Source organism: Lysobacter antibioticus HS124 (assembly GCF_000336385.2).
Lineage (GTDB): Bacteria > Pseudomonadota > Gammaproteobacteria > Xanthomonadales > Xanthomonadaceae > Lysobacter > Lysobacter firmicutimachus.
The window spans coordinates 1-48,834 of sequence record NZ_HG424465.1; the positions used below are offsets into that span (position 1 = coordinate 1).

The 48,834-nt window shown below is 65.0% G+C and carries 49 protein-coding genes and 1 pseudogene; 21 read left to right on the forward strand and 29 right to left on the reverse strand.

Translation table 11 applies throughout. The annotated features are described in order from the left end of the window. The first annotated feature begins 75 nt into the window (after window positions 1-75). Window positions 76-534, forward strand: a complete 459-nt coding sequence (locus TX83_RS05715) for a hypothetical protein (RefSeq protein ID WP_064746973.1) — start codon at window positions 76-78, stop codon at window positions 532-534. A gap of 179 nt (window positions 535-713) precedes the next feature. Here TX83_RS05715 and TX83_RS24185 read toward each other — a convergent pair whose 3' ends face one another. From TX83_RS24185 to TX83_RS05750, 6 genes are all read right to left on the reverse strand, one after another. Further along, the gene (locus TX83_RS24185) at window positions 714-995 is read right to left on the reverse strand and encodes a universal stress protein (RefSeq protein WP_079248063.1); all 282 of its coding nucleotides are present in this window, start codon (window positions 993-995) and stop codon (window positions 714-716) included. A gap of 284 nt (window positions 996-1,279) precedes the next feature. After that, entirely contained in the window at window positions 1,280-3,718 is a 2,439-nt protein-coding gene (locus TX83_RS05730) for an aminotransferase class V-fold PLP-dependent enzyme (protein WP_079248064.1), read from the reverse strand. Window positions 3,719-3,807: 89 nt separating this feature from the next. After that, window positions 3,808-6,807, reverse strand: coding sequence for an amino acid adenylation domain-containing protein (locus tag TX83_RS05735; protein ID WP_064746975.1), 3,000 nt, complete (start codon window positions 6,805-6,807; stop codon window positions 3,808-3,810). A 55-nt stretch (window positions 6,808-6,862) separates the two neighbouring features. Further along, window positions 6,863-8,242, reverse strand: coding sequence for an FAD-binding oxidoreductase (locus TX83_RS05740; RefSeq protein ID WP_079248065.1), 1,380 nt, complete (start codon window positions 8,240-8,242; stop codon window positions 6,863-6,865). Window positions 8,243-8,244: 2 nt separating this feature from the next. Further along, a complete protein-coding gene (locus TX83_RS05745; protein WP_064746977.1) occupies window positions 8,245-8,859 on the reverse strand; it encodes a hypothetical protein in 615 nt (204 codons plus the stop codon). A 342-nt stretch (window positions 8,860-9,201) separates the two neighbouring features. Next, window positions 9,202-9,945, reverse strand: coding sequence for an SDR family oxidoreductase (locus TX83_RS05750; protein WP_064746978.1), 744 nt, complete (start codon window positions 9,943-9,945; stop codon window positions 9,202-9,204). 97 nt (window positions 9,946-10,042) lie between these two features. Here TX83_RS05750 and TX83_RS05755 point away from each other — a divergent pair, with 97 nt between their 5' ends. From TX83_RS05755 to TX83_RS24190, 5 genes are all read left to right on the forward strand, one after another. Continuing rightward, entirely contained in the window at window positions 10,043-10,963 is a 921-nt protein-coding gene (locus TX83_RS05755) for an AraC family transcriptional regulator (protein ID WP_064746979.1), read from the forward strand. 736 nt (window positions 10,964-11,699) lie between these two features. Next, window positions 11,700-12,242, forward strand: coding sequence for a hypothetical protein (locus TX83_RS22580; protein ID WP_141233378.1), 543 nt, complete (start codon window positions 11,700-11,702; stop codon window positions 12,240-12,242). Window positions 12,243-12,312: 70 nt separating this feature from the next. Continuing rightward, window positions 12,313-12,729, forward strand: coding sequence for a hypothetical protein (locus tag TX83_RS22585; protein ID WP_141233379.1), 417 nt, complete (start codon window positions 12,313-12,315; stop codon window positions 12,727-12,729). A gap of 50 nt (window positions 12,730-12,779) precedes the next feature. Beyond that, window positions 12,780-13,301: a hypothetical protein gene (locus TX83_RS05760; RefSeq protein ID WP_261370028.1), complete on the forward strand. Its 522-nt coding sequence runs from the start codon at window positions 12,780-12,782 to the stop codon at window positions 13,299-13,301. 76 nt (window positions 13,302-13,377) lie between these two features. Next, the gene (locus TX83_RS24190; RefSeq protein ID WP_222423724.1) at window positions 13,378-13,992 is read left to right on the forward strand and encodes a DUF4259 domain-containing protein; all 615 of its coding nucleotides are present in this window, start codon (window positions 13,378-13,380) and stop codon (window positions 13,990-13,992) included. Here the strand turns inward: TX83_RS24190 and TX83_RS05770 are convergent. The 3 genes from TX83_RS05770 to TX83_RS05780 form a co-directional block, all read right to left on the reverse strand. Beyond that, window positions 13,984-14,997 carry a hypothetical protein gene (locus TX83_RS05770; RefSeq protein WP_064746981.1) on the reverse strand — a complete coding sequence of 338 codons (1,014 nt, stop codon included), beginning with the start codon at window positions 14,995-14,997 and terminating at the stop codon, window positions 13,984-13,986. The genes TX83_RS24190 and TX83_RS05770 overlap by 9 nt on opposite strands. A 295-nt stretch (window positions 14,998-15,292) precedes the next feature. Further along, entirely contained in the window at window positions 15,293-16,045 is a 753-nt protein-coding gene (locus TX83_RS05775; protein ID WP_141233380.1) for a hypothetical protein, read from the reverse strand. A gap of 102 nt (window positions 16,046-16,147) precedes the next feature. Continuing rightward, window positions 16,148-16,993 carry a LytR/AlgR family response regulator transcription factor gene (locus TX83_RS05780; RefSeq protein WP_064746983.1) on the reverse strand — a complete coding sequence of 282 codons (846 nt, stop codon included), beginning with the start codon at window positions 16,991-16,993 and terminating at the stop codon, window positions 16,148-16,150. An 802-nt stretch (window positions 16,994-17,795) separates the two neighbouring features. Between TX83_RS05780 and TX83_RS05785 the strand changes: the two genes are divergently transcribed. Then, window positions 17,796-18,473 (forward strand): hypothetical protein, encoded by a 678-nt coding sequence (locus TX83_RS05785; RefSeq protein WP_141233381.1) that lies wholly within the window; start codon window positions 17,796-17,798, stop codon window positions 18,471-18,473. Window positions 18,474-18,725: 252 nt separating this feature from the next. Here the strand turns inward: TX83_RS05785 and TX83_RS05790 are convergent, their stop codons facing one another. Continuing rightward, window positions 18,726-19,328 carry a hypothetical protein gene (locus TX83_RS05790; RefSeq protein WP_064746985.1) on the reverse strand — a complete coding sequence of 201 codons (603 nt, stop codon included), beginning with the start codon at window positions 19,326-19,328 and terminating at the stop codon, window positions 18,726-18,728. 1,144 nt (window positions 19,329-20,472) lie between these two features. Between TX83_RS05790 and TX83_RS22590 the strand changes: the two genes are divergently transcribed. Continuing rightward, a complete protein-coding gene (locus TX83_RS22590; RefSeq protein ID WP_141233382.1) occupies window positions 20,473-21,195 on the forward strand; it encodes a hypothetical protein in 723 nt (240 codons plus the stop codon). A 575-nt stretch (window positions 21,196-21,770) separates the two neighbouring features. Here TX83_RS22590 and TX83_RS05800 read toward each other — a convergent pair. Then, window positions 21,771-23,468 (reverse strand): SulP family inorganic anion transporter, encoded by a 1,698-nt coding sequence (locus TX83_RS05800; protein WP_064746987.1) that lies wholly within the window; start codon window positions 23,466-23,468, stop codon window positions 21,771-21,773. A gap of 42 nt (window positions 23,469-23,510) precedes the next feature. Then, a complete protein-coding gene (locus tag TX83_RS05805; protein ID WP_315851250.1) occupies window positions 23,511-23,831 on the reverse strand; it encodes a helix-turn-helix domain-containing protein in 321 nt (106 codons plus the stop codon). A 226-nt stretch (window positions 23,832-24,057) separates the two neighbouring features. On the opposite strand from TX83_RS05805, the gene TX83_RS05810 reads away from it, so the two are divergent. The 5 genes and pseudogenes from TX83_RS05810 (at window position 24,058) to TX83_RS05830 (ending at window position 25,603) form a co-directional block, all read left to right on the forward strand. Continuing rightward, on the forward strand, window positions 24,058-24,441 hold the full coding sequence (locus tag TX83_RS05810) for a hypothetical protein (RefSeq protein WP_064746989.1): 384 nt from the start codon (window positions 24,058-24,060) through the stop codon (window positions 24,439-24,441). 19 nt (window positions 24,442-24,460) lie between these two features. Then, window positions 24,461-24,703: a hypothetical protein gene (locus tag TX83_RS05815; protein ID WP_222423725.1), complete on the forward strand. Its 243-nt coding sequence runs from the start codon at window positions 24,461-24,463 to the stop codon at window positions 24,701-24,703. 79 nt (window positions 24,704-24,782) lie between these two features. After that, window positions 24,783-24,992 (forward strand): annotated as a pseudogene (locus tag TX83_RS05820) (alkylphosphonate utilization protein); the annotation flags it as partial. A gap of 49 nt (window positions 24,993-25,041) precedes the next feature. Continuing rightward, window positions 25,042-25,395, forward strand: coding sequence for a YkgJ family cysteine cluster protein (locus TX83_RS05825; RefSeq protein ID WP_064746991.1), 354 nt, complete (start codon window positions 25,042-25,044; stop codon window positions 25,393-25,395). A 4-nt stretch (window positions 25,396-25,399) separates the two neighbouring features. Continuing rightward, complete coding sequence (locus TX83_RS05830) at window positions 25,400-25,603, forward strand: hypothetical protein (RefSeq protein ID WP_064746992.1); 204 nt, start codon at window positions 25,400-25,402, stop codon at window positions 25,601-25,603. Window positions 25,604-25,932: 329 nt separating this feature from the next. On the opposite strand, the gene TX83_RS05835 is transcribed toward TX83_RS05830, so the two are convergent. From TX83_RS05835 to TX83_RS05870, 8 genes are all read right to left on the reverse strand, one after another. Next, the gene (locus TX83_RS05835) at window positions 25,933-26,463 is read right to left on the reverse strand and encodes a hypothetical protein (protein ID WP_064746993.1); all 531 of its coding nucleotides are present in this window, start codon (window positions 26,461-26,463) and stop codon (window positions 25,933-25,935) included. Between the two features lie 53 nt (window positions 26,464-26,516). After that, window positions 26,517-27,347: an alpha/beta fold hydrolase gene (locus tag TX83_RS05840; protein WP_064746994.1), complete on the reverse strand. Its 831-nt coding sequence runs from the start codon at window positions 27,345-27,347 to the stop codon at window positions 26,517-26,519. A 294-nt stretch (window positions 27,348-27,641) separates the two neighbouring features. Further along, window positions 27,642-27,800, reverse strand: coding sequence for a DUF1427 family protein (locus tag TX83_RS05845; protein WP_064746995.1), 159 nt, complete (start codon window positions 27,798-27,800; stop codon window positions 27,642-27,644). Beyond that, on the reverse strand, window positions 27,797-28,036 hold the full coding sequence (locus tag TX83_RS05850) for a DUF1427 family protein (RefSeq protein WP_064746996.1): 240 nt from the start codon (window positions 28,034-28,036) through the stop codon (window positions 27,797-27,799). Before TX83_RS05850 ends, TX83_RS05845 begins: the two co-directional genes overlap by 4 nt. A 33-nt stretch (window positions 28,037-28,069) precedes the next feature. Next, entirely contained in the window at window positions 28,070-29,923 is a 1,854-nt protein-coding gene (locus TX83_RS05855) for an amidohydrolase (RefSeq protein ID WP_064746997.1), read from the reverse strand. Window positions 29,924-30,044: 121 nt separating this feature from the next. Beyond that, window positions 30,045-30,701 carry a hydrolase gene (locus tag TX83_RS05860; RefSeq protein ID WP_064746998.1) on the reverse strand — a complete coding sequence of 219 codons (657 nt, stop codon included), beginning with the start codon at window positions 30,699-30,701 and terminating at the stop codon, window positions 30,045-30,047. Between the two features lie 98 nt (window positions 30,702-30,799). Beyond that, the gene (locus TX83_RS05865; protein ID WP_075575023.1) at window positions 30,800-31,324 is read right to left on the reverse strand and encodes a helix-turn-helix domain-containing protein; all 525 of its coding nucleotides are present in this window, start codon (window positions 31,322-31,324) and stop codon (window positions 30,800-30,802) included. Between the two features lie 136 nt (window positions 31,325-31,460). Then, window positions 31,461-31,772 (reverse strand): hypothetical protein, encoded by a 312-nt coding sequence (locus TX83_RS05870; protein ID WP_261370029.1) that lies wholly within the window; start codon window positions 31,770-31,772, stop codon window positions 31,461-31,463. A 222-nt stretch (window positions 31,773-31,994) separates the two neighbouring features. Here TX83_RS05870 and TX83_RS05875 point away from each other — a divergent pair, with 222 nt between their 5' ends. The 4 genes from TX83_RS05875 (at window position 31,995) to TX83_RS05890 (ending at window position 38,190) form a co-directional block, all read left to right on the forward strand. After that, a complete protein-coding gene (locus tag TX83_RS05875) occupies window positions 31,995-35,093 on the forward strand; it encodes a sensor histidine kinase (RefSeq protein ID WP_186442527.1) in 3,099 nt (1,032 codons plus the stop codon). Continuing rightward, complete coding sequence (locus tag TX83_RS05880; protein WP_064747001.1) at window positions 35,083-35,709, forward strand: response regulator; 627 nt, start codon at window positions 35,083-35,085, stop codon at window positions 35,707-35,709. The genes TX83_RS05875 and TX83_RS05880 overlap by 11 nt, the downstream gene beginning before the upstream one ends. Window positions 35,710-35,734: 25 nt before the next feature. Next, the gene (locus TX83_RS05885; protein WP_064747002.1) at window positions 35,735-37,378 is read left to right on the forward strand and encodes an MFS transporter; all 1,644 of its coding nucleotides are present in this window, start codon (window positions 35,735-35,737) and stop codon (window positions 37,376-37,378) included. A 308-nt stretch (window positions 37,379-37,686) separates the two neighbouring features. Further along, on the forward strand, window positions 37,687-38,190 hold the full coding sequence (locus TX83_RS05890; protein WP_064747003.1) for a cupin domain-containing protein: 504 nt from the start codon (window positions 37,687-37,689) through the stop codon (window positions 38,188-38,190). Between the two features lie 126 nt (window positions 38,191-38,316). Here TX83_RS05890 and TX83_RS05895 read toward each other — a convergent pair whose 3' ends face one another. The 4 genes from TX83_RS05895 to TX83_RS05910 all read right to left on the reverse strand — a co-directional run bounded on the left by TX83_RS05895 (window position 38,317) and on the right by TX83_RS05910 (window position 40,153). Beyond that, a complete protein-coding gene (locus TX83_RS05895) occupies window positions 38,317-38,667 on the reverse strand; it encodes a hypothetical protein (RefSeq protein ID WP_261370030.1) in 351 nt (116 codons plus the stop codon). Window positions 38,668-38,704: 37 nt separating this feature from the next. Beyond that, window positions 38,705-39,034: a heavy-metal-associated domain-containing protein gene (locus TX83_RS05900; protein ID WP_064747005.1), complete on the reverse strand. Its 330-nt coding sequence runs from the start codon at window positions 39,032-39,034 to the stop codon at window positions 38,705-38,707. Between the two features lie 19 nt (window positions 39,035-39,053). Continuing rightward, a complete protein-coding gene (locus tag TX83_RS05905; protein WP_064747021.1) occupies window positions 39,054-39,707 on the reverse strand; it encodes a hypothetical protein in 654 nt (217 codons plus the stop codon). Between the two features lie 74 nt (window positions 39,708-39,781). Then, window positions 39,782-40,153, reverse strand: a complete 372-nt coding sequence (locus tag TX83_RS05910) for a hypothetical protein (RefSeq protein WP_064747006.1) — start codon at window positions 40,151-40,153, stop codon at window positions 39,782-39,784. A 229-nt stretch (window positions 40,154-40,382) separates the two neighbouring features. On the opposite strand from TX83_RS05910, the gene TX83_RS05915 reads away from it, so the two are divergent. After that, window positions 40,383-40,802: a hypothetical protein gene (locus tag TX83_RS05915; protein ID WP_064747007.1), complete on the forward strand. Its 420-nt coding sequence runs from the start codon at window positions 40,383-40,385 to the stop codon at window positions 40,800-40,802. Between the two features lie 5 nt (window positions 40,803-40,807). Here TX83_RS05915 and TX83_RS05920 read toward each other — a convergent pair whose 3' ends face one another. Next, a complete protein-coding gene (locus tag TX83_RS05920; protein ID WP_186442528.1) occupies window positions 40,808-41,572 on the reverse strand; it encodes a BON domain-containing protein in 765 nt (254 codons plus the stop codon). Between the two features lie 65 nt (window positions 41,573-41,637). On the opposite strand from TX83_RS05920, the gene TX83_RS05925 reads away from it, so the two are divergent. Both TX83_RS05925 and TX83_RS05930 read left to right on the forward strand, forming a co-directional pair. Further along, on the forward strand, window positions 41,638-42,441 hold the full coding sequence (locus TX83_RS05925; protein ID WP_064747009.1) for a universal stress protein: 804 nt from the start codon (window positions 41,638-41,640) through the stop codon (window positions 42,439-42,441). Window positions 42,442-42,454: 13 nt separating this feature from the next. Further along, entirely contained in the window at window positions 42,455-43,711 is a 1,257-nt protein-coding gene (locus tag TX83_RS05930) for an MgtC/SapB family protein (RefSeq protein ID WP_064747010.1), read from the forward strand. A gap of 4 nt (window positions 43,712-43,715) precedes the next feature. Here the strand turns inward: TX83_RS05930 and TX83_RS05935 are convergent, their stop codons facing one another. From TX83_RS05935 to TX83_RS05950, 4 genes are all read right to left on the reverse strand, one after another. After that, window positions 43,716-44,087: a low affinity iron permease family protein gene (locus tag TX83_RS05935; RefSeq protein ID WP_064747011.1), complete on the reverse strand. Its 372-nt coding sequence runs from the start codon at window positions 44,085-44,087 to the stop codon at window positions 43,716-43,718. 30 nt (window positions 44,088-44,117) lie between these two features. Beyond that, a complete protein-coding gene (locus TX83_RS05940; RefSeq protein ID WP_064747012.1) occupies window positions 44,118-44,663 on the reverse strand; it encodes a GNAT family N-acetyltransferase in 546 nt (181 codons plus the stop codon). A 161-nt stretch (window positions 44,664-44,824) separates the two neighbouring features. Then, the gene (locus TX83_RS05945) at window positions 44,825-45,181 is read right to left on the reverse strand and encodes a hypothetical protein (RefSeq protein WP_141233384.1); all 357 of its coding nucleotides are present in this window, start codon (window positions 45,179-45,181) and stop codon (window positions 44,825-44,827) included. A gap of 93 nt (window positions 45,182-45,274) precedes the next feature. Continuing rightward, complete coding sequence (locus TX83_RS05950; protein ID WP_064747016.1) at window positions 45,275-46,954, reverse strand: ABC1 kinase family protein; 1,680 nt, start codon at window positions 46,952-46,954, stop codon at window positions 45,275-45,277. Between the two features lie 395 nt (window positions 46,955-47,349). Here TX83_RS05950 and TX83_RS05955 point away from each other — a divergent pair. Further along, a partial coding sequence (locus tag TX83_RS05955) for an HAD-IC family P-type ATPase (protein WP_186442529.1) occupies window positions 47,350-48,834 on the forward strand: 1,485 nt, incomplete at its 3' end.

Consider the following 48,834-nt stretch of genomic DNA (forward strand, 5'->3'; position numbering starts at 1 on the left):
GCTGCGTCTTCGCCCCATGGGCCTTACCAGCTTCGTGCGGGAACTGGAGACGCACGAAGGGATCGAGGAATCCGCATGAGCAAGTTCAAGGTAGAGATCGCCACCGGTAGCGACGGCTCTATCGCTTTCGATGTCCCGCTTCGGATCACGAAGCGCGGCTACCGCAAGCTCGTCCAGCTCGTCGGGCCGGAAGCCGCCGAGCGACCTTGGGACGCCCAGCCTACCGCCCTCCAGCGTGCGTTGGGTCGAGCGGAACGCTGGCGCCGAATGCTGGAGTCCGGCGAGGCCACGTCCATCAACGATCTAGCAGCGAGGGAGGGCACTGACTTCAGCTACATCGCCAGACTGCTCAACCTCACAACAATGGCGCCGCAGCTCGTAGCGGCGATCCTAGAAGACACGCTTCCCAGCGGAACCACCGTCAATGATTTGGCCATCAACCCGCCTCTGCTATGGACTGAACAGGTGTCGAGGCTGGAACTTAACAGAGGGCCGTTGCGCAACCAGCGGTTATCGTCGCCTAAGACGGTTTAGGAGTGATCGCGTAGCGCTGTAACACTTGGTCCAAGGCAAAGTGAATCGCCCAAGATTTCGCAGACATACCGTGCGGGCCCGGCGAGAAGTTCACATTACCCCTCGCTGACCGCTACTGGGCCTTACTGGCAAGCCGAAACTTACGTCAGCGCTCATATCACTAAAAACACCTACTGCGATCAAAAACCAGAGTTGCCATGCTGCGAAAAAACGGCGCAACCGGGACTAATTGGCCTCAGCGCGAGAAAAACAGGTGCTGGCGAATTGGCCAAGAGACTGCGAGTGGTCCCACCAAACACCATCCCCATGACGCTCGGGTGTCCGTAAGCTCCAGCCACGACCAGGTCGGTGCGGCTCTCCGCAGCGTAGGCGCCGATTGCTTGACCTGCGTCGCCTACGGACGCACTGCAGCGAACGATCTGGGTTTCGACGCCCTGCCGGCGTAAGTGCGCGCGGATCAGCGCGTCGTGAGTGTGCGGCTAAAAGCAGCCGTCTTCAACTACCAGAATCTCCGCCACGCGCATACGCTGCAGCCAAGGGATAGCATCGTAGACCGCGCGCGTGGCCTCCCGACTAGCATTCCAAGCGATCAGCGCCCGCTCTATTGCAATCGCTCCCGAGCCGGCCGGTAGCGACAGGATCGGGCGGCCGCCGCCGGCGGCCAGTTCCCCGAACAAGCGCTTCGAGTACAGTGCGCCGGGCAGGTCAGCCTCCAGCACCGCCAAGCCGCGCAGGTCGCGCGACCTCAGCTCGCCGAAGATCCGCCCGGAGCGTCCTCCAGCCGCGCGCACTCGATATTCAGCAAGCACTTCGCAAACAAGTAGAAGCAGTACGCATCGCGAAAGGTCGACCCCAGTCCGAACGACACCCGGATGGCGCCGCAGTTTCCCTTGTTGAGGATGTTTTCGTCGAAGGCCTTGCAGTCGAGGATCTTTTCCGTTTTGTCAAGTTCGCAGTGCTCTGCGCCCGCCGTCGTGTACGTGGCCTGCTGCACAGCACCCAAGTTGCAGAAGCATCCGTTACGCACGACGATGCCGAAGGATTCGGCGGCCCGCTTGACGAGCGCATGCGGAAACACGGCGTTGTAGCAATCAAAGAAATTCAGCATGACGGTAGCGCCCTTGTGTTCCGCCGCAGGGCCGTAGATACGGCAAAGGGGGGTCTGGCTCTTGATGTCGTGGTGAAGTTCCTGCAGCCGCGCCTCAAGCCACCGCGCCAGCGCCCCTGATCGCGCGCCGATGCGCTCGAGCCCGATCTGGGACACGAACTGGAATCCCTGGGCGATGGCGTCGAAGGAGGCATAGTTCGGCGTGCCAATCTCAAACCGTTTTCCGTCTTCGCGATGCAGCAGCCGGTCGGTGGGCGACCAGGGTCCTGAGTAGTAGCACACCGAACCTCCCGCGAACGACGGCGGGGTCAGCTCGCGCAGCGCGGACCTGCGGGCGATGAGGCAGCCGGCCCCGGTCGGATGGCCGAAGATCTTGTAGAAAGAGATCGCGATGAAATCCGGCCGATGCACCGAACAATTCAGCCGGGCCTGGGGCACGAACGCGGCCGCATCGCACAGCACCATCGCCCCGCGCTCCTGCGCGAGCCCGATCCACTTCAAGTCGTGGCGGGCGCCCGTCGCATTGGACTGCGCCGGGTATGCCAACAAGTGCCGCCGCCCCGGAGCGAGCCGGTCCAACGAACGCCGCATCGAGCTTTCGAGAATCCGAAGCTCGTTGTCGAGCGGAATGTATTTCACCGACGCGCCCTTGGCTCTCGCATACTCGCGCAGGCCGTGAACCGACGTGTGGTTGTCCTTGGTGAGCAGGACCTGCGAGCCGCTTCCGAACGGGAACGACTCCGCCACCAGCCGGATCGCCCCGCTGGCGTTGGGCGTGAAAATGATTTCGTACTCGTCCGGCGCGCAGCGGAAGAACCGGTAGATTTCCTCCCGAGCCTTCTCATGCGCCGCATCGGACGACTTCGAGCCGCTGTGCGGGTTGCCGAGAATGCTGTTCTTGAGCACCCGATAATCCTGTTCGAGCAGGCTGTCCGGAGCGATCGTGCCGCCGACATGATCCAGGTAGGTGGCCTGCAGGGCGTCCAGCCGCGAGAACTCGCGCTTGCGCAGCGCTTCGGCCTCGGCATCCGGGTAGGCCGGATGTTCGGCCAGGAAGTCCCGCTTCATCATGCGATAAGGCCGCAGCAAGCGCTCCGCCTGCGGCGACAGCGGGCTGTCCGCGTCGCTGCCGATGAGCGCCGGAGCCATTCGGCAAAAGTCGCTCAGTTCGGAAAAATCGGGTGGCTGACTCGGGGTGGCGGCCCTCTTGCAAGCCTCATCGACCTCGCCGCGCAGAAGCCAGGCCTTGACCTGGTAGTTCCGGCTGGGAACCTGCACGTGGAATTCCTGCAGCATCGTGTCCAAGTAGGCGTCGCGCGTGGGCGCGTCGCACTGGTTGAACTCCTCAAGCAAGATGCAGGCATTGAAGAGGAATTCGCGAGTGTCGAGGTCGTCCAGGAAGAAGGAGAGCGCGCGCGAGGTCGCCACTTCGCCGACGCCTCGACTCAGCCCTTCTAGATCGAAGGCGCGGGTGATAGCCGAGGGGTCGGCTAAGCTCAGCGCCGCGCCCATGATGGCCGATGGCGTACCAAAGTGCTTCTGCGATTGTCTCAGGGCCAGATCGAACAACTCGTTGTACTGAAAAACGGTGCCGTAGATCTTTCCGCCCGGACGCAGCACGCGCTTAAACTCGCGGGCGACCCGGACCTTGTCTGGGGGAAACATCAATCCGAAGCCGCAGACGACGACATCGAAACTGTCGTCCGCAAACGGCAGATCCGCCATATCCACGTCGGAATGGAAGGCGACGTTGCGCTTAAGCTCCGCGCTGACCGCCTGCTTGGCCATATCGATGGCGATCTTCGACAAGTCCGTCGCGACGAGCCGCAGGTTCAGCGGCTTGGCCAAGTCTTCGTAGAGGGTGGTGGTAATGCGGCCCGTCCCGCAAGCGACCTCAAGGATGCTCGCTGGAGGAGCGTCCGGACGGATGTCCTTGCGAATCTCCTGAACGAGTAGCTCCCCGTAGGGCTTGAAGAGCCGAGGACCCAAGACGCGCTCATAGAACTCCATGAACGTACTCAGGGACCACTTCTGCTCCGACACCGTCTTACACTGTTGCTGCGCAGTCTTGTGCATTGTGGATTCCTGATGAGCCGGCATTAGTAGTGGCCCGCAGATTTACCGGGCATCGCCAGACGTCTGATCAGCGCAACGCGGCCAGCCGACTATACCGCCACCGAAGATTCGGCCCGCTCGCGAACCCCGATGGATTTCTCGAGGTAGCGCCGAAGCTCGGGCTCGTCGAACGCCGGAGGGAGAATCCCACTGCCTTCGAGCAGGGCCGATGTGTTGTCGTGATTCCAGAGGTAGGTGTGCTGGTACATCTCGATGATGCAGTTGTCCTTGTGCATCGGATCCCGGAACAGATTTAGTACCGGATAGAGCGGGGTCTTCGGGTCGTTCATCCAGCAGGCTCGCCATTGGCGGAAAGGGACAACCTGAAATTCAAAGCCGAAGTAGCGCGCCATCAAGTCGAAGAACTGCTTCAAGGACACGTTGGCCTCTCCGGAATGAATCAGGTTGAACTTCTGCCCCAGGCAGGATGCCTGTCGACCGATATGGGCGATCGCCTTGGTCATGTAGTCAACCGAACTTAAACCTTCGCGAAGTTCATGCAGGTCCGGAACGAGACCGAGTGACAGACACGTCTTCACCAGCCGCCCCCACCATTGGTAACTGGCGCTCAGTCCGGTTTGGCTGTGATACGTGGCGTAACCGAGCCGAAACGTAGCCAACGGCAGACCGCGGGTCTCGGCCAGATCGGCGATCTTTTCCATGACCCATTTGCTTTTAACGTAGCCGATGTCGGCGCAAACGGCGTCCAGATTTTGGTCTATATCGTCGACTTCCGCGGCGACGTCGCGCCCCGTGATCCAGTACCCCCAGCTGTAAACGGAAATGGTTGACAGCAGCATCAGCGCTTTCGTGCTTTTTCTGGCGGCGAAGCGAATGATGTTGACGAGTCCATCGACGTTGTCGCGCTTCATCGCCGCATAAGGCTTGATGAAGTTGACCGAACTAGCCGAGTGGTAGATGACCTCCACGTCGCGGCACAACGCTTCGTAGTCATTCGCCTGAAGGCCAAAACCGGGCGAGGCGATGTCGCCCGGATGCGCCCGGACCCGCGCCAAGTCCGAAGGAGAGATCGGTACCTTGTACTCTTCGACTTTTTCACGGATCCGCTGCATGGCGCCGGCCGCTGTGCGAGCGCGCACGATGCAGTGGACAATGGCGCGCGTGGTGGCGAGCAGTTCGGCGAGCAGATGAATGCCGACGAAACCCGTAGCTCCGGTAAGAACTACGTGACTGGGGCTGATCAATCGATCCGCGTCGAACGGCGCGGAAAAAACGATATCGTCCGGCAGCGTTGCATCGCGTCGCAGCATCGCAGGCGAAATGTAGTCGGAGACGTCATCGATCGCATCTTGCCGTTGCCGAATTTCCGCGGCCAGGGACTCGGCGGTTGGCCGGTTGTAGATGTCGGTAATGCGCAAAGCGAGCCCGAGTTCCTTCGACAAGGCCGCGATCACCTCAGCGGCCAACATAGAATGTCCACCGATGTCAAAAAAATTGTCGTTGCCTTGAAAATCGGAGTGCTCGAGGGCACCTTGAAACGCGATCATAACGGCCCGTTCGACGCGATCTTCAACCTCCTCGAACGTTCGCACCGGCGCGATCGTGCGCGCGAAGTCGGCCATGAGCGCGCCTTTGTCCGTCTTTCCGTTGGAGTTCAACGGGAAGCGATCCAGAACCGCGTAATGCCCCGGCACCATATACTCGGGGAGTACAGCGCGTGCACCTTCACGAACGCCGGCGATGAACTCGCGATGCGGGACTTCGTCGTTACTGCGGATCAGAAAGGCGACCAATTCCTTCGGGCTTCCGTCCGTTGGTGCAGTGGCCGATACGCTGACTTGACGAACGCCAGGCAGCCTGGCCAGAACCACTTCGACCTCGCTGGGTTCGACCAAGTGCCCGCGGATCTTGACCTGCTCATCGACACGGCCGAGGAACTGGATGGATTGGTCCGGCAGCCTACGGCCCAGATCGCCCGTCCGATAGATCCGTTGACCGGCCTCGAACGGGTGCGGTGGGAACTTCTCGGCCGTGAGTCGATGGTTATGAAGATAGCCCCGCGCCAAGCAATCGCCGGAGATGCAGATTTCACCGACATCCCCCGCCGGAACCTCGCGCATGGCCTTGTCCAAGATCCATACATTGGCGCCTTCCACTGGCGTGCCGATCGAAGGTTCGCGACCTAACGACGCGCTGGGCACCAAATGGTACGTACACCAGATGGTGGCTTCGGTCGGGCCGTAGTAATCCACCAACGCAAAATGAATGTGATCCGTCACCACAGGATTGAGCTTTTCGCCACCCGTAAACAAGTATTTCAGCGCAGAGGGCCGAGTGCTGTGCCGAACAACCTCCGCGGCCATGACGGTTGGAACGAAGGCGTGGGTGATTTTCTCGCGGGCAATCCATTTCACCAGTTCGCAGGCGTCTCGTCGAATGTCGTCGTTCAGCAGATAGAGTCTCGATCCGGCGCACAGCGACGACCAGATTTCCCAGTGCGCGACATCGAAGCCCAGCGCGGCCATGGACGTGGACCGACTTTGGTAGTTGACCTGAAAACGACGGTTGTGCCAGTCGATCAACGCGGCCACCGAATGGTGTTCGACCGCAACGCCTTTTGGAACTCCGGTCGTCCCCGAGGTGAAGATGACGTACATCAGGTCGGCCGGAGAGGGAGAATAAAGCGGTACCGGCGACGCGGTCGCGTTACGTCTCAGCGTGTCGATATCGACGACTTGGACGCCCGGATCTGTACGCGAGACGTCCGGTGCGGTCGTCAACAGCCAAGCCGCGCGGCTTTGCTCGATGATGTAGGCCTTCCGCGCCTTGGGGTAAGCGCGCTCGATCGGAACGTAGGCCGCCCCGGACTTAACGATCCCCAGCAGCCCAATAATGAAGTCCGTCGACCGCGTCGCCTCGATGGGCACCAAGTCGCCGGCACCAATGCCTTGACCGACGAGGAATGCCGCAACGGCGTCGCTGTATCGATCGAGTTCGCCATAAGTCAATGTCTCATGGTCGTCGACTATGGCAATGCGATCGCAATCTTGGCGGCGCACCGCGTCCAGAACCGTGCTTTGCCCGTTCATAGCTCCCCCTGATGATTGTGGCTCCATGGTGACTAGGCCTCGACCATTCGCATCCTCAGAACGCAAGATCGTGGAAGACGCCCGCCGGATCGTGGCGTTGTTTCAGTTCCCTAAGACGCTGCCAGGCCGCTTCGGAAAAGCAGCGCGCCACCTCCCGCGAGCGATACTCGAGGTCGAATTCGTTGATATAGCAGTGCGAGGCGATGGGCTGTAGGTCGTCGTACAACGATCGGAGCCATTTCTGGTTGACTTCGTCTTCGTTCGCATCGCTCCATCGAGCGTACGTAGAAAAGTACCAGCGGCCTCGGGCTGAGAATGCGCCATCCGGAAGCGACGGCGAGCCGCGCCAAATGAAGATCGGGAGCGTGGCCAACGAGGGCAAACTCGGTAGATGCGCGATCAGTATCTCCGCCGCACGTTCCGCGTGATCGGTCAGGATGTTGTCGGCAAGATACCGTCCTGCGCCGAACGTCGCGTCGCCGTGATCGTGCAACGCGGTGAAGCCTGTGGCATGTTCTTCGCTGGCCGGAGCCAGGGCCCACGGCAACAGTCGATCAATGATCGACGCATGCAAATCGCTGGCGGTCGTGATGCTCTCGGCGAACGCTAAAGTGGTCAGCGCCACCTCGCGGGGTGGCGCTTGCTGAGCCACGCTTTCATCGGAAGCAATCACCGCAAGCATTACTTGCAGCCGAGGATCGGGCTCGGTGCGTTCCACCGATCTCAGGGTGTCGGCCAGTCTGGTCAGCGGAAGACGCAAACTGCGCGCCGTTATCGCGGCCGGTGCGGCATGGCATTCGAGCTCGAACGATACAGCGGCAAAAAAAACCATCGGCCCACCGCCTCGGGCGGCCCAGAACAAGTCGGAGTTTTCCTCGGCGCTGGCACGACGCAGCACCCCGTCGGCGGTCACCACGTCGAGCGCTTTGATGTGGAAGGCGCTCATCGGCCCCCACTGGCCGAAGTTGATGCCCAATCCGCCCCCCAGCAAGAAGCCGCCCAGGCCGACGGTACCGCTGTGGCCGGTGGCGAAACCCAGGCCATAGGGTGCGAGCGCACGGCTCAGATCGCGACTGGTAACTCCGGGGCCGACGATAGCGCGCTTACGCTGCGAATCGATCGTCAACGCGCGCAGCGCCGACAGATCGAGAAGCACTCCGTTCCGACGAATGAAGGCGTTGGCGAAGCTATGGCCTCCGCTGCGGAGTGCCACAGCAAGTCCATGCTCGCGGCAAGTCCGTATGACTGCGATCATGTCATCGACCGAACGGGGGCGAACGATGTAGTCGGGACGTCGATCAACGTCTCGTTCATTCCAGCGTGCCCGGCATAACCAGGCGTCATAGCCGGGTTCGCTCCGTCGACGAACGGACCCGCTGGCGCCAAGAGCCAACATCTGAACGGCTGATCGCAGCTGATTCAGTGGACTGGACATCCCTATCCCCTTTTGGCGGCGCCTTCGCTGAGGTCGGTGTCTAGAGGACTCGCAATCAAAAACACCGCGGACGCCCTCGGCACGGAGCGGACCATAGGCGGAAAACCACTGTTAAACAGTGATAGCTCGATCAGTACATCGGCAGAGAATCTGTGAGTTTCGGTGAGCGAACAAAGGGTTTGAATCGCCCAGATCGTTGTAGACGACGGCTGTTGCTGCCGATCTGACATCCAGTTGAAGTAGTCCGTTCCTCCTAGGATCTGCCCCTCCGAGAATGCCTCGCTTCCTTGCAAAGCGATTGATTCCATCGCGAATGTGATGGGGTCATCCAAGTCCTTTTGCAGCACCAGCTCGTGACCCAGCCCCAGATAGGTGAAGAACTGCTTGTCGCTAGAAAATTCAACCCCTGCTGCCTGTGCTGCGCCGTCGAAGAAACCGACGATGTAGCCCCGGACCCGTTCGCTCGCGAGGATGACTTCGAAATTATCAACAGACCGGCAGAGAACAAGATTCAGTTCCAACACGGGGCTCGCGGCCGCAACGACTTGCCTAGCATGGTCAGAGATCCCCCATCCCGACTGTTTTTCCTGAGTTTTTCCCTTCAACCATCCGAACATGCCCCCTCCAACACTGAACAGACTATTCGGCATAGAACGCGAGCGGTGAGATCGGCAGGCCATTTAACTCGACGGGCACCCAACTAGGGGGCGAGCTAGTCTTCGCCTAACACCCAACACCCAACACCCAACACCCAACCGGCGGCCAACGCCCGTTGCAAGAGTTCGGCGCGGGTGCTGATGCCAAGCACTCCGGAATGCCCGGGTTCGCATCGTCTTTACCGAGTTGACCGAGATCCTCCGTTCCGCCCCGATCGCCGAGCGCTGCTGCCAGGGACAGACCTGCGGCGAACTTCCATCGCCGTGGCCGCTCGCCAACGGGCGCTACCCGCGTACGCGATTTCATCGCGGGCCGGCCAACGCGATGGCGTCGGCGCCTGCAGGGAAATGGAACTGGTCCGTTTCGTCGTGGGCAGCGCGCCAGATCGCGTCAGCGACATCCAGCGGCTGCGTCGTCGCCCGCGGGTGGGCGAACGCCTCGAAGATCGGACGGGCGAAGTCCGCATAGGTCTGCGGTATCAGGCCGTTCATTCGCTCGGCGCCGTTTTCCGCGAAGCGCGTCGCCGGGCCATAGCCGGGTTCGACCAGCTTGACCCGGATGCCAAAGGCGCCGAGTTCGTGCGCCAGTGACCCCGTGAAACCCTCGACTGCCGTCTTGCTGCCCGTGTAGGCCGCGGCGAGCGGCATGCTGGCCAGCGTGACGCTCGAGGTGACGTTGACGATCGCGCCCGACCGGCGCGCGCGCATCTGCGGGATGACGGCCTGGGTCACCGCCATGGTGCCGAACGTATTGGTGTCGAAGACCTCGCGCACCGTTTGCATCGGCGTGGCCTCGAAGGCACCTACTACGCCGATGCCCGCATTGTTGACGAGCACGTCGATCTGGCCCGCCTCCGCGATAGCGCGCCCGATACTGCCGGCGTCGGTGACATCGAGCGCGACTAGCTTGACCCGGTCGGATACGGGCAACAGGCCTGGGTTCGGCCGGCGCATGGTGGCGACGACATTCCATCCGCGATCGTGGAAGTAGCGGGCGGTTTCGAGGCCATAGCCGGAGGAACAACCGGTGATCAGTACCGTCTTCATTGCAGGAACTCCTTGATGGTGGGTGTGGCCACGATAAGGAGTCGATTCGATACTTTCGATGAGGTAGAGTCCATAAAACATTCTCTAGAGTCCGATCATGAGCGACCCCCTTGCCGAGCTGATCGCCCTCCTTCGGCCCAGCAGGGTCGTCGGGAAGAGCATTTCCGGCGCCGGGCGTTGGGGCGTGAGGTACTCCCCGTTCGGATATCCGGGGTTTTGCGTGGTGACGGATGGGGCCTGCCTGCTACATGTTGATGGCGTCGATCCGTTGCATCTGCAGGCAGGCGACTTCGTGTTCCTGCCCGCGACGCCGGGATTCGTCCTCTCGGGATTCGAGCCTGTCGAACCGGAGCCGGGCGATCCCGTCGCCATCGAGGGACAAAGCCTCGAGCTGCGCCATGGTTCCCTCGACGGGGAGCCGGACGTGCGCATGCTTGGCGGCTATTTCGTCTTCGACTCGCCCGACACCGCGTTGCTGGTGGCGCTGCTTCCGCCGGTCGTCCATGTCCGCGGCGAGGACCGCCTTGGCGTACTGGTGCGGCTTCTGCGCGAGGAAGCACTGCAATCGCGGTTGGGGCGCGACCTCATCCTCACCCGATTGGTCGAAGTGCTGCTCATCGAGGCATTGCGTGCGGCGCCCGGTGAGACAGCGCCAGCCGGACTGCTGCGCGGCCTGGCCGACGAGCGCCTAGCACTGTCGATCCGGGAGATGCATCGCGACCCGTCGCGTGCATGGACGGTGGAGCAGTTGGCCAAGTCCGCCGCGCTGTCGCGATCGGCCTACTTCCAGCGCTTCACCCGGGCTGTGGGGATGCCCCCGATGGAATACTTGCTCGCGTGGCGAATGGCGATCGCAAAGGACATCCTCGACCGGCAGGACTTGGTGATCGAAAAGGTCGCGGAACGCGTGGGCTACTCATCGGCGAGCACCTTCAGCACCGCGTTTAACCGCTATGTCGGCCGATCGCCGAGCGGCTATGCGCGGGAGAGGCGTCGACTGCGTGCATGCGTCGCTTGATGTCTGCTATGGGTCGAAAGCGGGTGCTAGCGCCGCCGCCTCGCCGGCGCCGCTCGCCGACCAGCGCTTGGCCAGCGACGGCCGCGATTGGTCGGCGAGTTATCCACAAGGAGGCCGTTTGGCGATTTTTGCGCCTCTCTCCGAGCTTTTTCTCCAAGCCTGTGGTCGGTCGACCATTGCTCGCCCTTGAAAATCAGGCGCTTACAAAAGCCGGTTTTTTCTCCTTTTGACCCCGAAGCGCGGCATCAACCGCTTGATCCGACCATTGATGCTGTCCCCCCCGCTTCGGGAGCGATAGTTCAACGACACCAGCAGCTCAGCCTGGTCGTGCTCTATATGCTGCCCTCGCTGGATGGCCAGTTGGGATGGCTTTCCACGTAGCAACTTTAAGCAGACACCGTGTCGCGGCGGGGGCTAACTGCTCATACTCAATTGCAAAGGGGAACGCATGGCCACTAAGAAAACTGCTCCTACTAAGAAGGCGGTAAAGCGCGTAGCTAAGCCCATCCGTCAACGCAAAGCGAAAGCCGATGGCTCTGTGGGCTCGCTCCAAAAGACTATCGAGCAGAATTATGGTCTTCCCACCGGGAGCATCAAGATCGTCTATCCGAGTGGTCGAAAGGCTCGCATCGATGCAGATATTGGGGCTCTGCGCGCACACTGGAAGAAGCGCGGAAAGTAATTCATTGAATCGAAGTCGCTTCGTGGCTCGGCTTAACTCAGGCATTAGACACACATGACGGTTCGCGATCTGTCCGTTATAAAAGGCCTAGACCCGAAGACTATCGAGGAGGCGCTCGTTGTTCTGCGCCGGGAATCGGATCGGGGCGCCATCTTAGTGGCAATAGCAATCCTAGATAGCGTCTTCGCGGGCCGATTAGAGCAGCTTCTAAGCCATGGAAATTCGGATGCCCGCTCGCGCCTTTTGACGCGATCATTCAATTCGTTTGCTTCGAAGGTCGATGTCGCGTACTGCATTGGGATGATCCCCAAGCTGCTGTATCAAGACATTCGCCTTCTCAATAAGCTGCGCAATCAATGCGCGCATGAGTGGGGAGATTTCCGCGTCACCCAACAGATTGTGGATGCCTACATTAAACCAATGGGCATGAAACACGCGCTCGATGCCGCAAATGAGGTCAACCCAATCCTATTTCCGCCTGGCTGCCCTCCCAGGCAAATACTTATCAGCACTCTCGCCGCACTGATTACTTTTGCGAACCTTTTCAAGCCACTACCAAGAGCCGCAGTCACGGAGTCGACAGGTGTTGACGGCTAACAATTCATCCAAGCCGAAGTTGCCTCGCTGCTCGGCTTAATTCTGGTGTTCGGTCACAATTGGGGGCGCCATGGCTCAAAGAAAAGATGAGGAAAGCACCCACTTCGAAAACTATGCGGAGTACTCCAAGACTCTACGATCTTGGCTTGTTGCATATGGCATCGGCGGACCAGTGCTGCTCCTTACGAGCAAAGATGCCCCTGCAAAGATTTCAGAATCGCCACACCTCAATTTAATAATCTCGCTGTTCGTTGCTGGCGTCGCTCTGCAAATATTTCTTGCCTTCATCAACAAGTGGGCTGCTTGGCAGATGTATAAAGGTGCTTGCATCGATGGATACCAGACCACCAAGACTTACCGGGCCTGGGACTGGATCAATAGCCAAAGCTGGATAGATTTTCTTATTGACTTTGGAGTTCTCGTCTCGTTCTCGCTGGCAACATGGCTGATGCTTAGCACGCTCCTCATTGTTACAGCCGCTACCTAACAATTCATTCAATCCGAAGCGGATTGGCGGCTCTATATTTAGGAGGCGAAATGGATGTTCCCGCGGTCAGGGGTTACGGTGGCCACAATCCAGAGTCTTTTGATGACTACTACAAGCGCTGGCCAGCTGAGCTTAGTAATTTTCCTAGATGTGTCGTTGAAAACTGGGTGCATCGGCATTGGCAAGATTTCGAGAGCCTTTGGCTTAATCGATCTATCGAGTTATTCTCGTTTGAACAAGTAAGTCTCGGAAATAGTCAAGTTATGGAGATTGAACACACCGCGACCTGGCTTAAGACGCTCGACTGTTGGAGTGATGGACTCTTCAAGAACAAAGCGCGTCAAGAGACCTGGCTCGGAAAATATATGCTGGAAAACGGTACAACGCCTGCGCCAATGATCATTGCTCCCGACGCTAGTGGCTTAAAGCATCCTAGAGGCTGGCCAATGCACAAGAATCAACTGATCGAAGGTCACATGCGTCTTGCCTACCTCCGCGGGATGATTCGCCGCAGTCATCCGACATTAAAGTCGGCGCATATTGTCTGGCACGTGTCAATGCCAAGCGTATAGATTTCGCTGAAGCCACTTCCCTGCTCCACCTGATTCAGTCGAGAAATTCCAATCAAAACCCAAGGAACAGCACCTCATGGGTACTTGGTCGCACGAGCCATTCGGCAATGACACCGCAAACGACTGGGCGTACGGCCTAGAGGAAAGCCAAGACTTCTCGCTCGTCGACGAAGCACTGCAGCGCGTGATCGATACTGGCGATGAGTATCTCGACGCGGATGTCGCCGCCGAAGCAGTCGCAGCAGCAGAGGTGATTGCGAAGGCCCTGGGTAGAGGAACGCAATCGGATGTCTACACCGAGAAAGTCGATAGTTGGTTAGCCTCATCCGCACCCGAACTTGAGCCAGGGCTGGCCACCAAGGCTCAATCGGCACTACTCCGCGTCCTCGGCCAGGACTCTGAGCTGCGCGAGCTGTGGGAGGAGGGGGGAGTTCGTTCTCTGGGAACGCTCAATCAATTCATTGCGATCGGCCATTACCGGCTGAGGTGCGTACCGCTTTTCGAGCCCTATCGGGGACGGGCCCTCGTTGGAACGATGCCGCCACTCGGGGTTGTAGAACAGCTCGATGTAGTCGAACACACCCGGTGCCGCGGTAGCCTGCGTCGGGTACGCGGCAGCGGCGTAGCCGCCGCCGGAGTCGCTTATCGGCGCCCGCACTGCGGCGGCGACACTCCGCCGTCTTCAGTCTGAGTAAGGCTCCGGATTCGCCAGCGCCGCGCCGCGGTGATCGGACTGAGTGGGGTCGTTGCGATAGTTGTCCACCCACTGGCTCCAGCCATAGCCGAGTCGCGCGTCCTCGTCGTACACGTAGCCGTAGCCGTAGCCGGTCACGCTGAAGCGGTTGTCGACCACGCTCAACGCGCGGCCGTAGCTATTGCCCCAGCGCGACTCCAGGATCAGTTGGTAGCCCTGGCCCTCGAACAGGTTGCCCTCGACGCGGACTTGGTCGATGTCGGCGGCGGTCTGGAAGAACAGCGAGCCGGTGTCATTGCCCGAGCGGATGTCGAGACGGTTGTTGCGGATCAGCATGCGCCGCAATGGATTGACGGCGGTGGAGAAGTCGCGCACGGTCGCAGCCGAGTTGTGCGACGCGCTGGAGCCGGTGCCGTAGGAACGCAAGCGGTGGACGTAGTTGCCGTCGGCGACGGCGTCGTATTGCGGGCCGGTGTTGTAGAAGCAGATGCCGCTGCCGGTGTCGTGAATGTAATTGCGCTCGAGGATGCCCACGCCGAGGAACGCGCACGAACGCGAGATGCGCTTTTGCGCGATCAGCGCGCCGGAGATTTCCGAGTCGCGGATCTCAACCCGGCCCTTGGCCGGCGGGCAGCTGTCGTTGACGCAGCGCGAGTAATCGGTCGTGGTCAGCACCGCGGTGCCCTCGCTGAGCGAGGTCGGGCGGAAGCACGAGCGTTCGATGACGATGTCGCCGGCCGACAGGTCCAGCGGCGCCTCGAAGCGCACGTCGCTAATCCGCGTGCCCGCCGGAAGTTTGGCGTTGCCGGTGTAGCGAGGCAGGGAATCGCAGGTATACCGGCCCAGCGCGGCCAGGCCGGTGTTGGTGGGGGTCAGCTGCCAGCCGCGCAGCGCTTGTTGTGCGTTGGCGGTGCCGGCAAACGCGACCAGCGCGCCGCAAGCGAGGAGGTGGACGATCCGGGCAGAGCAGGCGGCGCGTGCAGGTGTTCCGACATTCATCATGGCTCTCTCTCGGGAAGGTGGTCGTTAAGGGGAATGCGCGTCCGCAGGCTCGACTGAGGGGGCGCTCCGCTGGGCCGGGGCGACCTTTGGCACCGCGCTGGCGAACCGTCCGGCGGTTCGGTTCTTCGCCGGCACTATGATCCGGACCGGCGGTCATTCGTCGGCTTGCTCTGCATCACGCTTGTACAGTTGATTGCGCGCACGCAGTCGATCCAGGACAGCCTCGGTCCTTGACGCGCAAGCAACTAGACGGGAGATGCACGGGGAGCGGTGCGTCGAGTAGGCGGCGCCGGGCTCAATTCGCGCTCGCGGCCGACGGCGCAGCAGCTTTGCCGACCCAGGCTTCTGCGTCGACGATACGCTGCGAAGACTGCTCCCTGGCGACCCGTTCGAGCATCGCGCGATTGCTGTAGCTGCCGACGACCATGATGCGCTTGCCCGGGTGGTCGCGGACGGCCTTCCGCACTTGGCTGGCCATGTAGCCGTCCCAGCGGGCCTGGGCGGCCGCGAAATCCGGGCCGGCCAGCGCGAACTGGGCCGACTGCAAGCCATAGGCCACCGCCGCGGTCTTTTCGTCCTGGACCTGCCCTGGCTGCTGCCAGTAGGCCAGAAGCGCTTCGTCGGTCGCCTCGTCCAGGCGAATTAGGGCTGCGGCTCCGATCGGGTTGCGTTGTTTGAGCGCTGCGAACGCCGCCCCCGCCTGGCGAGTAATTTCTGCATAAAGATCGCCGCCGGGCTCCATGGCGACGGCATTAACTCGCATCTCGGCGAGCAGCGGCCAGATCACCGCCGGATATTCCGGCCGCCCGGGAGTCGGCTTTTTCTCCGCGAGTTCGTCGGGCCTGACTTCCAGGACCAGGACGTCCGGACGGAAATCGACGATCGCCGAGCGCAGACGATCATAGCCAAAGGCCGGCTCGCGATCGTGCAGACCATGCAGGGCGCCGATGACGACGACCCGGTCGTCGGCGTCGAATGCCTTGATCGAGCCTATCCACAGCAACAGGACGGGGAGAGCGAACAGCAAGGCAGAGTACATGTTGCGCACGGCGAAGCACCTCGTTCCAGTACCTGGGGGCACGCTAAACCCGGGTCGGCCGCAGAAGCCAGCGCAATTCTGCGAGCGGGACCGTCCTGTCGGTGAGCGGGCTCAGCGGGCTAGAACGCTGGCGAGGTTGTCCCGGTACCGCCGGCTCAGGCGTAGGGTGTGGCCGCCCTGCAGGACCACGCTGGCGTCGCCCCGGCCCAAGCTGCGGATCTCGCAGATCCGGTCCAGGCGCACGATCGCGCCGCGATGGATGCGGGCGAAGTCCGCCGGGAGCTCGTCGGTCAGAGCGGCGAGCGACCGATCCATGAGCAGGCTGCGGCCGCCGGCGTGCACCTCGGCGTAGTCGCCGGCGGCGGCGATCCAGTCGATCTCGTGAAAGCGGACCAAGCGCGAGCCGGCGCCCACGCGAACCCACAACCCCTCGCTTTCGGGCCGTTCCGGCGCCGCCTCGGCGGCGCCGGGGCGCTGGCGCAGGTGCCGACGGATCAGCACGGCGATGATCAAAGCGGTATAGGCGAAGGCGGCCTTGTCCAAGTTGGCCAATACCACCGGCCATACCATCGCCGACGGGTTCGGCAGCCCCGACCCATAAACGGGCCAGAAAACGACGACGAACAAGGCGACGTGCAGTGCGGTAGCGAACAAGTATCCGAACACGGCGATGGCCGCCTGCTGGACTTTGTTCAAACGGCTTGCGAATAAGCGATCGGCCGCGGCCATTATCGCCGGCGCCAAAACCGCCCAAACCGAGAATATCGCCGCGGTATAGCCCAGCGTGCTCCACCAATCCTGAGGACGGCCCCGGTAGGCGGCGAAGGCCTGCCCTTGAGCTGCGCTGATCAAGGTCGCCAACGCCCACACCGCCACGCCCAGCAGTATCGAGCGCGCGCTGTGTGCAGGCAGGCGCGCCTCGATCTGGGTTCGAATCTTGTCCCACGCCTTTCGCATCGAAGTTCGATTCTCTCGGGGAACTCGGAGCGGGAGTCTGCTGGGTTTTGCTGCGCTTGTAACCTGCCCTTGGTGGCGGCACGGCAGGGACAGCGCTCGCTCGCCGGCAGGCCCAGGCTCGCTTTCGTGGGCGCCTCGGCCCGCGGCGGTATCGCGATCCCGCCGGACGAGCTACCCGGCTCAGCCTAGCGCGTCGCCGCGCGCATGGAAGAACTCGGTGGCGGCCGCGCCCGCGCCCGATCGCCGCACGGTCCCCGCGCCTGGGCCGCCGCAGCCCCCTCGGGATCTGCTGCGCCCATGCGCGTGCTGCCGGCCGGCTGGAAGCCCTTGAGGTCGGCGAGACCTGGGATGTCCACGACGTCGAGCGGGCGTTCGACTTCCAGCGCCATTGGGCCGCACCGATGGACCGTACGCCGCCTGGGCTGCGCGCCCATCTGCAGCAGATGGAATGGGAGGCGCGGGAAACCTCGCCGACGTTCGTGCGGCTCCATAGCTCGATGGGTATGCCTTAGATTCGCCGAGTACGACGGTGTGGAAGAGCGCCCGGTATCCGAACCGATGGGTAAGCGATTGGAGTTCCCTGCTGGGTATCGACCATCCACCAAACTCAGGGATAGCAGCGCTCACAAAGCGAAGCACGATTTGTTTGCAAGTGAGTCAAGCCGTGCTTTATTGGTCGTAGAAACACGACACAACCCAACTCGCCAATGGCCCGTCCGGACTCGGCCCTGAATTGCGTTTCAGGGGCGCCTTGGGTCTTTTGGTTGCGAATCCTCCTTGCCAAACTTTTCGAGTCGCAAACATGAGCAGCGAAAACAAAATCCCCGACCCAAAAACAGCAATCTCTCTTTTAGAACGGTACAACGACGTAACTTTCGTCCTAATGATCGTCAACGCGGTTGCGGCCGCGGATCTGTTCCTGTCCTACAACCTCGGCAAGAATCTTCTAACCTTCGACTGGACGTTTGGAGTCCAGGGGCTTGGCGTCGGCTGGGTCGTACTTTTTTTCGTTTCCTTGCTACTCCTGTTCTCAGTTGGCAGCAGCGTAATAGTTGCCCTGGGCGAATATGTCTGGCGACTCTTGCCCGAGCGCGATATGCCGACTGGTGGCGGTCCAGATCCCTGGAACGTAACGCCGCGCCAACTTGAAGAACACGCCTTAGCCGAAAAGGACGCTCTCCTATTGAGTTTGGTCGTCAAGGCCAGAGAAGAGGACGACGCCAGGCGGCGTGATCATCAGCGCCGACTGTCGGTCACCGCATTGGCTTGGCCTCTACTGTTCGCCGAGTTGTACATGCCGGGGACGGTTGTTAACGGCGCCCCCACCTTTGTGCAGTTGATCTGCGGCGTTCTGGCGATCGGCTCTTTCATGCTGTTCATGGACTTGATGGAGCTTTCGCAGTACCGCCCGACCCAGATCTTCTACCCGCCGCTCGCACGTTTGTACCGACAGCGCTGGGAGAACCAGAGGGGGAGTTAGCCGCCGGAGGAGCCTGTAGCTGCCCCTGCATCCTATAGGCGCGTTCTATCGGGCTGTTTGCTCCCTTGCGTGAACCTACCAGTTCGAATCCGGTAGGCATGGGCGCGCCAATTTCCGGCGGGGAGCTCTCTCCGCGCTCCGCGCGCCCCTCTCAAAGCCTCTCTATCGGCGGGCTTCAGCGAGGGGCGTTTGGTTTTGGGAAGCCGGCACCCTGCGCGAATCCGCCCGTTTCCGCCTCACGGCGACCGATGCTCAACGGCGGCGGCTTATACATTGGCGCAACCGGTCCCGAGCCTGGTGGCCGCTGTGCCATTCGCCCCAGATGAACGTCTCGTCGCCCGACGTGACCTCAAAGTCCTGCACATCCTTGATCGCATCCAGCAACGCCTGGGTTGAAGGAACCGCGAACATCACCATGCCCATCCGCTTTTCCCATGGAAAAGATCCGCGAAAAGCCTGCACCTGCTGAGTTTCTCCGGACTGTTTCAAGCTGAGGCGCTGCCGTACGATCTCTTTCGTCGGCGCAATTCCGGCCCCATAAAAAGCGAGAAACGTGCCCGGATTCTCGCCGGCCCAGTCCATGAGCATGACGCCTCCCTGTGGCGTCAGAAAGCTGGCAAGACAAATCTGCTTGTGATCGCTCCTGCTCGCCTCGGGATATTCCCAGTACCCCTGTTTCAGACGACGATAAGCGGGGTCCTTCATCCGCTCGGCCTCGCGCCATTCCTCGGCCTTGCGCGACCCTTCCATCAGGATCTTCCATTCTTCGGGGTCAAAACGCCGAAAAGGGAGGCCGTCGACATAGCTGCCGTTTTCTTCCTCTCGATCACCCGCCGCCTCTTCGATGGGGCCCATCGGAGCACAGGCCTCCCACCCCGCACTTCCGCCCCCGGTCGGATAGTAGCCGGGTGGGCATCGACCCTCGGCGTGGGCCGGAGAGCCGAAGGCGCAAGCCAAAAGCGATAGGCCGGCAGAAAAGAACCAGTAAGACAACGGGCGCATAAGAGGTCCTGTGGTTATTCGGTTCGACTTGTCAGAAGCGAACAGGTTCCGGCAGTTTCGAGATCATCGATCGCCCTCCTCTCCCCAAAAAAGGGCGCGTCCCCGTACTTCGTCCCCAAACCCGTCGGCGAGATTGCCTGCCTCCCGCTACAGCGCACTATATCGTCACAGATCGTGGTTTCGTTCAAATGGATCTTGAGCATACCGGTGGCCGACGGTCTGCCGCGTCGCGCTCGACTCAAAAGAGCGGTTTGATGGCGTGGATGAATCCACGGCCAGGAGTGGAACCATTCGTGTCCCGAACGCGACGATAGGGAGTTCCATCTGCAAGTGCGGAGTTTCCCATTCGCGAACGACTTCGGAATGCGGCGGCGGTGGGCCTGGCATTTCGGTGGTCGAAATTTGCGCAACAGCGGTGCGGTTGGCATTGGCGCCCAGGGTGCAGGGTTCCGCATTGTGGGTTCTCAAGCGATGCCGTCTTGATGGCGTTTGGCGGGATCTGCATCGGCCGCAAGATCGTCCAGATCCCCAATCCCGGATGACACGCGTCCCAGCGGCGCCACCGAAAACGATCTGACGGTCGATCCGCCGCGGCTATGGACCGATCAGAGGGGGCGGCTACGATCGAAACGTAGGCAAACGGTCTGGCTTGAGCTTGGCGATCCGGTCGCGGACCACGCACCGTTGTCGCCTGTGTTTTGCGACATTGCGGTGCTCGGCGAACTGCGGGTGCCGTAGCGCGTTGACCCAACGTCCAGGCGCGTTCGTCTGCCGGTCCGGTGTCTAGGGGCAGGCATCCACGGGTCCCCTTGGGCCGCAGATTGGCCGTCCAGGGGCGGGTAAATGCATTGATATTGATGTATAGAACATCTGTTGATATGCTCATTCCATCTCCCTGGCCCCTTGTGGGGCCTTGATGCCGGAAGCCCCTGGAATGACATCTGCCCGACATGCCCGCGCAGCGACAAGGGCGCGAGATGCCCAGCCCGGTAGCGCCATGACCCCGGACCGAATGGCCTTTGTCGCATCCGCGCAAGGCGTGGACAGTGAGGGCGTGCCGGTGAGCGCCGTGGTCTTGTGCTGGCCCACGGTGCCGCAGGCATGGGTTGAGGTTGGGTATTGCTTGCGCGCCATGCTGGTTGAACGGGGGAGGATGCTGCCCGGCATACCTTTGCCGGCGCGAGCATCTTGGCTCCGCGATTGCGCGCCGCAACTGGCGGCTCCGTTTCAGCGAACCGCCCTGGCGGAGGAAACCTCCGTTGCGGCCCTGCTTTCTCGGGCGGCAATGCGTGTGGCCGTCACGGTGGTTGGTGTCGGTCCGTCTCGAGTTGCCGCGCCGAGTTCCCGGGCGATGCCCCTGGAGGGGTGCTTGACGACGTTTGACCGCGAAGCGAGTTCGGCATCGAAACGCGACTGTGCGTTCGTGGTCAGCGCGGCGCAGCCCGAGTCGATTCGAGCGGAGTATCTCGATTCGCTGGAGCTCGCGCGCTCCCGTATGCCGGGCTCGTCGCTGTTGCGAGACCTTCAGTTGACCTTTCTGCCGAGCGGTACGGAGCCTCTGCCGACGGAGCTGGCGAATGTGGTTGCCACTTCGGTGCTTCGCCATCTCCAGTCACACGGCGACACCGACGCGGTGTTCGACGCCGTCAGGTCCAAGTTTGCGAACGATCCGTTCCCGCGGGGTTGGGGCAAGACCCGATTGAAACGTGCGACCCGATAAAGCGCGCAAGCGATTGCGACCGCCCAATGCTCTGTGGAGCTTACGCATGTTGCGACAGCGGCTGATGGCAATGTCCTTCGGACCCAATGAGGTGATGCGGTGGTAGCCGGGAAGGAAGCGGATGAAATCCGACGGATGTGCATGGTGTTGTTCTGCGAATTGCAGGACATTCGTCAACGTCTCGATATCGTTCCTCTGGGCCTTCGGGATGAGGATGCTTATCGGGAGAAGGTCAAGACATACGTGAAATTGTTCGAAGATCGTATGAGTGCGGTGGAAGGGGGGCGGTCGGGTCGCGAGTTGTAGGCGACCTCGCTGCGTACTCCAGGGAGCAGAGAACGGAGCGGGCGAGACCGCCCGCGGGCGTTCAACGGCCGAAACGCGGCTGGCTGGGAAGCGGTGCGCTGGCCAGGGTGGTTGGGCATGGCCTGCGTGGCGGGTGTTCGGTTTTGAGCGTCGGGCACTCCCGCTTTACCGAAACCGCGCACCTGCCGGGCGCAGCGGCATTCAGGGGGAATGAACTCGCTGCAACACGGTGGCTTGAGGCCGTTGTCGGCTAACGCTGTCGCGCATACTCAGCTGCGCGGGCGCTGATCCGCGCGCACCGATGCGATGGCCTCGGAAAAATCGGAGGCAAAACGCAGTTGCTGCCCATCGGGATGGATGTGCATCTGTCGCAGGATAGCCAGAGGCTGAGGGCGCAGGCCGGAAAGAATCACTCGCGTGCCCTGCAATTCGCAGCGGCGCAGAAACTGTGTCAAGGCGGTGACGCCGCTGGCGTCGATGAGCGGAACCCAGCGCATGCGCAGAATGAACACCTTCGGCGGCGTGGGCAGTTGGTTGAGCGCTTCGTCCAGGCGATTGGCCACGGCGAAGAACAAGGGCCCCGAAATCTGGAAAGCTTCGACGCCGGGCGGTAGCTGCGCGCGCTGGTCGAGCTCTTCCCCGTTGCCTTCGTCGTGATCGAGCAGCGAAATGTTCGATTGCATCTCGACGACTTCGCTCATGCGGTGCATGAACAGGAAGCTTGCCAATACCAGGCCGACTTCGATGGCGACGGTCAGATCGAAAGCGACGGTGAGGGCGAAGGTCGCCAGCAGGATGGTTCTGTCGCCGATAGGGCCTTTCATCAGGTGAAGAAAACTTTCGACATCGGCCATCTGCCAGGCGACGACGACCAATAGGCCGGCGAGCGCGGCGAGCGGCACGTAGCCCATCAGGGGGGCGAGGACCAGCATGAAGATCAGCAGGAATCCGGCGTGGGCGATGCCCGCGACGGGTGTGCGGCCGCCGGCCCGGACGTTGACCGCCGTGCGCGCGATCGCGCCGGTCGCCGGCAATCCGCCGAACAGCGCGCTCCCCACATTGGCCACGCCCTGCGCGACCAACTCGCCGTTGGATCGATGACGCCCGCCAGTCATGCCGTCGGCGACCACGGCCGACAGCAAGGATTCGATGCCGGCCAGGAATGCGATCGTGAACGCGCTTGGAAACATCTCGAGCGTGCGCTCGAAAGGGATGCGTGGAATATCGAAGTCGGGCAGCGCGGCGGGTACGGCGCCGAAGCGGCGAGCGATGGTGTCCGCGGGCAGCGACAACGCCGTACTGGCGATGGTCGCGATCAGCAACGCGATCAGAAACCCCGGCCAGTTCGGGCGCCAGCGGCGCAACGCCAGCACCAGGGCGATGCAGCCGAGTGCGAGCGACGCGGGCGCCAGTTGCGCGCTGTCCAGGTGCTGGGCAAGGGCATGCATCCGCGCGAAGAACTCCGCCGGCAGCGCATCGATGCGCAGGCCGAGCAGATCCTTGATCTGGCTGAGGAAGATGCTGACGGCGATGCCCGCGGTGAAGCCCGTGACAACGGGTTGCGGGATGTATTTCATCAGCGCGCCGAGCCGCATCAAGCCGGCTGCGATCAACATCAGTCCTGCCAACAGGGTGCAGAGAATCAGCCCCTCGTAACCGAATTTCTGGATGACGGCGAAGACCACGGGAATGAACGCTGCGGTCGGGCCGCCAATCTGCACCCGCGAGCCACCGAGCAAGGAAATCAGCAGGCCGGCCACGATGGCCGTGTGCAGGCCCTTCTCCGGCGCGACGCCGGAGGCGATCGCCAGCGCCATCGCAAGCGGCAGCGCGACGATGGCGACAGTCAAGCCCGCGACGAGGTCGCGGCGAAAGTCCTCAAGGCGGTACCCATGCCGGAGGACCGTCAGCAGCTTCGGTTCGTACAGGCGCTGCAGCACGGAGAAGCGAGGCGACGGCGAGGCCATGGGCGCGGTCCGCTTGGGCTTTGGGGGGCGTTCCCGGCGACGCTATCCCTGGTCGGAGGGAGGCGACTTGAGTCGCACCCCTCGACCGGTGCCGTAGCTGGGGGTGTTTTCACCGATCAGTTCGACGCCCGCCGCATCCAAGGCGTTGACGATCTTGGTCAGGGTGTCGACCACGCCGCGAACATTGCCCGGGCTGGCCTCCATGCGCTGAATCGTAGGAAGCGATACGCCCGCCTTCTCGGCCAGGGTTTTCTGATCCATGCCCAACAGAGCCCGGGCGGCGCGAAGCTGGCTGGCCGTGATCAACGCGGTGCCCCTGCAGACGAAATGGCGGGAGGCTGAGCAGCAGGAGCGGTAGGGCAAGTCATCGTGGCCGTCGATAGAGGGGGCAAGGCGACGAATGATCGCCAATTACGTGCAGTTCGACACCCGGCTGAGGCGCATGTCATTCTTACAGCATCTATCTTGATGTGCAAAACATCTATTGATAGGCTTTGTATATCCAATCTGATCATGGCCGAGCCGTGGGCGGGCGGTGCAAGTGCGCGCCCGTTCAGCGCATGACGCATCGTTGTCAGGAGTCCTTCGCATGTCTGCGCCACTGCCCCAATTGAGCACGTTGACCTTTGTGGGCTTCCAGCTCACCGCTGCGGTTGAGATCGAACTGCAGGGCAATCTGACCTTCTTTGAGGTCTATCGGGCCATCGAGCAGGGAACCTTGTTGGACGAGGTCGCCCGAGTAGCGCCAGGGGCGTGCGACTTCAGCATTTACCCGCCAGGCGGTGAGCAGCGTGCGGGCTTGCACGAAGCGCTGCGTCGAGCCGCCGGCGGCATCGAGGGGCGCGAGCGGCGCAAGGTCGGATTGATTTCCTCTGGCGTCCATTTGGTGTTGGCTTTGATCCTGGAGGCGATTCAGCAGTGCTATTGGATCGCACCCCGGGTGAATCTGCAGGACGCTCCCGCGGTCCAGTGACGGCAAAGAGAGGACAATCGTGCGGTTGGAGCCCGATCTGGAGTTGGCGGAGTTGCCTTGGCCGATCCTGGCATTCGTGGAGGACCACTTGGCGAACGACGATCGTTCGAGCGACGCGGAACTTGCGGCGCACTTCATGGCCAACGGCTTGACGCGTGCGCAAGCGATTGACGCGCTTCGCTTTCGCCAGGCGTATCAGGACGCCTTCTTCCTGACCCACGAAACCCCCATCCGCTGCGGAGCGCGTTGCCGTCGAGCCTGACTCATCCATCCGACTGGTTGGCGCGCGGCCGCCGTTCTACGGTGCCGTTGGGTTCTCAGATTCTTTGGAGTTAAAAATGATTGTGAAAGATAGTAATGGAACGCCGCTTGCCGATGGTGATTCGGTTCTGGTGATTAAGGATCTCAAGGTCAAGGGCACCTCGGTCACGCTCAAGCGCGGGACGCTTTGCAAAAATATCCGCTTGACCGACGACGAAGATCTCATCGAGTGCAACGTCGAAAAAGTCAAGGGCCTGGTGCTGCGCACCGAATTCCTGAAGAAGGCTTAGCCCGAAGGCTTTCGCGTCAATCGCCGCAGTGACTTTTGGGAGAGGCCTGATGACAGACAACGATCGAAAGATCGCTGAGCTTCGGCGGCGGATTCCGTCGTTCCGCTGCATTGACGGTTGCCATGATTGTTGTGGGCCGGTGACGGCGTCTTCTGAGGAAATGGCGCGGCTTCCGATCAAGACGGCGGCCGAACACGAGGCTGCCCTGGCCGATTGGACCTGTCCTCACCTGGGCCCAAGCGGCTGCCAGGCCTATGAGGAGCGGCCGCTGATCTGTCGGCTGTTCGGGACGACGCCGCGCCTGGCGTGTCCGAATGGTTGTCGCCCCGAGCAAATGATCGACGAACACGTCGAGCGCGAGGTCCACGCCTTCCTCAGGCGTACCCGGCAAGTGTTGGTTTGATGCCATGATCGACCTCTCGCCCGACGAGCGCGCGGCCTTCTCGGTCTTGTTGAAGCGGCCACCGCTGTTCAAGTGGGAGCGAGACGTGCTCACCGAGTTGGCGTTGGCCAGCTTGGAAAAAAAGGGGCTGATCCTCCGCGACGGGCCGGGCTGGCGGGTGTCAGAGTTGGGGCGCCGACGAGCGGAACTTGCGCGCACACCGCGATAGTGAAGGTGCGTCGACGCGCGCGCCCCCTGGGCTGGCGAGCCGAACCCGGAGCTTCGATGTCGCTCAGCCCGGACAAAATACAGGCCCGGTACGTCGTGAAGCTGGAAAGTGCCCGGGACTATTGGCGTCTGGAGTCGTGTCCGGATCTGGACTGTTTCGAGATTCGGGAGAAACAAGCCTCCTTCGTCTTCCGGCAGCGGCCATCGAGATTGTTTCCGGCCCAAAAAATGCCGCCGAAAGCACGGGGCCGCCGAAGGAATGAGGCGGCCCCACGACAAGCTCCGTCGGGCGGGGAGGTCGAACCTCGCCGCGCCCGGGTACTCGTACTTTTACTGGATTGCCCTGCCTGAGGCTTCGTGACCCGCGGCGTTCGAGTGCTTGGCCTGCCGGCGAAGGGCGATGACCTGCCATGCGGCGCCGATCAGATAGATGAGGAAGCACAAGCCGATGATCGCGGCCAGCTTCGGATCCTCCGGTCCGCTCGCCCAAGGCCGCCCGGCCGGAAGCCGGGTCAGGGTCTCGGTGAAGCCGGGAATGAAGTGGAAGAAGAACGTCAGCGAGTAGGTCAACGTCGATACGTAGGCCGCGGCGCGGCCGAACCAGCGGTAGCGCTCGGCGCCGGCGGCCACGACCAGCGCGGCCAAGGTGAGCAGGCTCAAGGCATGCGGCGGGCCGAAGCCGCCGTGATGGAAGATGAAAAGCCCGGTCACGCAGGCGGCGACGGTCAGCCAGACGTAGCCGCGGCCGCTGCGCCAGGCCAGCGCGATGCGGCCGTGGCGAAGCAGGCAGGCCACGCCTGCGATCAACGCGAGCAAGGCCAAGGCGGTGTGGAACGCTCCGAACGGGGTGATTCCCAACATGGTCGCTACTCCTGGCTGAGCCGGGCCGCGGCGCGGCCCGGCGTGGCAAGCGGTCAGGACTTGAGGAACTCGAGCAGGTCCTGGTTGAGCCGGTCCTTGTGGGTATCGGTGATGCCGTGCGGGCCGCCCGGATAGACGATCAGCCGGTTGTTCTTGATCAGCTTGGCCGAGGCGCGGGCGGCGGCGTCGATCGGCACGACCTGGTCGTCGTCGCCGTGCACGATCAGCACCGGTACGTCGATCTTCTTCAGGTCCTCGGTGAAGTCGGTTTCGGAGAAGGCCTTGATGCAGTCGTAGGCGTTCTTGTGCCCCGCCCACATGCCCTGCATCCAGAACCAGTCGATCGCGCCCTGCGACTTCTTCGCGCCGGGTCGGTTGTAGCCGAAGAACGGGCCGGCGGCGAGATCCTTGTACAGCTGCGATCGGTCGGCGATCGAGCCGGCGCGCAGGCCGTCGAACACGTCGATCGGCAAGCCGCCCGGATTGGCGGCGGTCTTGAGCATCAGCGGCGGCACCGCCGAGATCAGGCCGGCCTTCTTCAGCCGTGCGGTGCCGTGGCGGCCGATGTAGCGCGCCACTTCGCCACCGCCGGTGGAGAAGCCGAACAGCGTCGCGCCCTTGAGATCGAGGTGCTCGATCAGCTGCGCCAGATCGTCCGCGTAGTGATCCATGTCGTTGCCGTCCCAGGGCTGGCTGGATCGGCCGTGACCGCGGCGGTCGTGGGCGATGCAGCGATAGCCGTTGGACGCCAGGAAGAGCATCTGCGCCTCCCAGCTGTCTGCGCAGAGCGGCCAGCCGTGGCTGAAGACCACAGGTTCGCCGTCGCGCGGGCCCCAGTCCTTGTAGTAGATCTGCACATCGTCTTTGGTGGTGATGGTACCCATGGTCTTGGCTCCTATGGCCGGATCGGAAGAAGGTGAGGGATCGGCCGTCGCAGCGGCCGAAGGGGCTTCGGAACTGCAGGCCGCTAGGCCCAGGCCGGCGACGGCCAGTGCGGAGCCGGCGATGAGCAGTTGGCGACGGGTTTCGTCGATACGGGGCGGATTGGGCATGGACGGCCTCGGTGAGCGGATTGCGGTGTACGGGTTGTAGCGACGAATCTGAGTCGGCACCGGCGAGAGCCCGGAATTGCGCGATCGCGCTGTGCGGCTCCGGATCGAGCGTCGGTACGTGCTGCTTCAACTCAGCCAACGTTCGCCGGCGAGGAAACCCAACGTCATCGCCAGCACGAGCAAGGCGCCTTGGAGCTTGGGCGGCGCCGGAACTGGAATATCGACCAGGCGGCAGGCTGCGCCGATCGCCAGCGCCAGGATCAGGCCGATCAAGGTAGCGGTCATGGTTTGTCGCGCTCCGCGACGTCGCGGGTCAGTCCGGTGGGACCGCCGTAGTCGTGCACGCGCATCGCCGGGCGGCGTGCGAGGAAACGGTCGGCGAGCGTGTAGCCCCCGGTCATCGCCACCACCAGCAGGGCGCCGGCCAGGGCCGGCGGCGCGGGCGAAGGGATGCCCAGCGCCCGGCACCCCAGGCCGATGCCGAAGCCCAACAGCAAGCCGGCCAACAGCTTTGGATTCATGCGAGCTCCAGCGCGAATGCGTTCGAAGAGAAGTCAGAATGCGAAGCAGGAGCAGCCCAATGCACCCCAGAAGCCGCGTTCGTCGGCCAACGGCACGGCATGCCGCGCGGCATGGCCGTGCGGATGTGCGTGGCAGGCGCCGCCGTGCGCTTGGGCGTGCGCCTGGCCCAGACCCGCTACGGCCTGGATCAACGTGCCCGGCTGGTAGCCGCCGAAGCGCCCCACCGGCGACCAGTCCGGCATCGGCGCCGGCAGTTCGGGCGCCAGCGGCGCGAACTCGCCGTCGCCGTGCACCACGCGCCCGCCGAGCACGGTCAGCAGACTGGTGATCGCCGGGATCTCGGCGTCGGCGACGCTGAAGTAGTCGGCCGACAGGACGGCGAAATCGGCGAACTGCCCCGGTATCAGCGCGCCTTTGCGGGTCTGCTCCGCAGAGAACCAGGCGCTGCCCTGGGTGTACAAGCGCAGCGCCTGCTCGCGTTCGACCAGGTTGTCGTCGCCGTACATCGCCAGCCCGCCGACGGTGCGACCGGTGCTGAGCCAGTACAGCGCGACCCATGGGTTGTAGCTGGCCACGCGGGTGGCGTCGGTGCCCGCACCGACCGGTACGCCGGCGGCGAGCATGCGCCGCACCGGCGGCGTACGCCGCAGCGCGTCCGGGCCGTAGCGTTGCAGGAAGTACTCGCCCTGGTAGGCCATGCGGTGCTGGATCGCAATGCCGCCGCCGAGCGCGCCGATGCGCTCGATGTTGCGGTCCGATATGGTTTCGGCGTGATCGATGAACCAGTTCAGTCCGCGCAGCGGAATTTCGCGATCGACCCGCTCGTAGACGTCGAGGATGCGATCGATGCTCTCGTCGTAAGTGGCATGGATGCGGAACGGCCAGCGCCTTTCGCCCAACAGGCGCACCACCCGCTCCAGATCGGGCTCCAGCTCCGCCGGCAGCTCCGGACGCGGCTCGCGGAAGTCTTCGAAGTCGGCCGCGGAAAACACCAGCATCTCGCCCGCGCCGTTGTGGCGCAGCAGGTCGTCGCCCTCGCGCGGCGCCAGCAGCGCGCTCCAACGCTCGAAATCGGCCAGTTCGCCGCCCTTGTTCTGGGTGAACAGGTTGTAGGCGATGCGCACGGTCAACTGATCGTCTGCGTGCAACTCGCGAATGATCCGATAGTCGTCGGGGTAGTTCTGGAACCCGCCGCCGGCATCGATCACCGAGGTGATGCCGAGGCGGTTGAGCTCGCGCATGAAGTGGCGAGTGGAGTTGCGCTGATACTCGATCGGCAGTTTCGGCCCTTTCGCCAACGTGGCGTAGAGGATCAGCGCATTGGGCTTGGCCAGCAGCAACCCCGTCGGATTGCCGGCCTTGTCGCGTTCGATCCGGCCGCCCGGCGGATCCAGGCTGTTTCTGTCGTAGCCGACGGCGCGCAAGGCCGCGCGGTTGAGCAGGGCGCGGTCGTACAGGTGCAGGATGAACACCGGGGTGTCGGGCGCGGCCGCGTTGATTTCCTCGAGGGTCGGCAGGCGCTTCTCGACGAACTGATGCTCGCTGAATCCGCCGACCACGCGCACCCACTGCGGCGCCGGGGTGCGTGCGGCCTGTTCGCGCAGCATCGCCATCGCATCGGCCAGGCTGCGCACGCCGTCCCAACGCAGTTCCAGGTGGTAGTTGAGCCCGCCGCGGATCAGATGGATGTGGCTGTCGTTGAGCCCGGGAATCAGGCGCCGGCCGCCGGCGTCGATGCGCTGCGTTCCCGGGCCGGCGAGCGCGGCGATCTGCGCATCGTCGCCGACAGCGAGTACACGGCCGTCGGCCACGGCCAGGGCCGTGGCCGACGGACGCTGCGGGTCGAGCGTGGTGACGCGCGCGTTGAGGACGATCAGGTCGGCCATGGCGGAGGAACCTCGCGGGGCGTGCACACCCCCGCCGCTTAGACAGCCCGCGAGCGGACCGGCCAGAGTGGCGGCGAGCAGGCGGCGGCGGGTGCGGTCGGTCATTTCGGAGGGCCGCGGCTCAGTGGCCGCCTTCGGAGGCCCCGAACAACGTCTTGGCGTACTGGATGCCGATCCCGTACGCACCGCCGTATTCGCGGGCGATGCCGGTGGTCAGATCATAGGTTTGCGCCCGTGCCCAGTCGCGCTGCAGCTCCAGGAGGTATTGCACGCTGGTCATCGGCACTGCACCGGCCTGCATCATGCGCTGCATGGCGCGCTCGTGCGCTTCGTCGGAGACGTCGCCGCTGCTGTCGGCGATGACGTAGACCTCGAAACCCTGCTCGAGGGCCGAGATCACCGGTCCGACGATGCACACGCCCGTCCACAGGCCGGCCATCACCAGCCGCGATTTGCCGCCGGCGTTGACCCGATCGGTGACCTGAGCGTCTTCCCACGCGTTCATGCTGGTGCGGTCGAGCGCCGCCACTCCGGGAAACGCGGCGGAGATCTCCGGGAACAGCGGACCGGAGAACGACTTTTCCGCGACGGTGGTCAGGATCGTATCGACCCGGAAGCCGGCGGCGGCGCGGGCGACCAGGGCGACATTGTTGCGCAGTGCGGCGATGTCGATGGAGTGGGTGGCGAACGCCATCTGCGACTGGTGGTCGATCAGGATCAGGGTGTGGTCGGTCGGGGTCAGCAGTCGCTTGCCGGGAGTCGGGGTGGCGGTGGGCATCGGAGGGGTTCCTGTGGCGAACGGGGACGGGGTGGCGCCGGGATCTTTCGGCGAATCGCCCATGTCGACGGCTGCCGGATTGCGCCGGCGGGCCTTCGCTACACGATGCAGGCAGCGCGCGCGGATGGATTGGATGCGCGTGCTGTATGCGCATCGACCCGCGATGCGACACGTCGGCGGCGGCGTGCCGCAAACCGCAGCGCCGGGTACAGCGTCGGCGTGCAGAGGCAGTCGCCGGCGGCGAAGCGCCCCGGCGACTGCCCGGTGGCCCTGCGGAACACCCGGGTGAAATGGCTCTGATCGAAGAACCCCAGGGTCGTGGCGATGCGGCTCAGGCAGGGCGCGGGCTGGCGCAGCAAGCGCTTGGCCGCTTCGATGCGCTGCAGCTTCAGGTACTGCATCGGGCTCAGGCCGGTGCGGGCGCGGAACACACGGGCGAAATGGAACCGGCTGATGCAGGCTTGCTCGGCCAGGTGTTGCAGCGAAATGGGCATGGCCAGGTGCGCGTCGACGAAGGCTTGCACGCGGGCCATCGCCGCATCGCTCAGGCCTTCGGCCGTTGCCGGCGGCGGCGCGCTGCGGCCGGGTGCGGGGAGGCGGGACTGGACGTCGGTGCGTTTCACGGCCGGCTCCTGCGGTGATCGAGGGATTGCGCGCGGCGCGAGGCCTGGCGGTCGGCGCCTATGCTCGCCACTCGCGGGCTGCGGTTGAATCCCGGATCGGGCAAGCGTCCGCTCCCTCGATCGGGGGAGGCGAGACTCACGGCCTCCGTTCCGGCAGACGCAGCACGCGCCGGCCGAACAGATGCGCATCCATCGAGTAGGCGCCCGGACCGAGCAGGCTCAACGCCAGTGCAGCCAGCGCCAGCGCCAGCGCGCCCGGCGACACGGCCCATGCGCCCAGGCACCAGCCGATGCAGATCGATGCGCCGCTCAACAGGCCCAGCCATGGCGTCAACACGCCGCCGAGCAGGCCCAGGCCGATCGCGGCGGCGAACCAGTGCAAGGTCGGGGCCGCGGTGGGCCAGTAGGCGGCCGGATCGTGCTCGTACAGGCTCAATGCCACAGCCACGCGCAATCCGACCAAGCCCAGACCCGGGAGGCCATGCGGAAAAAGGGAATAGAGACGCTGCACGCATCGAGCCTAAGCGGACCGTGCAGATTCGGCCAACCGCGGTCGGGGCAGGCGCAACTACCTCTTCCGGGGGATGGAGGGGCGCATGAATGCCGTAAATTTGTCGCCCGAAGGTTCAGCCAGGTTTACAGACGAGGGCACTGCGTGGAGTCGAGGGCCGTGCCAGCGCGAATTTTGACCGCAGTCGCGCTTATCGCCTGGCTGGTCTGCATGCCGCGCGGCGTCTCCGCCAGGCCGCGCTTCGACGCGCCGCAGTATCACCACAGCGCCTGGAGCCTGCGCGACGGCGCGCCGGCGGATATCTGGGCGATCGCCCAGGGGCGCGACGGCTATCTCTGGCTCGGCACCGGTACCGGCCTATACCGCTTCGACGGGGTCCAGTTCGAACCCTATCGCCCGTCCGGTCCCGAGTTCGCGTCCAACAACATCACCGCCTTGACCGTCGCCGGCGACGGCAGTGTGTGGATGGGGTTTCTGATCGGCGGCGTCAGCGTCGTCCGCAACGGCCGCGTGCACCACTACGGGCCGGCCGAAGGCGCGCCGACGCAGCTGATCATGGACTTGGCCGCGGACCGCGACGGCGTGGTGTGGGCCGCCGCCGCCAGCGGTCTGGCGCGATACGAGCGCGGGAGCTGGCGCAGCATCGGCGCCGAATGGGGTTATCCGGGCCCGCGTGCGGACGCGTTGTGGCTGGATGCCCGCGGTACCTTGTGGGTCACCACCGGCACCCGGCTGGTCTACCTGCCGCGCGGCGCGCGGCGTTTCCTGGACAGCGGCGAACCGGCCGGCCTGTACGCATCCCTGGCCCAGGACCTGCAAGGCCGGATCTGGATATCCGACGGCGAGCACGGCACCCGCGCGGTCGCCGCGACCCCCGCCCTGAGCGCGCGTTTGCGGCGCACGCCCACCGCTTATGCCCGGCTGGCGCGCATGCGCGTGGATCGTCATGGCGCGTTGTGGGGCACCGACCGCAGTGGCGGCGGCGTGGTCCGGACATCGGCGTTGCCGCGTTTCGGAACCGGCTACAGTCTGCGCGCGAACGACCTGGACGCCGCCATCGGCAAGCGCAACGGCTTGACGTCCGACCGTGCGGTGCCGGTGTTCGAGGACCGCGAAGGCAACGTCTGGGTCGGCACCAATCTGGGCCTGCACCGCTTTCGCTTCAACCGCATCAACGCGCTGCCCGACGAGCGCCTGAACCAGCAGAACACCTATGCCATCGGCATCGACGGCGCCTCCGGCCGCCCGCTGGTCAGCGCCGGCGAGCAGTTGTTCCGGATCGATGCCGACGATTTGGTCCCGCTGGCGCGTTCCGGCCGCGGCGAACTGTTCGATGCGATCGCGCGCGGGGACGGCGGCCGCGCCTGGATCGCGACGCGCGCGAGCCTGTGGCGCCGCGACAACGGCGCGATGACCGCCTTGCCCGCCCCCATACCCGGCGCCGGCCCGCGTCTGCTCGCGCCCGCGCCGCACTCGCAGCTGTGGGCGATCTGGGAGCCGGGCGGGCTGCAGCACTTCGACGGCGGACATTGGCGCGCCGCGGGCGCCGGCGTGCTGCGCTGGCGCGACGCGACGGTGCTGGCCGGCGCCAGCGACGGTGCGGTCTGGATCGGCTACCCGCGCAGCGAACTGGCGCGCTGGGACGGCGTCGCCCAGCGCCGCTACGGCAGCGCCGACGGTCTGCGGATCGGCGCGCTCACCGCGATCGCCGAGCTGTCGCCGGCGCCGGGCTCGGCCGCGGGCGAGCCGGACATGCTCGTCGCCGGCGAGACCGGCCTGGCGCTGATCCGCGAGGGCCGGGTGCGGTCGTTGGCGGCGGACCGTCCGCAACGGCTGACCGGCATCACCGGCATCGTCGCCGCCGCCGACGTGGCGCTGTGGCTCAACGGCATGCGCGGCCTGGTGCGGATCGAGCGCGACGAGCTCGAACGCGCCTTGGCGAAGCCGGGCCATGCGCTGCGCACCCAGCTGTTCGACGACGACGACGGGCTGCCCGGACTGGCCCAGCAGGCGGTGGTGACGCCTTCCGCGCTGGCCACAGCGGACGGACGCCTGTGGTTCGCCACCAACCAGGGCGTGGCGACCGTGGACCCGGCGCAAGTGCGCGCCAATTCGGTGGCGCCGCCGGTGACGATCCGCGGCCTGGCCGCCAACGGCCGCCGCTACCCCCCCGGTCCCCGGCTGAAACTGCCCGAGCAAGCGCGCGACCTGCAGATCGACTACGCCTCGCTGAGCCTGAGCATGCCCAGGCGCGCGCAGTTCCGCTATCGCCTGGTCGGCCTGGACGGACGCTGGCGCGACGCCGGCAACCGGCGCCAAGCCTTCTACACCAACCTACCGCCGGGGGACTACCGCTTCGAAGTGATCGCGGCCAACGAAAGCGGGCTGTGGAGCCGGCGCGCGGCGACGCAAGCCTTCTCGATCGCGCCGCGCTTCACCGAAACCTGGTGGTTCGCGATGCTGTGCGCGATGGCCGCGGCGGCGGCACTGTTCGGCGCGTACCTGCTCCGGTTGCGGCAGATTTCCGCACGGCTTCACGCACGCCTGGAAGAGCGCCACCAGGAACGCGAGCGCATCGCCCGCGAACTGCACGACACCCTGCTGCAGAGTACCCAGGGTCTGATCCTGCGCCTGCAGGGCGTCGCCAACAAAGTCCCGCACGGCGATCCGACCCGCGCAGCGATCGAGAGCGCGCTCGATCGCGCCGACGAAGTCATCGCCGAAGCCCGCGATCGCGTGCGCGACCTGCGCGCCGGCGGCGCCGGCCTGCCGCAAGGCCTGGCCGACGCCTTCGCCTATGTCGGCGCCGAGCTGGCCGAACAGCACCCCGCCGAGTTCAAGGTGGTGGTCGAAGGCCGGCTGCCGGAGCTGGACCCCTTGCTGCGCGACGAGTTGTTCCGGATCGGCCGCGAAGCGCTCGCGAACGCCTTCCGCCATGCCCGCGCGCGGCATATCGAAGTCGAACTGGCCTGCGATCGCAAGCGCTTGCGCCTGCGGGTGCGCGACGACGGCCGCGGGATCGACGAGGCCGTCCAGCGCGCTGGCGGCCGCCCCGGGCACTGGGGCCTATCGGGCATGCGCGAACGCGCACTCGGCGTCGGCGCGCAGTTCCGGCTCTGGAGTCGCAGCGGCGGCGGCACCGAAATCGAAGTAACGCTGCCGCTGGCGGCCTGTGCGGGACGCCGCAACACCCACTGGCGGCGCTGGCTGCGGCGGATCCGCACAGCGATCCGGAGGAACCCGACCGATGCCCCCTAGACCGACCCGAATCCTGGTAGTCGACGACCATCCGCTGCTGCGCGAAGGCATCGCCAGCGTGCTGGAGAGCGAATCGGACATGCGCATCGTGGCCGAAGCGGCCAACGGCCGCGAGGCCGTCGACGCATTTCGCGGCAGCCTGCCGGACGTGGTGTTGATGGACCTGCAGATGCCGGAACTCGACGGCGTCGCCGCGATCGAAGCGATCCGCGCCGAGTTTCCGGCCGCGCGCATCATCGTGGTGACCACCTACCGGGGCGACGCGCAGGCGGTGCGCGCGCTCAAGGCCGGAGCGCAGAGCTATCTGCTCAAGAGCTCGCTGCGCAAGGAGCTGGTCGAGACCATACGCGCCACCCTGGCCGGGCGCCGCCGCATCCCGCCGGAGGTCGCGGCCGAGATCGCCGCGCATTCGGCCGACGCCGAGCTGACCTCGCGCGAACTCGACGTGCTCAAGGGCGTCGCCGGCGGCAACTCGAACAAACTCGTCGCCGCGCAGTTGAACGTGACCGAGGAAACGGTCAAGGCGCACATGAAGAGCATCCTCGCCAAGCTCGGCGCCAACGATCGCACGCACGCCGTCACCATCGCCTTGCGGCGCGGCATCCTGCAACTGTAACCACCGCAAGAAAGGAAATGCCGCAATGAGCCAAGCATCGCCTCCGGCGCCCGCCGAAGGCCCGTGGGCGCCGCTGCGCGAGCCCGACTTCCGTGCGCTGTGGCTGGCGATCCTGGCCGGCAACATAGGCACTTGGATCCACGACGTGGCCGCGGCCTGGGTCATGGCCGAAACCACCCGATCGCCGCTGATGGTGGCCGCCGTGCAGGCGGCGACGACGCTGCCCGTGGTGGTGTTGGCCGTGATCGCAGGAACCCTGGCCGACATCGTCGATCGGCGTCGCTACCTGATCGTCGCCCAACTGTGGATGTTCGCCGCGGCAACGGTCCTGGCCCTGCTCGCCCATTTCGACCGGCTCGGCCCCTGGGGCCTGGTCGCGCTGACCTTCCTGCTCGGTTGCGGAGCGGCGATGGCGATGCCCGCGCAGCAAGCGACCACACCGGAATTGGTGCCGCGCCGCCTGCTCGGACAGGCGGTCGCGCTGGGCTCGCTGAGCATGAACATCGCCCGCGCGATCGGGCCGGCGCTGGGCGGCCTGATCGTGGCGCAGGCCGGCGCGGGCTGGGCGTTCGCGATCAATGCCGTCAGCTTCCTCGGCGTGGCCGTGGTGCTGGCGCGCTGGAAGCGCAACGCCGCGACCGCGGCCTTGCCTCCGGAGCATTTCGGCGCGGCCCTGCGGGCCGGCCTGCGCTATGCGCGCCAAGCCACGGTGCTGCAGGCGGTGCTGATCAAGGCCGCCGGCTTCTTCTTCTTCGCCAGCGCGCTGACCGCGCTGCTGCCGATCGTGGTCAAGCAGGAACTGGGCGCCAGCGCCGGCACCTATGGCCTGTTGCTGGGTTGCATAGGCGCCGGCGCCATCCTGGGGGCGATCGGCTTGCCGCGCGTGCGCCGGCGGCTGGACGGCGACCGATTGGTGGCGCTGGCGACCTTCGTCTACGCCGGCTGCATGCTCGCGATGGCGCTGCTGCGCGACGTTCGCCTGCTGTATCCGCTCGCCGTCCTCAACGGGCTGGCCTGGATCAGCGTGCTGTCCTCGCTGCAGATCGCGGCCCAGATTTCGGTGCCGGCGTGGGTGCGGGCGCGCGCGTTGTCGCTGTACATCGTGGTGTTCTCCGCCGGCATGGCCGCCGGCAGCCTGGGCTGGGGAGCAATAGCCCAGCACTGGGGCAGCGATCGTGCGCTGACGATCGCAGCGGGCGGCGCAGCCGTCGCGGCGCTGGCGCTGCGGCGCTTTCGCCTCGGTGCGGCGGCGCAGCTCGACACCGCCCCCTCGGGTCATTGGCCGCAGCCGCTGCCGTTGGCCGAGATCGCGGGCGAGCGAGGTCCCGTCCTGGTCACCATCGAGTACACGGTGCGCCTGGATCGGCGCGGCGAGTTCCTCGAACTGATGGCCTCGCTGGGTCGAAGCCGCCGCCGCGACGGTGCGATCGCCTGGTCGGTAGTCGAGGACACCACGGCGCCCGGCGTGTATCTCGAGTACTTCGTCGGCAGCTCGTGGCTGGAGCACCTGCGCCTGCACGAACGCGTGACCGAGGACGAACGCAGCCTGCAGCAGCGCATCGCCGGCCTGCTGGAACCGGACTCGCGCCCGCTGGTACGCCACTTCGTGGGCGGCCCGCCCGGTGCGCCGGTGGCGCAGCCCGAGCTCGACGGCGGCCGCGCGGTCTGAACCAGCGCATCGCGGCGCCGCGATGCGGCGTCGACCTCGGCGAAGAGGTCGCGGATGCGCGCGCGGCCCGGGCGGAGTAGGGACCGGCCTGTCGCGCATCGAACGGCGGACGCCGAACGCGTTCGACGTCGCCGCGCGGGTGTTTCCGGCCCGGTCGGAGTGATAGCGTTGGGCGATCCCGGCGCCGCCCGACGACAGTATGCGCAGGATAGTGCCGGTGACGATTCCGCCCCCTCCGGATCGACCGGTCCAGCCGGCCGGCGCTGGCCGCCTGCCTGCAGACATTCGACCTTCAGAGGAACTGAGCAATGTCCGACCCCGCCAAGACGCTTTCCGACCGGCTGATCCGCAACGTTCACGAGGTTCCCCTGGAACGCTTCGTGCGCGGCTCGGCGTACGCGAGCGATCGCGTGCGGATCACCGAGGGCACGGCCGCGCGCAAGCTGGCTGCGGCTTATGACGTCGTTCCGGCGGGGATGCGGGTGTGCCCTTACCACCTGCACTACGCGCAAGAAGAGATGTTCATCATCCTAGAGGGCTCAGGCACGTTGCGCGTCGCTGGCGAAATGCTCCCGGTGAAGGCCGGCGACGTCATCTGCATCCCGCCCGGGCCGGAATATCCGCACCAGCTCATCAACACGTCAGCGCAAGACCTGAAGTACATCTCGATCGGAACCACCGACGATCCGGAGATCTGCGTCTACCCCGATTCGGGCAAGTTCATGGCCGAAGCCAATCTGGGCGGCGCGGTGCCCTTCGAAGCGATCGAGCGGGTCGGCGACGGCGTGGACTACTGGAGCGGAGAGATCTGATACGGCTGCGTGCAGTCGCGTCGAAGCCGGAAACGGCCGGAAGAGGGCGACCAAGCGCGCAAAAGGATCAGGGCGTCTACCGGTCCGGCGGACTAAAAGAGGGCGGCCGGCTGGCCGCCCTCGCCATCAGCTCAAGTTCGGCAGAACAAACGCAAAGACCGCGCCCAGCGCCGTGCAGGCAGCCGCCAGCGACCATAGCGCCACGCTGGCTCGGCGCAAGCGCCGGCATGCCGCAGACAGGCCAGGGTCCAATGGACAGGGCAACGTTCGTGCCCGCAGCAACGTCGCTCCGGACACGGCCAGCATCGTCGCTGCGAGCGCGAAGACCGCCGCCTTGTGTTCGGACAGCCATACGAGCTGCGGCACCGCCGTCGCCAGCCCGGCGAGCGCGGCCCCCGCGCCCAGCGCGACCATGACCGCGGGGAGCACGCAACACACCATGGCGCCTGCGCTGGCGATCAGGGTGAGGAGCGCCATGCCGAGATTGCGGCGTAGAGGCGTTTGCGACCGGGTCTCAGTCATCGCGCTTCGCCCTCTTGCGCAGTTCGTCGAGCGAGCGTTCGGTCCGCCGGATAGCGACTACGGTGTAGCCCGAATCCTTGAGCGCTTTGCGCAATACGGCGTCGTCGATATCGACGCCGTCCCTCAGCTTCACCGCCACCAGGCGGTTCTCCAGGCTGACGAACACCGCTTCTGTCGCGGGCAGTTTCTTCAGCGTCTTCTCGATGCCCTGGGCGCAGAAACCGCACACCAGTCCATTGACGTCCATCTCGACGGTACGGGCGGCGGCGAATGGAGACGCGATCGCCAGTGCGATCGCGATGAGCAGCTTGTATCGGTTCATGAGTTGGGTTCCTGCCGAATCAGAAATTGAACATCGCCATGGCTTGGAGCTTGCCGTCGGTCGTCGCGCCGATCTCTACCCAGGCGCCCTTCTTGAAGAAGCGAACCAGGACCGCGGTTTCGGTACCGTCGAACAGGTCTCCGGTGTAGCGGCGTCCCTGGACGACGAACCAGGTGGCCAAGGTGTCGTAGTCGTGCTCGTACGGCGCCCATCCCAGTTGCAGCGTGTCGATGCGGTGCGAGAAGCGATCGCTTTCCTGCAGGTCGGAGCGGAAGGCCGCGTAGATGCGTCGGGTTTCGTAATCGACCTGCGTGCCCACGTTGCGAGCCGATGTGTCGCCGGCGAAGTCGTTCCCGGTCGCCTGGCCGAGGCCGCCCCAGACGAAGGCGTTGGCCTGGGCGCCCGGCAGGTTCCACCGCTTGACCAGCAGGTTCGCGCGCATGTAAGCGATGTGGCGCTGCTTCGATCCGTCTTCGCTGGAAAGCTCCAGCCAGCCGCCGCCTACCGAGTACCAGTAGCGCGGCGCATAGAACAGCTGAGCTTCGTTCATGGTTCCGGCTCCGTACTCGGCCATGACGGTCGTGCCTTTGGCGAACGCGATCGGTTTGGCTGCCGCGACTAACGGCAATAGACCGAGCAGCGGAAGCGCTGCCCGGAACAAGAGGCGTTTCATGGTGAGTTCTCCGTGATCGCCGCGCACGGCGGCGTGCGGACGCAATGCGTCCGAGGTCGTTCGCTACGGAGAAATCAGGCGATCGGCGGCCTGAACGGAGTAGCGATCGGCTGCGTGGGGCGCCCGGGGACATTCCAGGACGCAGGCGCCATGTGCAGCGGAATGGCGGCCGCAAGCCGGGGGAGCTCGAGCAGGCAAGCCGTGCCCAGGCAGGCGGACAGGTCGCACGACGCCGGCGTGCAGCAGTCGCATGGTGGATCGCGAGAGTCCGCGGCTCGCATCCCTTCGCCGCAGGGGGGGGCCGCCATCGCGACGGCAGCCGGCATGGCCGCCGCTGGATGCAGGGCGGAGTCCATTGCCTGGACCGGCGCAGCGAACGACGTGGCGATCAGAGTGATGATCACCAGCCAATGCAGCGCCTGACGGGCAAGCGGACGGAACGTCATGGCCGGATTCTAGCGCTATCGATGCGTCTCTCCACGCCATTGGTCGGGGCGTCCGGTCCATTCAGCCGGCGCCGGGCGGGGTCGTTTGCCTGTTCGACGGCGGGCCTCCAGTGACCTTGGGTTCCGGCACATGCCAACATGCCCCCGTTGGACGCCGCAAAGCACCGCGGGTATCGGCCCAGCTATCTTGGGAGCGTGCCGGCCGACAGAACCCGAAAACAGAAGAGCAATGAGCATGTTCGATGACTTGAAGTTGCAAGACGAAGTGGTGACGGGGACGTGCGCTCTTCATGGCGGCGTCCTGGACGTGGAGTTCGATCTGGAGCAAGACGGCGCCGATATCGGCGACTTCGCCGAGTTGATTTCCGCTTCCGAACGCTGGATTGCGGAATTCTCGTCGGAGACGCTGAGCAAGTTGAAGGGTGCACTGGCGAAAGAACTGACCGATTCCGCCTACGAAGGCTTGGAGGAGGGCGCAACGGATCGGGACTACGCCGGTCTGGAAAAGGAGCTGACGCTGACGAAGATCCGCTTCTTTGCCGATGAGGCCGTATCGCTGGTGTTCGAGGCGAAGCGGGAATACCCCGATATGGACATCTATTGCCAGATCGATAAGGCGTTCGAGATCGAGGACGTCATGGTGGAGTAGGGGCGCTACCGCACCCGGACCCGGTTGTCGACCGCGCGGACCCCGGCGACCAGCCAGGCGGCGTCCTCGACGGCGTTGCGGGCCCGCCAATCGGCGACCTTTCCTTTCAGCACCACCTCGCCCTGCTCGTCCACTTCCACGCGCACGCGCTCCGACTCCAGGTCGGCGCGGCGGCGCATGGCGTCCTTGATCGAACGCTTTACGTCTTCGCGGCAGCTCACGCGTCGAATCTCGATCCGGTTATCGATGGACGAAACGCCCGCCAGGCGACGCAAGTCGGTTTCCACGCGGTTGCGCTGGTACTGCCAGTCCACCATGCCGGTCAACAGCACCCGCCCCTTGTCGACTACGACTTTGACCGAATCCCTCGGTAGCGTGGCGTCCCAGGCCAGCACTTCGGCGGCCCTTCTTGCGATCAGTTCGTCGTCGGGACAAGTTTCCGACGCGCAGCGAACTTCCACGTCGACGACTACGCCCCGCACTCCTCTGACCCTGGCCGCCGCGTTGGCTACGGCATACTTGTCGGCCAGGCTGTGCACATGGCCGGTCAGGCGGACGAAACGGTCTTCGACGCTGACGCCGATGCCGCTGGCGTCGACCCGCGGGTCGTAGCCCAACTCCTGCAGCACGTATCTGCGCAATTTCTCGCTGTTCATGATCGCCGCCCGAGGCCAGGGACTACAGTCGGCGCCGAGACCGGCGCCCGGTCGCTGACTTTGATCAAGCCCACCCCGTTCAGCTTCGGCCGATGCGAAGATCTCTTGATCCAAATCATGTTTCCTCTTCACCGCGGGCGTGCAATGGCTACACCCTGGACGGTATGAGGAGCGGCATCATGTACAAGAGTTTGTTGCTGCCCCTGGTCGACCGCGATGGCGACACCGACGCGCTGGACTTGGCCGTTCGCTTGGCGGCATTCCACGGCGCACAGCTGTCGGTGTTGGTCATGATCGACCTGCCGCCGCCGGTGGTCGATCCTTGGGGGCTGATGCCGGACCCGGTGACCGCGCAATCGCATGCCGATCTGCGCGAACGCCTGGCCGCCGAAACGATCGATTGGGAAGCCCGCACCGTCGAAGCGATGAGTGTGGGCGCGCCGCGTGCAGCGGCGCGAGAAAGCTTCGACTGCGATCTGGTGGTGCTCGGTGGCGCGATCGGCGATACGGTGGAGTCGACGGTTCCCCGCGAATACTTCTCCAGCCTGCTGCTGGAGGCCGGTTGCCCGGTGCTGGTGGTGCCGCCGCGCTGCGCGCCGGAAGTGCCCACCCGGTGCATCACGGTCGCCTGGCAGCCGACCCGCGAGGCGGCGCGCGCAGTCCGCGCGGCACTGCCCCTGCTTCGTGCCGCAAAGACGGTGGACGTGCTGGCCATCGACGACGGCAAGACGCCCGATGCCGAGCCTTCCGGGCGGCGGCTGATCGGCTATCTTCGCCGGCACGGCGTCGAAGCGTCTTGGGTCGCGCGTCCGGCAGGCGAAGAGACCGTCGCCACGCGAGTGCTCCAGTACGCCCGCCACAGCCGTTCGCAGCTGCTTGTCGTCGGCGGTTACGGCCATTCGCGCCTGCGCGAGTGGGCGCTCGGCGGCGTTACCCGCGAGCTGCTCATCGGCGCCGACCAGCCCGTGCTCTACGCTCATTGAGCAAGCCGGCCGCTTGAACGCCATATCGGCCGCCGCTCCGCCGTCGTTGGTCGGCCTGGGAGTCGCCCTCGGTGTCGGCCTGTTGGTCGGACTGGAGCGCGAACGCGCGCACCGCGGACGCGCCGCGCGCCAACCGGCGGGGATCCGCAGCTTCGCCCTCAGCGCGTTGATCGGCGCCACGTCGATGCAACTGGGCGATGTCGGCCTGTTGGTGGCTGGCGCGACTCTGGGCGCGCTGGTCGTCGCCGGCTATCTGAGCACACGCGAGCACGATCCGGGACTGGCCACCGAAGCGGCTTGGCTGTTGACCTTTCTTATCGGCGCGTTGGCCATGCGCGCCGCAGCGGTATCCGCCGCGCTCGGCGTGATCCTCGCAGTGCTGCTGGCCGCGCGCGAACGCCTGCACCGCTTCAGCCGGCAACGGATAGGGCGCGAGGAACTGCGCGGCCTGCTGTTGCTGGCCGCTTGCGCCTTCGTCATCCTGCCGTTGTTGCCCAATCGTGCGCTGGACCCGTGGGGCGCGGTCAACCCGCATCAGCTGTGGACTCTGGCGGTCGGCGTGATGACGATCAGCGCCGGCGGCTATCTGGCTACGCGCGTGCTCGGCGCACGGGCCGGGTTGCCGATCGCCGGCCTGGCCGGCGGTTTCGTGTCCAGCACCGCCACCATCGCGGCGATGGCCGAACGTGCCCGCGCCATGCCGGCGCAGGCGCCGTTGGCGGCCAGCGCCGCGCTGATGTCGAACATAGCGACCGTGCTGCAACTGGCTTTGGTGCTGGGGCTGATCTCGCCGGCCTTGCTCGCATGGGCGGCGCCGGCCCTGGTCGGCGCGGGCTTGGCCGCGCTGGCGGCGGCCTGGCTGGCTGCACGCGCCGCCGCAACGCTGAAGGACGAGACCGCGCCGGTCGTGGCGGGACGGCCCTACGACCTGTGGGCTGCGCTTCGAATCTCGGCGCTGCTGGCTACCGTGCTGGTGGCCGCCGCGCTTCTGCGCGCCTGGCTGGGGCCCGCAAGCCTGCCGTGGGTACTGAGCTTCGCCGGGCTGGCCGACGTGCATGCCGGAGCCGCCGCCGCGGCCCAATGGGTCGCCCAGGGCGGCGAGGCGCGCTTGGCGCATTACGGCCTGTTCGGCGCGTTCGCGGTCAACGGTGCCATGAAGTGCCTGCTCGCGCTGGCGCGCGGGGGCTCGGCATACGCATGGCGAGTGACGGCCGGCGTGTCGGCGATGCAGGCGGCTTTCGTTCTCGGCGCGGCGCTGTCGGCCTGGTGACGCATCAGCCTTTTCGCGTTCGTTCGGCGAGTTCTTCGTAGCGGCGACGGAACGCATCCAGGGACTCCTCGTCCAGTTCCTCGATGTCCATCAGCGCGTTGTTGGCTTGCTTGGTGGCGCGAATGAGTTCGTCCAGCTTGATGTGGATCGCCTCGGTGTCCCGGCTCTGAGTGTTCTGTATCAGGAACACCATCAAGAACGTGACGATGGTTGTGGCCGTGTTGATCACCAGCTGCCAGGTATCGGAGAACCCGAACAGCGGTCCGACCGCCCACCAGATGCCAATGGCCACGCCGGCCATGCCGAACGCCGCGGGCCGTCCTGCGAATCGGGCGGCGTGCTTGGCGAGACGATCGAAGGCGCGCGTCGCGGACATAAGTCGCCCTCGCCGAGTCGAGCTCGGCGCTTACAGTACGAGTTCATGAATGATCAAACTTGCGTCGCCCGGGTCGACACGGGCGCGAAACCCCAAGTGCGACGCCAGTTCGTGCATATCGGCGTTGCCGGCGAGATCCATAGAGTACATCCGGCGCAGGCCGCGGGCTCGGGCTCGTTCGGCCAGGTCTCGGACGAGTGCCGTGCCCAGGCCCTGATCCTGCCAGTCGTCGGCGACCACTACCGCGCATTCGCCGTCGACCGCGTCCGGCGACGCCATGCTGAATCGCGCCGCACCCACGATGCGTTCGGTGCCCTCGTACGATACGACCGCCACCAAGGCGGCCTCGCGCCGGGCATCTATGTTCACCAACGAATCGAGCAGCTTGTCGTCCGGCGACTTCAGCTGGGCCAGGAAGCGACGGCGGCGCGATTCATCCGACAATCCTTCGATAAAAGCGCGCTCGGCGGACCGGTCGGACGGCGCGATGTCCCGGATGCGGACGACGCGGCCGTCCCGCAGCGTTTGCGCGTGCGGCGGACCGGAGGGGCGGGAACTGTCGGAGATCTCATTCATTGCATCGGCTCCGGGATCGACAAGGCGAGCGTAGCCTCCCGCGCAGCCGTGCGATTGATCCGCGTCAAATCCGGCGCCAGTCAGTTGTGTCCCAGCTGCCGACATCGGCCCGGCCAGCGTGCCCGCGCGGGCGGCGCCCGCTGGCCGCAGCCATCGGCGAGCTATTGGCTGCTGGCCGGCTTCTGTTCGATCACGCGTTCCAGCACCAGGCTCGCGCCGGACGAGGGGGTGGCCGGCAGCTCCCGGACTTGCAAGACGTAGTCCGATCCCGGGCGGTAGTCGAATCCATGCACCTTGGCGCAGCGGCGTATCAAGCGGTTGCCCACGCGCTCCCGCACTTGGTAGTGAACGTTCTCGATGCCGACGCAATCCCGGCTTTGAACTATCTGGACCTGTTTGCCGACGCCGCTCGCGATACGCGATGCATCGTGCGCGGGAGCGCCGTCCAGCAGGATTTGCGAAAAGCAGCCGATGCCGGACAACGCAAGCGCGGCGACGGCCAGTGTTCGGATTCCCATGATCGATCTCCTGGGTACGTGGTAAAGCCCGGATCGCGACCGCCCCAACCAACGAACTCGATCGCAGCTTCCCGTGGCATTCCCGCGTACGCTCTACTTTCCGCCGCCGCTGCGGAAGATCGCAGACAGCAACCATATGCCCAGCAGCGAAGCGCCGACGAACCCCAGCAGCCCGAACAAGGGGAGCCCCAGAAAAGTCGGTCCTCCCTTGACGGTCATGGCGATCGACGAACCGACGATCAGGGCCGAAATCACCATGCTTCCGGCCAGTCGATTGGCCGAATGGGCCACCTGGCGACTGAATTCGCCGACTTCGTCGAGATCGATGCGCAGCCGCGCGTGGCCCGACTTCAAGGAGCGCATCAGCTTGCCCAGGTCGCGCGGCAGTGCGGCGATCAGGTTCGCGGCGTCCGTGATGGTGCGCGCGCCGCGTCGTGCGAGTGCGGCAGGGCCGAACTGGGCGGCGATCGCGCGGCGCAGAAACGGCCGCGCTTGGCTGGCCATGTCGAACCCCGGATCCAGCAGCCGTCCCAGTCCCTCCAAGGTCAGGCACACCTTGACCAGCATGGCCAGATCGGCCGGCAGGACGAGGCCGTGCCGGCGCAGTATCTGCATCGTATCCAGCAGCATGGCGGACAGATCGAGTTGGCCCAGCGGCACCCCGTAATAGCGATCGACGAACGCATCCACGTCGGCGGACAACAGCTCTTCGTCGATATCGGACCGTTGGGTCCAATCCAGCAAGGTTTCCGCGACCCGTTGCGCATCGCGTTCAACCAGACCGAACAGCAGGCAGACGACTTCCTCTCGCCGCTGTCTCGACAACCGTCCTACCATGCCGAAATCGATCAGCGCGATGCGGCCGCCTGGGAGAACGAGAATGTTTCCGGGGTGCGGATCGGCATGGAAGAATCCGTGTTCCAGAACCATCTTCAGCACCACCTGCGCGCCGGTGCGCGCGAGCTGCATCCGATCCGCGCCGATGGCCAGCAGCCCAGGAAGATCGGCGACCGGCACGCCATCGGCGAAGTCCTGAACATTCATGTGTTCATTGGTGTAGTCCCAATGCACCTTGGGCACCAGAATCCGATCGTCGCCGGCGAAGGCCGCGCCGACGCGATCGGCATGCCGGCATTCGGAGGCCAGATTGAGTTCGTCCGTCAAGGCCTCGGCGAACTGGCGCACCACCTCGACCGGATGGAACCGGCGCGCTTCCACGAAGCGCGCTTCGATTTTCCTGGCCGCATAGCGCAACAACCTCAAGTCGGCGGCGACGATGGGCGAAATTCCGGGGCGACGGACTTTCGCCACCACGTCCCGGCCCTGCGGCAGCTTGGCCCGATGCACTTGCGCGATCGATCCCGCCGCCAACGGCGCGGGGTCGATCCACGCGAAGACAGCTTCCGGTTCCGCCCCCAGCGCCTGTGTCATTTCGGCCCGGATGGCTTCGAACGGCACGGGGGGCACGGTGCTGTGCAGGCGGCTGAACTCGGCGATCCAATCCGGCGGGAACAGGTCCACGCGCGTCGCCAATACCTGGCCCAGCTTGACGAAGCTCGGTCCCATTTCTTCCATCGCGCGCCGGACCCGCGTATGCGCCGGCAAGTTCACCAGTTCTTCCAGGTGCCCCAGCGGCAATACTCTGCCCGCTCGGGCCAGCACCCGCACGAGCCCGAGGCGTCGGGCCAAGTCGCCGAATCCGTAACGGCTCAGGATCGCTACCAGGGTCTGCAGTCGGCCCAGGTCGTGCGCTGCTACCAAGGTGTCCCACATGGCCGGCGACTCCACTGCGCGGCGACGGCCTCGCGCGCGCCACCGCGCCGTCCGGCCGTCATCGCGGTCAGTTGAGCGCCGTGGCCCGAACCCGACTTTGATCTGGGTCAATTCATCGGCTGCGGGCGTTATCGTCCCCCAATCCGCCGCTCGTCCGTCGCCGGGCCGCCCTCTCGGCGGTGGGTTGACCCAGGTCAAGGCAGCCAGGCCGGCCCGCTAGAACCATGTCTGCCTGGGCTTGTCGCCGCGCGAGTCGCTGCGGGCTTGTCCGGCCCCGCGAGTCGGCCCCGACTCGTGCCGACGGGTCGGCAGCGGCGCATGCGGAGTTGCGCCCACGGCCAGGAAGCGCCCACCCGCCGGCTTTCCGGGCGCCGTTGGCCATCCGTGGAGCGAGCATGACGATCCCTGACGCCGCCAGCGAGCCTCCCGTCCCGCCAGGGCTATCCAGCGCGGAAGCGGCGCTGCGGCTGGAGCGCAACGGCCCCAATCGCCTGCCGCAACCGGACCGACGCAACGGCTTGCGCATCGCTCTCGGCGTGGTCCGGGAACCGATGCTCCTGTTGTTGCTGGCCGCGGCCGGGCTGTATCTGCTGCTCGGCGATCCGCGCGAGGCCTCGGTGCTGCTGGCATCGGTCGGCTTGGTGATCGGCTTGACCGTGATTCAGGAGTACAGATCCGAGCGGGCGTTGCAGGCGCTGCGAGATCTCAGCAGCCCACGCGCGCGGGTACTGCGCGACGGCGATGTGCGCGTTGTGTCGTCGCAGGAATTGGTGGTCGGCGACGTCGTCGCCGTTGCGGAAGGCGACCGGGTTCCGGCCGATGCGCGGGTACTGGACGACTACGACCTGATGCTCGACGAGTCGATGCTGACCGGGGAGTCGATGCCTGTGCGACGCCAGGCCGGCCCGGCGGCCGACGTGGAGACGAACCGGATACATGCGGGCACGCTGGTCGTGCGCGGGCATGGCATGGCCGAGGTGGTCGCCACCGGGAGCGCCACGGCAATGGGCCGCATCGGCGATCAGTTGCGTTTCCAGCGCTCTCCGCCGACGCCGATGCAACTGGAAATACGCCGCGCGGTCGTGCTGTTCGCGACGCTCGGACTGCTGGTCAGCGGATTGATGACCGGCTTGTATGTCGCGATCCATGGCGGATGGCTACAGGGCCTGCTGGCCGGCGTTACGCTGGCGATGGCCAATATCCCCGAGGAGTTTCCGGTGGTGTTGACCGTATTCCTGGCGCTGGGCGGATGGCGCATGGCGCGTCGCCGAGCGCTGGTCCGCCGGGCGCCCGCCATCGAGGCGCTGGGCTCGGTGACCATTCTGTGCACGGACAAGACCGGCACCCTGACCGAGAACCGGATGTCCCTGGCCGAGTGGGTCACCGAAGACGGAGCGGCGCCGCCGGACCGCTTGTCCTCTCCCTCGCAACACCGGCTGCTGGAGATCGCCGACCGGGCGTGCCCGGATCGGCCCTTCGACCCGATGGAGCTCGCCATCCGCGCGGCCGCGACCGGACTCGGACCATCGTCGGTTCGGGTACGGATTCACGAGTACCCGTTCGGCAAGGACTTGCTCGCGACCACGCACGTCTGGGAAGACCCGTATTCCCCTGAGCTTCTGATCGCCAGCAAGGGGGCGCCGGAGACGATCGCCGCCCTATGCCGATTGTCGCCGGAACGGACGGACGCGGTATTGCAGGCGGTCGAGCGCATGGCCGGGCGCGGCTTGCGGGTCATCGCCGTCGCCGTGGCGGCCTGGCCTCCCGGTCCGGCGGCGCTTCCAGCGACGCCGCGCGACTTCCATTTCGAATGGCTAGGGCTGCTCGGCTTCGTCGACCCGCTCCGCGGCGGGGTGGCCGATGCCATCGGCCAGGCCCGC

Coding starts and splice junctions, on each gene's coding strand:
- TX83_RS05715 (WP_064746973.1), top strand. CDS start 76: ATGAGCAAGTTCAAGGTAGAGATCGCCACCGGTAGCGACGGCTCTATC.
- TX83_RS05730 (WP_079248064.1), bottom strand. CDS start 3,718: ATGCACAAGACTGCGCAGCAACAGTGTAAGACGGTGTCGGAGCAGAAG.
- TX83_RS05735 (WP_064746975.1), bottom strand. CDS start 6,807: ATGAACGGGCAAAGCACGGTTCTGGACGCGGTGCGCCGCCAAGATTGC.
- TX83_RS05740 (WP_079248065.1), bottom strand. CDS start 8,242: ATGTCCAGTCCACTGAATCAGCTGCGATCAGCCGTTCAGATGTTGGCT.
- TX83_RS05745 (WP_064746977.1), bottom strand. CDS start 8,859: ATGTTCGGATGGTTGAAGGGAAAAACTCAGGAAAAACAGTCGGGATGG.
- TX83_RS05750 (WP_064746978.1), bottom strand. CDS start 9,945: ATGAAGACGGTACTGATCACCGGTTGTTCCTCCGGCTATGGCCTCGAA.
- TX83_RS05755 (WP_064746979.1), top strand. CDS start 10,043: ATGAGCGACCCCCTTGCCGAGCTGATCGCCCTCCTTCGGCCCAGCAGG.
- TX83_RS22580 (WP_141233378.1), top strand. CDS start 11,700: ATGACGGTTCGCGATCTGTCCGTTATAAAAGGCCTAGACCCGAAGACT.
- TX83_RS22585 (WP_141233379.1), top strand. CDS start 12,313: ATGGCTCAAAGAAAAGATGAGGAAAGCACCCACTTCGAAAACTATGCG.
- TX83_RS05760 (WP_261370028.1), top strand. CDS start 12,780: ATGGATGTTCCCGCGGTCAGGGGTTACGGTGGCCACAATCCAGAGTCT.
- TX83_RS24190 (WP_222423724.1), top strand. CDS start 13,378: ATGGGTACTTGGTCGCACGAGCCATTCGGCAATGACACCGCAAACGAC.
- TX83_RS05770 (WP_064746981.1), bottom strand. CDS start 14,997: ATGATGAATGTCGGAACACCTGCACGCGCCGCCTGCTCTGCCCGGATC.
- TX83_RS05780 (WP_064746983.1), bottom strand. CDS start 16,993: ATGCGAAAGGCGTGGGACAAGATTCGAACCCAGATCGAGGCGCGCCTG.
- TX83_RS05785 (WP_141233381.1), top strand. CDS start 17,796: ATGAGCAGCGAAAACAAAATCCCCGACCCAAAAACAGCAATCTCTCTT.
- TX83_RS05790 (WP_064746985.1), bottom strand. CDS start 19,328: ATGGGCCCCATCGAAGAGGCGGCGGGTGATCGAGAGGAAGAAAACGGC.
- TX83_RS22590 (WP_141233382.1), top strand. CDS start 20,473: ATGACCCCGGACCGAATGGCCTTTGTCGCATCCGCGCAAGGCGTGGAC.
- TX83_RS05800 (WP_064746987.1), bottom strand. CDS start 23,468: ATGGCCTCGCCGTCGCCTCGCTTCTCCGTGCTGCAGCGCCTGTACGAA.
- TX83_RS05810 (WP_064746989.1), top strand. CDS start 24,058: ATGTCTGCGCCACTGCCCCAATTGAGCACGTTGACCTTTGTGGGCTTC.
- TX83_RS05825 (WP_064746991.1), top strand. CDS start 25,042: ATGACAGACAACGATCGAAAGATCGCTGAGCTTCGGCGGCGGATTCCG.
- TX83_RS05830 (WP_064746992.1), top strand. CDS start 25,400: ATGATCGACCTCTCGCCCGACGAGCGCGCGGCCTTCTCGGTCTTGTTG.
- TX83_RS05835 (WP_064746993.1), bottom strand. CDS start 26,463: ATGTTGGGAATCACCCCGTTCGGAGCGTTCCACACCGCCTTGGCCTTG.
- TX83_RS05840 (WP_064746994.1), bottom strand. CDS start 27,347: ATGGGTACCATCACCACCAAAGACGATGTGCAGATCTACTACAAGGAC.
- TX83_RS05845 (WP_064746995.1), bottom strand. CDS start 27,800: ATGACCGCTACCTTGATCGGCCTGATCCTGGCGCTGGCGATCGGCGCA.
- TX83_RS05850 (WP_064746996.1), bottom strand. CDS start 28,036: ATGAATCCAAAGCTGTTGGCCGGCTTGCTGTTGGGCTTCGGCATCGGC.
- TX83_RS05855 (WP_064746997.1), bottom strand. CDS start 29,923: ATGGCCGACCTGATCGTCCTCAACGCGCGCGTCACCACGCTCGACCCG.
- TX83_RS05860 (WP_064746998.1), bottom strand. CDS start 30,701: ATGCCCACCGCCACCCCGACTCCCGGCAAGCGACTGCTGACCCCGACC.
- TX83_RS05880 (WP_064747001.1), top strand. CDS start 35,083: ATGCCCCCTAGACCGACCCGAATCCTGGTAGTCGACGACCATCCGCTG.
- TX83_RS05885 (WP_064747002.1), top strand. CDS start 35,735: ATGAGCCAAGCATCGCCTCCGGCGCCCGCCGAAGGCCCGTGGGCGCCG.
- TX83_RS05890 (WP_064747003.1), top strand. CDS start 37,687: ATGTCCGACCCCGCCAAGACGCTTTCCGACCGGCTGATCCGCAACGTT.
- TX83_RS05895 (WP_261370030.1), bottom strand. CDS start 38,667: ATGGCGCTCCTCACCCTGATCGCCAGCGCAGGCGCCATGGTGTGTTGC.
- TX83_RS05900 (WP_064747005.1), bottom strand. CDS start 39,034: ATGAACCGATACAAGCTGCTCATCGCGATCGCACTGGCGATCGCGTCT.
- TX83_RS05905 (WP_064747021.1), bottom strand. CDS start 39,707: ATGAAACGCCTCTTGTTCCGGGCAGCGCTTCCGCTGCTCGGTCTATTG.
- TX83_RS05910 (WP_064747006.1), bottom strand. CDS start 40,153: ATGACGTTCCGTCCGCTTGCCCGTCAGGCGCTGCATTGGCTGGTGATC.
- TX83_RS05915 (WP_064747007.1), top strand. CDS start 40,383: ATGAGCATGTTCGATGACTTGAAGTTGCAAGACGAAGTGGTGACGGGG.
- TX83_RS05925 (WP_064747009.1), top strand. CDS start 41,638: ATGTACAAGAGTTTGTTGCTGCCCCTGGTCGACCGCGATGGCGACACC.
- TX83_RS05935 (WP_064747011.1), bottom strand. CDS start 44,087: ATGTCCGCGACGCGCGCCTTCGATCGTCTCGCCAAGCACGCCGCCCGA.
- TX83_RS05940 (WP_064747012.1), bottom strand. CDS start 44,663: ATGAATGAGATCTCCGACAGTTCCCGCCCCTCCGGTCCGCCGCACGCG.
- TX83_RS05945 (WP_141233384.1), bottom strand. CDS start 45,181: ATGGGAATCCGAACACTGGCCGTCGCCGCGCTTGCGTTGTCCGGCATC.
- TX83_RS05950 (WP_064747016.1), bottom strand. CDS start 46,954: ATGTGGGACACCTTGGTAGCAGCGCACGACCTGGGCCGACTGCAGACC.